The sequence below is a fragment of the Lelliottia amnigena genome (assembly GCF_019047465.1).
Lineage (GTDB): Bacteria > Pseudomonadota > Gammaproteobacteria > Enterobacterales > Enterobacteriaceae > Enterobacter > Enterobacter amnigenus.
Genome location: NZ_CP077236.1, coordinates 2,588,246 through 2,645,916, shown reverse-complemented (window position 1 = coordinate 2,645,916; position 57,671 = coordinate 2,588,246). Strand labels below are relative to the sequence as shown.

The following is a 57,671-nucleotide window of genomic DNA, read 5'->3' as shown; positions in this document are numbered from 1 at the left end:
CAACCCCGCCGGGCCGCTTCCCCGTTTAAGAGCCAGTAAAAACGTTTCACACTGATCGTCGAGATGTTGCGCCGTGACGAGCGCCTCCCCCGCTTGAAGCACTTTTTCGAACGCTAAATAGCGCGCTTTTCGCGCCTGCGCTTCTGTACCCAAACCCTCATCATGAAGCGTCACACGTTCAACGATCAGCGGAATATGCCACGCTTCACAGAGCGATTCGCAGTGCGCAACCCAGCGGTCGGCATTTGAACTTAAACCATGATGTACATGAATGGCACGAATCTGAACATCAGGTTCCTGCTCGCGCCAGAGTCTTAATCGATGAAGTAAAACGGTCGAATCCAGCCCACCGCTAAATCCCACCAACAACTGGCGGTACGGAGAAACAGACTGAGCGATTACGGATGAGGTCATAAAAGGTCTTATAGAGAGCCAATGCCCGGAAAATTACCGAGCATTGACTCTGATGGCAAGCATTACTGCTGGTAGAGCTCCAGCGGCAAGCCATCCGGATCGTTAAAAAACGTAAAACGTTTGTCGGTAAACGGGTCGATGCGAATCGATTCACACTTCACGCCGTGTGCTTCAAGGTGTTCTGTGGCCCGATCGATATCGTCCACGCTGAACGCGAGATGGCGAAGCCCACAAGCTTCGGGGCGCGACGGACGGGCAGGCGGAAAAGGAAATGAGAACAGTTCGATCACATAGTCTCCGTTAAGCGCCAGGTCACCTTTCCACGAGTCACGCTCAGAGCGATAGGCTTCGCTCAACAGCGTAAACCCAAGAACGTCGCAATAAAATGCCTTACTTTTGGCGTAGTCCGAAGCGATAATCGCAATATGGTGAACCTGTTTTAAACCCAGCATAGCGTCTCCTTTTTATCATGCCTGCACGTTACAACTGAAAACCCTACACACGCAAGGGATCAACTCTCTTTTAAGACTCGTACCCGGTATACGCCGTTCTCATCGCGTTTTGCACCGTGAATGTCCGTCTCAAAGCCAGGATAATGGCGACCGATGGAACAGAGCATCAGCAGAAAATCGAGCACCGAACGGCTTTGCTCGGTGATCATTTCTCCCGGCATCAGAAGCGGAACGCCCGGTGGATAGGGGAGAACCATATTGGCGGATACGCGCCCAATGAGATTTTCCAGCTCTATGGTTTCCACTTCACCTTTGACCTGCTGCTGCCAGGCCTTGTGCGGTGTGAGCTTCATTTCAGGTAACACATCAAATGCCTGGAGCATCAGTCGAGGAAGATCGTGCTGGCGGATCAACTTATGGATCCCTTGTGCCAGATCCTGAATACGCATATTCCGGTAATAATCGGGATCTTCGGCATACAGATCCGGGAGCATATTTTTGACCCGCAGATTGAGATCGTATGCGCGCTTAAATTCCATCAGTCCGCGCAACAGGCCCATCGCTCGGGTTTTATCAATACCGATGCTAAACAGGAAAAGTAGATTATAAGGCCCGGTTTTCTCCACCACGACGCCGCGTTCGTCCAGAAATTTTGCCACCAGCGCTGCCGGAATCCCTTCATCACTCATGATTCCCTGTTCATCCATCCCCGGCGTCAGAATGGTGACTTTGACCGGATCAAGAAACATATGATCCGCGTCAGCGTCTCTGAAACCATGCCAGCTCTCGCCAGGCGCGACAGACCAGCATTCTGCCTCATCGATCTCTTCCGGTTGCCAGATATCGAAGAACCATCCGTCGGCTTCATCTTTCAGGCGCTGAACTTCTTTACGAAAATGAAGCGCCCGCTCCACCGAGCGATTAATCAGGCGTTTACCCGGATTACCGCGCAGCATAGCCGCTGCCGTTTCAATTGATGCGACTAATGGATAACTCGGCGAGGTGGTGGTGTGCATCATATAAGCTTCGTTGAACGTCTCTTCGTCGTATTCACCCTTAATATGGATTAACGATGCCTGAGATAAAGCGGCCAGCATTTTGTGCGTCGATTGCGTCTCGAAGAAGACTTTGCCCGGCACCCGTTCGCCGCTCATACCGCTTTTACCGGCATAAATCGGATGGAAATTGGTATAGGGTACCCATGCAGAATCGAAATGAATCGACGGTACATCGAGGGTCTGCTTGATCCAGTTGGTGTTATACAACAGGCCATCATACGTCGAGTTAGTAATCACCGCGTGAACCGGCCAGCTTGCATCAGGAACAGCGGCAACTTTATGTTCTATGGCGCTCCGGGAGAATTCACGGCGAGGGATCCCGCCCAGAATCCCCAGCGCATTTCGCGTTGGCGAGAGCCAGATCGGCACAACATCACTCATCATCAATAAATGCGCCAGTGATTTGTGGCAGTTACGGTCAATCAGCAGCGTACTGCCAACGGGGGCGGCATACATCCCGACAATCTTGTTTGAAGTCGACGTGCCGTTTGTCACCATATAACTCTGCTCCGCACCAAAAGTACGTGCGATGTACTCTTCGGCCTCGAGGTGCGGGCCCGTATGATCAAGCAGCGAGCCAAGTTCCGTCACCGAAATCGACACGTCGGCTTTGAGCGTATTCCCACCAAAAAAATCGTAAAAAAGGCAACCCACCGGGCTTTTCTGGTAAGCGGTTCCCGCCATATGCCCCGGCGTGCAAAACGTGTATTTGCCTTCCTGAACGTAGGTGAAAAGCGCGCGGGTGAACGGCGGGGTAATATTGTCGAGATATTCGCGAGTGTATTGCTGAATGCGGGTCGCAATATCTTCTGCAGCGCCCAATGCGTATTCAAAAAACCACAGCGCCATACGCATATCGTGGGCACTGACGTCCATCGTCGAATGCGTGTTGATGAAAGCGTACAGCGGCAGGTATTCATTCAGCTGATTGATATCGCTGCACAGTTCGAGATCGTACTCATCCCAGTCAAAAATCACGCCACAGATACGTGGATTGTGCTCGATAAACTTCAGCAGATCGGCATTGTTGTGCGGCCAGATAAGTTGATATCCACGCGCCTGCAACGCCTGCTCCAGCTCCTTGATGGGCTCATCTTTATAAAAGACGCCGTGCGGCCCCATAATGGCAATGATGTTCACGGTCTACCTCCTTGAAAAACATTCAATAAGGATAGTTAAGTTAAACGGCAGACATAAAAAAAGCCGCAACAATGTGCGGCTTTTAAGACAAATGTGACGCTTATGCGTAACCGTAGTTCATCAGACGTTGATAGCGACGGTTGAGCAAATCTTCTTTGCTCAGCACATCGAGATCGGCCAGATCGGCCAGCAACTGCGCTTTAAGGGAACCGGCGATCACTTCCGGCTTACGGTGCGCACCGCCCAGTGGTTCAGGGATCACGGTGTCGATCAGTTTCAATTCTTTCAGACGCGGCGCTGTGATACCCATCGCTTCTGCGGCCAACGGCGCTTTATCGGCGCTTTTCCACAGAATAGACGCACAGCCTTCAGGAGAGATAACGGAATAGGTGCTGTACTGCAGCATATTCACTTTATCACCCACGCCGATCGCCAGTGCACCACCGGAACCGCCTTCACCAATCACAGTACAGATTACCGGTACCGTCAGGCGAGACATTTCACGCAGGTTGCGAGCGATAGCTTCAGACTGGCCGCGTTCTTCTGCACCGACACCCGGGTATGCACCCGGCGTGTCGATAAAGGTCACGATCGGCATGTTGAAGCGCTCAGCCATTTCCATCAGGCGCAGTGCCTTACGGTAACCTTCTGGCGCTGGCATACCAAAGTTGCGACGGATTTTCTCTTTGGTCTCACGGCCCTTCTGATGACCAATAATCATCACCGGGCGACCATCAAGACGCGCTATGCCGCCGACAATGGCTTTGTCGTCAGCATAAGCGCGATCGCCTGCCAGTTCGTCAAATTCATCAAACGCCAGGCGGACATAATCCAGGGTGTACGGACGCTGTGGATGACGTGCCAACTGGGCAATCTGCCATGCGCCGAGATCGGCAAAGATTTTGCGCGTCAGTTCTACGCTTTTTTCACGCAGACGATGCACTTCTTCGTCGATGTTAATATCCAGTTTTTCATCCTGACGGCTCACCGCGGTCAGAGAATCGATTTTCGCTTCCAGCTCCGCAATCGGCTGTTCGAAATCAAGGAAATTCAGACTCATAGTATTCCTGTATTAGTCAAACTCCAGTTCCACCTGCTCCGAACCAATAAGGCCACGGAGATCGTTGAGTAAACGATCGCTCGGAGAGACACGCCACGTTGCACCAAAGCGCAACCGCGCGCGTGCATCCGCCCTCTGATAATAGAGATGTACTGGAATGGTCCCCGAACGATGGGGTTCCAGAGACTGACGGAGTCGGTTTAAAAGCTGGTCATCAATTTGCCTGTCCGTCAGCGAGATAGCAAGCCCGCGAGCATATTTTTCCCGGGCTTCGTCAATATCCATCACTTCACGGGCCATCATTTTAAGCCCGCCGCTGAAGTCATCAAAGCTGACCTGTCCGCTGACGATAAGTATGCGGTCGTTTTCCAGCAAATGCTGGTATTTTTCCAGCGCTTCGGTGAATAACATCACCTCCAGCCGCCCGGAACGGTCATCCAACGTACAGATACCGATGCGATTACCGCGCTTGGTGACCATAACCCGCGCTGCAATGACGAGCCCCGCTGCCGTGGTCATTTTACCACGTTCAGTTGGATGCATGTCTTTTAGCCTGTTGCCTCCGACATAGCGCTCAATTTCTTTCAGATACTGGTTGATTGGGTGTCCCGTCAGGTACAAACCTAACGTTTCACGCTCCCCTTCCAGCACCGTGTGTTCTGGCCATGGCTGGCAGTTGGCATACGATTGTTCAATTTGTTCTGGCTCATCGGCCAGCACACCAAACATATCGGCCTGACCAATTGCTTCCGCTTTAGCGTGCTGATCGGCCGCTTTCAACGCCTCACCGAGAGAATTCATCAGCGCTGCGCGATGCGGGCCGAGGCGATCAAATGCCCCTGACATGATCAGTTTTTCCAGCACACGACGGTTCAGCTTTTTGGTGTCAGTCCGCGCACATAAGTCGAAAAGCTCACGGAAGTAGCCGCCATTATTACGCGCTTCCAGAATCGCTTCGATAGGGCCTTCGCCCACACCTTTGATAGCCCCAATGCCGTAAACAATTTCACCGTCATCGTTAACGTGGAAATGGTACATCCCGGCATTGATATCCGGCGGCAGGATTTTCAGCCCCATTCGCCAGCATTCATCCACCAGGCCGACCACCTTCTCGGTGTTATCCATGTCGGCAGTCATCACAGCCGCCATAAATTCTGCCGGGTAGTGCGCTTTCAACCACAGCGTTTGATAGGACACCAGGGCGTAAGCCGCTGAGTGCGATTTGTTAAATCCGTAACCTGCGAATTTCTCTACCAGGTCAAAGATTTTTATCGCCAGTTCACCATCAATGCCGTTTTTCTTCGCGCCATCCTCAAAGGTGCCGCGCTGCTTGGCCATCTCTTCCGGTTTTTTCTTACCCATCGCACGACGCAACATATCAGCGCCGCCAAGGGTATATCCCGAAAGCTCCTGAGCAATCTGCATAACCTGTTCCTGATACAGGATAATGCCGTAGGTAGGCTCAAGCACCGGTTTCAGGCAATCATGCTGCCACTGCACATCAGGGTAGGAAATCTCTTCACGCCCGTGCTTACGGTCAATAAAGTTATCAACCATGCCCGACTGCAATGGGCCAGGACGGAACAACGCCACAAGTGCGATCATGTCTTCAAAGCAGTCAGGCTGAAGACGTTTAATCAAGTCTTTCATGCCGCGCGATTCAAGCTGGAATACCGCTGTGGTTTCCGAGCGCTGCAGCATGTCGAAACTTTTTTTGTCATCAAGCGGAATCGCAGCGATGTCAATCGGCTCCAGGCCCTGTTTGGCCCGACGCGGGTTGATCATCTTCAACGCCCAGTCAATGATAGTGAGTGTTCGCAAACCAAGGAAGTCAAACTTCACCAGGCCAGCGTACTCCACGTCATTCTTGTCGAACTGTGTAACAGGATGCTGACCTGATTCATCACAATATAACGGCGCAAAATCGGTAATTTTAGTCGGCGCGATAACCACGCCACCGGCGTGTTTACCGGCGTTACGCGTGACGCCTTCAAGCTTGCGCGCCATGTCGATAAGCGCTTTAACTTCTTCGTCTGCTTCGTAGATTTCCGGCAGTTGTGGCTCGGCTTCGAACGCTTTTGCCAGCGTCATGCCCGGATCGGGCGGCACCAGTTTTGAGATGCGATCCACAAAGCCATACGGGTGACCCAGCACGCGGCCCACGTCACGGATAACCGCTTTTGCCGCCATCGTCCCGAAAGTAATGATCTGTGATACCGCATCACGACCGTACATTTCTGCAACGTGATCAATAACCTGGTCGCGTTTCTCCATGCAGAAGTCAACGTCGAAGTCAGGCATTGAGACACGTTCTGGGTTGAGGAAACGTTCGAACAGCAGGTCAAATTCCAGCGGGTCAAGGTCGGTAATTTTCAACGCGTAAGCCACAAGCGAACCCGCACCCGAACCACGGCCAGGCCCCACAGGTACGCCGTTGTCCTTCGACCACTGGATAAATTCCATCACGATCAGGAAGTAGCCCGGGAACCCCATCTGGTTGATAACCTGTAGTTCAATGTCCAGGCGCTCATCATAAGGCGGGCGCTTCTCGTTGCGCTCGGCTTCATCCGGGAACAAAAATTCCAGACGATCTTCCAGACCTTCTTTCGATTTGAGGACCAGAAAATCTTCCGTACTCATCTCGCCGGTTGGGAACTGCGGCAAAAAATATTCACCTAAACGGACAGTAACGTTGCAACGCCTTGCAATTTCCACACTGTTTTCCAGCGCTTCCGGAATATCAGCAAACAGCTCGCACATCTCATCTTCAGAGCGCATATATTGCTGCGTGGAATAGTGGCGCGGGCGTTTTGGATCGTCGAGCGTAAAGCCGTCATGAATGGCAACACGGATTTCGTGCGCATCAAAGTCTTCAGCGTTAATAAACCGTACATCATTGGTCGCGACGACCGGCAGACCGCGCTGTTCAGCAAGCGCGACTGCCGCATGCAGATAGTTTTCTTCATCGGGACGACCTGTGCGAATCAGCTCCAGATAAAAACGATCCGGGAAGTATTCTTCATAAAACGCCACGCATTGCTCAACCAGAATATTGTTGCCGCGTATCAGACTTTTACCGACATCACCCATTCGACCGCCAGAAATCAGCAGCAAACCTTCATTGAGTTCTGCAAGCCAGTCCCTGTCGATCCATGGCCCCGCCGCGCCATAGCCCCGCTGATAGGCACGGGAAATCAGCAACGTCAGATTTTGATAGCCTGTATTGTTCATCGCCAGAACGGAAATTTGCGTCATTTCATCGCCGAGCAACTCGCTCTGAACGTGAAAATCCGCACCGATAATCGGCTTAAGGCCCGCGCCATGCGCCGCGCCATAGAACTTAACCAGACCACACAGGTTGGTGAAATCCGTGATCGCCAGCGCAGGCATGCCAAGAGCCGCTGCCTTTTTTACCAGCGGCCCGGTCTTCGCCAGCCCATCAATCATGGAGTAGTCGCTATGCACCCGCAGGTGTACGAAACGTGGTTCAGCCATCTTCAGATTCCGCGTGACTTAGTTGCTTACGTATTGATTCAGCACACCAGTCCCAGTGCGCGTTTCACCGGACCAAAACTGCGTCGATGATGTTCAGTTGGACCATGCTCAGACAGTCTCTCCAGATGGAAAGCGGTTGGATATCCCTTGTGCTGGGCGAAACCATACTGAGGATATGAAAGATCCAGCGCCGCCATTTCGGCATCGCGTGTCACTTTGGCAATGATGGACGCTGCGCTGATCTCGGCCACACGACTATCCCCTTTCACCACCGCCAATGAGCGCATCGGCAGAGCAGGGCAGCGATTACCGTCGATCAGCACATATTCTGGTACGATTTTCAGCCCGGCGACAGCCCGCTGCATCGCCAACATGGTGGCGTGAAGAATGTTCAGCTCGTCAATCTCTTCGGGCTCTGCGCGGCCTAAACTCCACGCCAGTGCTTTTTCTTTGATTTCATCATAGAGCGCCAGACGGCGTTTTTCAGACAGTTTCTTCGAATCATTCAGCCCTACGATCGGGCGAGCAGGGTCCAGAATGACCGCTGCAGTGACAACGGCACCCACCAATGGCCCGCGTCCGACCTCATCCACACCCGCAACAAGGTGCGTATGTGGGTAAACAAACTCTAGCATTGCGCTAACTCCATCACGGCATCTGCTGCTTGCTCATCGGCGTTACAGCGGATCTGCTGATGCAGTTCACGGAAGGTGTCGTGCATTTGATGACGGGTTTTACCGTCTGCCAGTAAGGGCAACAGCGCATCGGCTAATGCCTGAGGCTGACACTCATCCTGCAACAGCTCTTTGACTAACTCTCGGCCTGCCAGCAGATTAGGCAATGAAACATAATCCGTTTTGACCAGACGCTTCGCCAGCCAGAAGGTAAATGGCTTCATGCGATAACCCACAACCATTGGGCATTTTGCCAACATGCATTCCAGCGCAGCCGTTCCGGACGCCAGCAATGCGGCATCACTCGCCACCATGGCTTCACGTCCTTTGCCATCCAGAAGGTGAATGTGCAGGTCAGGCGCGACTTCCGCTTTGATGCGCTCAAACTGCTCACGGCGTTTGGCATTCACGAGCGGCACAACCACTTCCAGATCGGGATATGTCTGGCGAAGAATTTGCGCGGTCTTCAGGAAATCAGCGCTAAGCATTTCGACTTCTGCGCCACGGCTACCCGGCAAAAGAGCCAGACAGTGAGCGTCATGCGGGATGCCAAGAGTATCTCGTGCAGCATTTTTATCCGGATCAAGCGGCATGGCATCGGCCATGGTGTGCCCGATAAAACGGCATGGCACATTGAATCTGTCATAAAACGCTTTTTCGAAAGGCAGAAAAGCCAGCACCATATCGGTGGATCTGCCTATTTTGAAAACACGTTTCTGTCGCCATGCCCAGACGGACGGGCTGACGTAGTGAACAGTTTTAATACCCTGTTTTTTCAGGTTGCCTTCGAGGGTGATATTGAAATCAGGCGCATCAATGCCAACAAAAACATCGGGCTTAAGATCGGTAAAACGACGCGTGAGATCGGCGCGAATATGCAGCAAACGGCGTAAACGCCCCAGCACTTCAACAATGCCCATTACCGCGAGCTCTTCCATTTCGTACCAGGCTTCACAGCCTTCGGCCTGCATCAGCGGGCCAGCAACGCCCACAAAGCGAGCATTCGGTACACGAGCCTTGAGTGCCCGGATGAGACCTGCACCAAGAATATCGCCGGAGGTTTCTCCGGCGACCAGGGCAATCGTTAGTGGACGGTTGTCGACCATTAACGAATCAGACCTCGAGTCGAGCGTTCAAAGAACTCAGTGAACGCTTTGACCTCTGGGTACTGTTCTGCCAGCGCAGCCACTTCTGGCTTAGCCTCTTCGAGCGTTTTGCCGCTACGGTACATCAATTTGTACGCGTTGCGGATCGCTGTAATTGCTTCGCGGCTAAATCCACGACGCTTGAGGCCTTCAATGTTAACGCCAAAAGGTGTGGCGTGGTTACCCTGCGCAATCACATACGGTGGAACGTCTTGCGCGACACCGGAGCAACCGCCGACCATGACGTGCGCACCAATAATACAGAACTGATGGACTGCCGTCATGCCGCCAATGATCGCGAAATCATCAACCGATACGTGCCCCGCCAGCGTTGCGTTGTTGGCGAGGATACAACGGCTACCCACTGTACAGTCGTGCGCAATATGCGCATTGACCATAAAGAGGTTGTCGCTGCCCACCTTCGTCAATCCACCACCCTGTACTGTGCCACGATGAATGGTGACGCTTTCGCGAATGCGGTTACGATCGCCGATTTCCAGACGGGTCGGCTCACCAGCATACTTCAGATCCTGGTTGACTTCGCCGATGGAGGCGAACTGATAGATCTCATTATCGCGACCCATGGTCGTATGACCATTCACGACGACGTGAGATTTCAGTACGGTACCCTCACCAATTACGACATGGGGTCCAACAATACAGAATGGGCCAATGTGAGCGTTAGCACCAATAATGGCACCCTCTTCCACAATGGCAGTTGGATGAATAAAGGCGGTTTTATCAATCACGTATCAGGCCTCCCGGCTACGCGCACACATCATGGTAGCTTCACAAACCACTTTGCCGTCAACTAAAGCAACGCCTTTGAAGCGCGTCAGTCCACGGCGCGTTTTTTCAAAAGTCACTTCCATGATCATCTGATCACCAGGTACGACTGGGCGCTTAAAGCGCGCTTCATCAATACCCGCGAAGTAATACAACTCACCAGGCTCAAGTTTACCCACGCTTTTAAACGCGAGAATACCCGTTGCCTGTGCCATGGCTTCCAGGATCAAAACACCCGGGAAGATAGGCTTACCAGGGAAATGTCCCTGGAAGAATGGCTCATTTACTGAAACATTTTTCACTGCGCGCAGAAAACGACCTTCTTCAAAATCCAGCACACGATCTACCAGCAAAAACGGGTAGCGGTGCGGCAGAAGTTCTAAAATCTCTTCAATATGCAGAGTATGAGTGTCGGTAGTCAAAATACTCTTCCTGTCAAAATGTACTGAATAGCAATAATAACACGGCCTGCCGGATTATAAGAAAGCCGACAGGCCGGGAAATTTAGCGTTAAAGGATGAACGCTTAGTCTTGTTGATTGATTTTGCGCTCAATAGACTTGAGGCGCTTACTCATATCATCAATATTCATCACCAGAGCTGCGGTTTTACGCCACATCTTATTCGGTTGCAGCGGAATACCGGAGGAGTAAACACCAGGTTCAGTGATAGGACGCATCACCATACCCATGCCTGTCACCGTGACTTTGTCGCATATTTCCATATGGCCATTGATCACGCTGGCTCCACCGATCATGCAGTAGCGGCCAATTTTCAGGCTGCCTGCCATGATTACGCCGCCCGCAACTGCGGTATTGTCGCCAATCACGACGTTATGCGCAATCTGACATTGGTTATCGATGATAACACCATTACCAATAAGGGTGTCGTCGAGCGCACCGCGGTCGATCGTCGTACATGCACCGATCTCAACACGATCGCCGATAATCACGCGACCTAGCTGAGGGATCTTGATCCAATTACCACGATCGTTAGCATAGCCAAAACCATCCGAACCGATTACGGTACCGGACTGGATCAGGCAGTTTTCGCCAATCTCAATTTCATGATAAACGGTGACATTGGCCCACAAGCGGGTGCCTGCACCAATTTTAGTGTGTTTGCCAACGAAGCAACCCGCACCGATCACCACGTTATCACCCAAAACAGCATCGGACTCGATGACGGCGTTCGCACCAATTGATACGTTGCTACCCAGCTTTGCCGTTGAATCGATCGCTGCACTTGGTGCAATGTTCTGTGCCGGCTGCGGCGTGGTATCCAAAATCTGAGCCATGCGCGCGTAAGTCAGGTAGGGATTTTTCACTACCAGCGCTGCGCCTGTGGCAAAAGGAAGGTCGTCCTGTGTTAATACCACAGCAGACGCCTGGCATTGGGCCAGGTGTTCACGGTACTTAGGGCTTACGATGAACGTAATATTGCCTGTTTTAGCAGATTGCATGGACGCAACAGCGGTGATGACGATATCGCCATCACCGTGTAATTCTGCATCCAACTGCTGAGCTAGATCAGCCAGTCGAATAGAAGGCATTACTTATTTAACCTGTTTCAGTACATCTGCAGTGATGTCTTTAACATCTTTGCTATTGAAAGCAACGGCATTCGCGTCAACAACCAGATCGATACTCTGATCGGCCGCTACGGATTTCACCGCAGACTGGATACGAGTGACCAGTTTGCCACGTTCTTCGTTAGAGCGACGCTGACGATCCTGCTCGAAAGCCTGCGCTTTCTGAGAGAAGGTCTGGCGCTGTGCCATCACGTCTTTTTCCAGCTTGCTGCGATCGCTTGCTTTCATGGTAGAACCATCACGCTGCAGACGCTGCATTTTGGACTGAAGGTCGCTTTCCATACCTTGCAGCTCGCTAGCACGGCCTTTGAATTCATTTTCCAGTGTTGCAGAAACACCGGTTTTCTGTGCAACTTGCTGGAACAGATTGCCCATGTTGACGATTGCAATTTTGTCCGCTGCCTGAGCAGAAGTCACCATCGCCAAACCAAGACCTGCCGCTAATAACCACTTTTTCACAATAAACTCCTTACCATCCCATTGGCACCCAAAGGTACCGTTCTTTGCGTGGCAAGGCGATCGTCTATTCGATCGCCGGTTGTCAGCGCTACACTGCAAACGCATTCCATTGCTGCGGATTATTACCAGGTTTTACCAATGTTAAACTGGAACTGCTCCGCTTTGTCTCCATCGTATTTCTTAAACGGTTGGGCGTAAGAGAAGACCAACGGCCCCAACGGTGACATCCATTGTAATGCGATACCTGCAGACATGCGAATGTTGCTCGGATCGCTATAGTCTGGCACACCAGCTGCTTTCATCTGCGCAGTGTTTTCCCAGTTGGTATCCCATACCGTACCCGCATCCCAGAAGAACGAAGTACGTACAGAGTTCGCATACTTGTCACTGATAAACGGCGTAGGTGTGATTATTTCCAGGCTGGCGACACCCATGGCGTTACCGCCTACTGCGTCATCAGAACTACATACTTCACTGGAAGATGTCTTATTACAGTTATCTTTGTCATTACCGCCGTAATACACCGCTTTCGGACCAATGTTATTGGACTGGAAGCCGCGCACTGTGCTGGAACCGCCGGCATAGAAGTTTTCGTAGAATGGCAGCTCTTTGCTACCTAAACCGTCACCATAACCCCAACGCGTACGACCCAGAACCACCCATTTATGATCGTCATCGATCGGGAAATAGGATGCGGTATCAAGCGTCAATTTATAGAACTCGTTGTCGGAACCCGGCACGGTGACTTTACCGTTCAGGTTGACGCGAGAACCTTCCGTTGGGAAGAAACCACGGTCAAGACGGTTATACGTCCAGCCATAGTTAAAGGTGAAATCATCTGCAGCAAAGCCATTATTGTCGCTGGATTTACTTGCTGTTTGACCGATTGAGTCCAGATAACGCCACATCGCCACCTGCGGTTGCATATTGGACAGGTCGTTATGCACGTATCCTAAGCCAGCACGCAGGGTGTTATATTCGTTAATCGGGAAGCCAAGCGTTCCGTCTACACCATAGCTTTTGTTGGTGTACGAAGACAGATCCGCATCGTCAGCTTTAAAGTCGTTATAGAAAATACGACCGCCAAGACTCACACCATCAACAGTAAAGTAAGGGTTAGTCACCGAGAATTCAGAGTACGTCTGGTAATCGTTTTTGGTTCCGTTGATACCAACGGAATAGCCAGTACCTAACCAGTTATCCTGCTGAACGCCAACCTGGAAGCTCACGCCACTTTCTGTGCCGTAACCGACACCAAAGTTGAAGCTACCGGTGTTACGCTCTTTGACCTTGTAAACAACGTCTACCTGATCAGGACTGCCCGCAACACGCTGGGTATCCGTATCAACCGTTTCGAAATAGCCCAGACGGTTCAGACGCTCTTTACCCTGATCGACCAGGTCGCTACCTAACCACGCGCCTTCCATCTGACGCATTTCGCGGCGAAGTACGGAGTCTTTAGAGGTATCGTTACCTTCAAAGCGAATTTTACGCACGTAGAAACGGTTGCCCGCATCAACGTTTACGCGAAGTTTAACGGTTTTGTCCGTATCATTGATCTCAGGCTGCGTTTGTACGCGCGGATAAGCATAACCGTAACGGCCGAGCAGCTTTTTAATGCCGTCTTCCATTTTGGTCACTTTTGCGCCGCTATACAGCTCACCCGGCTGAAGTTTGGTCAGGCTCTCAATTTCTGCAGAATGACCCGCCAGGTTTCCACTGACTTCAACACCTGAAAGCTTATATTGATCGCCTTCAGTGATGTTTACCGTAATGTAGATACCTTTTTTGTCCGGAGTCAGACTGACCTGAGTCGAGTCGATATTGAAACGGGCGTAACCACGATCCAGATAGTAGCTACGGAGGGTTTCAAGGTCGCCGGCCAGCTTTTGCTTCTGATATTTACGATCGCCAACCACGTTCCACCACGGCACTTCGTCGCGGAGCTGGAACGTAGAGATCAATTCGTCCGTACTGAACGCGTGGTTACCCACGATATTGATCTGCTGGATTTTCGCGGAAACGCCTTCCTGGAAGACGAGCTTCAGATCGACACGGTTACGCGGCAGCGGTGTGACAACGGCTTTTACGCTCGCGCTGTATTTGCCGACGCTATAGTAGAAATCTTCCAGTCCTTTTTCGATATCAGACAGGGTGGTGCGGTCAAGAGATTCCCCGACACGAACACCCGATGCTTCAAGGTTTTGCTTGAGCATATCGTCTTTAACCGACTTATTACCGGAGAAAGTGATACTGGCAATCGTTGGGCGTTCCTTCACCTGTACCAGCAGCGTATCACCATCGCGAAGGACGCGGACATCCTCAAAGTTGCCAGTGGCAAACAATGCGCGAATGGTATTACTGATATCTTCATCATTAACCGTGTCGCCCTGGCGAACTGGCATGCTGAGGAGGGCCGCACCAACGGCGACACGCTGAAGACCTTCGAAATGAATATCCTTCACTACGAAACCTTCAGCACCGTATACGGTCGCGCTGCTAAACAGCAGCGACGCTATGAGCAACTTTTTCATCGCCATCGTTATTATGCGTTCTTCCTAACACTCTCTCTTACAACCGAGAGAAATCATTGAAAAGTGCAAGCCCCATTAACAGCACCAGCAATATCGAGCCAATGCGATAACTAAAGTCTTGAACTCGCTCGGATACTGGTCCGCCTTTTAGCTTTTCAATCGCTAAAAACAGCAGGTGCCCCCCATCTAAAACGGGAAGCGGGAACAGGTTGATTATCCCGAGGTTCACGCTTATGAGCGCGAGAAACATGAGATAGTAAATCACCCCGAATTCCGCTGACATCCCAGCCCCTTGGGCGATAGAAATCGGCCCACTGAGGTTGTTCAGTTTTACGTCACCAGTTATCAATTTCCCCAACATAGTGACCGTAAGCTTCATCAATTGCCATGTTTTATCCGTGGCTTCAACGATTGCGCTAAACGGCCCATACTGGCGTATTGTCTTGTACTCATCAGGCAATGGGATCACTTTTGGCACTACGCCAGCAAACCCCTCAGCCTTGCCACCGCCCGGTTTGGTATCCGGAATCAGCGTCAAAGAGAGCGGACTCCCCTGCCTTTCAACTTCCAGCGCTAACGGTGTGCCGGGATTATCGCGCACCAGATTAACAAAGGTCATCCATTGCGTTAAAGGCTGACCATCGACTTTAACGATCCTGTCGCCCGCTTGCAAACCTGCTTTACGTGCTGCTGAATCATCCTGCACTTCGGCTAACACTGGCTCAATCTGCGCACCACGCGGACGAATACCCAGCGCAGCAACGGGATCTTCTTTGTCTGGCTCAAAAGCCCACTGACGCAAATCAAGAATTTTTTCCTGACGCTGACTCTCACCCACTGGCGAGACGCTAACTAAGGCTTTTTCATCGCCAATCTTAGAGACCAACTGCAGCCTAACGGCATCCCAATCAGGGGTTTCGATGCCATCGATCGCTTTAAGTTCCATGCCTGGCGTAATTTGCGCTGTTGCTGCGATGGAGTTGGCGGTAATTTCACCAACAACCGGGCGAACACCAGGGACTCCGATGATAAACACCAGCCAATAAGCGAAGACAGCAAAGATGAAATTGGCTACCGGGCCGGCAGCGATGATAGCGGCGCGTTGGCTCACTGTTTTGTTGTTGAACGCGTAGTGTCGCATTTCAGGCGCAACAGATTCTACGCGTTCATCAAGCATTTTGACGTAACCGCCAAGAGGGATCAGCGCGATGACAAACTCAGTGCCATGGCGATCGGTACGGCGCCACAACGATTTACCAAAGCCAATAGAGAAACGCTCGACCCGAACTCCGCAGCGCCGGGCAACCCAGAAATGGCCAAATTCATGCACGGTAATCAGTACACCCAGTGCAACTATGAACGCCGCCAGATTCCAGAGAATGCTCAGCATAAAACCTTCCGTTAAATCGTCCCGAATACCAGAAACAACAGGCATGCAAACACAGGAACCGCAGCCGTCAGGCTATCAATACGGTCCAGTATTCCACCATGTCCTGGAATGAGGTGACCGCTGTCTTTAATCCCTGCTTCACGCTTGAACATACTTTCGGTCAAATCACCTAATACGGATGCCAACGCAGCAAAAATAGAGCACACCAGCAACGTTGTCGGTGCAACGTCCAGATTTGCCCAGACACCATATCCCCAGGAGATAATCGCTGCTGTAAACAGACCGCCGATGAACCCCTGCCAGGTCTTACCAGGCGAAACTTTTGGTGCCAGTTTATGTTTGCCAAACAGTTTACCAAACATATAGGCACCAGAGTCAGCACCCCAGACGAGAATCATGACATAAAGCAGCCACAACGCACCGCTGTAGTGGTTTTCGTCATAATGCCAGGCGCGCAACACGAGCATACCCCAGAAAAATGGAATAATAGTGAGCAGGCCGAAAATCAGACGTAGCGTTTTAGAGTTGCGCCAGATAGCTGCAGACTCGGGATAGAAAAGAACCAGCAGCAACGCGCCAATCCACCAACCCAGTGAGGCCCATAGGGAACCTGCCACCAGCGGCTGATGAATATCGTGATGATACTCGGGCAACATAAACAGCATCAGGGCCAATAACAGGCCACAGAGCACCGCCAGCCATACTCGCTGAGTGCGCGAGGTAAAGCCGCTAAGCTGTCCCCATTCCCACGCGGCGAGCATACACACCACCAGCGTGACAATAGCAAATCCCACCGGGGGCAGTAAAAACAGCGCCGCAATGACGATGGGTATTAATACAAAAGCGGAAATCAGGCGATACTTCAGCAAAAGCTACCCCCATCAGACTTTTTCAGCGCCTGGCTCAGTACCGCCGAAGCGACGCTCACGATTGGCAAAGGCATAAAGCGCACCTTCAAAGTCTTGTTCATCAAAATCGGGCCAGAGCACATCCGTAAAGTAAAGTTCGGCATAGGCAATTTGCCAAAGCAAAAAGTTACTAATGCGGTGTTCTCCCCCTGTCCTAATTACCAAATCCACGGGTGCGAGTTCATTCATGCAGATTTGCTGACCCAGCGCCTCTTCATCAATTTGGTCGGGTCTTAACAGCCCTTCCTGAACTTGCTCGGCGAGATGCCGAACGCCCTGGATAATATCCCAGCGTCCGCCGTAGTTCGCAGCGATATTGAGCGTCAGACCTGTATTATTTTCGGTCACCGCTTCCGCTTTGCGAATACGTTCCTGCAAACGTGAGTTAAAACGACTGGTATCGCCAATAATGCGCAAGCGAACGTTGTGGCGGTGGAGGCTTTTGACTTCGCTGTCGAGCGCCCACACAAACAACTCCATCAACGCAGTCACTTCCTGCGGAGGTCGATTCCAGTTTTCACTGCTAAAAGCATAGAGCGTTAACGCATCAATGCCGTTATTGGCGGCAAATGAAACGGCGCGACGAACAGATTTCGCCCCAGCTTTATGCCCAAAGGCTCGTATCTTCCCTTGTCTTTTCGCCCAGCGGCCGTTGCCATCCATAATGATTGCTACATGACGACAGCCATGAGCGGGCAAGTTTTCGCTTATTGGTTGATTCGCAGACAACATAACGCGTTTTTAGTCCCTGAAAGGATTTTACGGTACTCAGGAATACTGAAGCCATTACATAAAAAAGCCGTGTCTAACCACGGCTTACCTGACCACTTAAAGCCAAATACCTGCGATCAGGTGGCGCAGACTATATCACTGAAGCCTAACGCTAACAAACAACACAAGCACGAGTCGGTGGATTATCACCAGCTTGCGAGATGCGTCACCGCTTTACGCGCAGCCATGCGAGCCTGTAAATCGACGGCCAGCACCTCCTCAACGCTCTGCGGTTCCCGTAAATCCATCTTTTCAAGAACCGATAGATTGAGCGCCGCAATATCCGTAAAGCGGATCTGCTGTTTCAGAAATGCTTCAACCGTAATTTCGTTGGCTGCGTTCAGTGCTGTCGTTGCCGCTTGTCCCTGATCAAAAGCATTCATCGCCAGCTTCAGACAAGGGTAACGGTCGTAGTCAGGTTCGCTGAAGGTGAGTGCACTCAGCTTGCAGAAATCGAGTGGCTTTGCCCCCGACATCACACGGTTTGGCCACGCCATCGAATGCGCGATTGGCGTGCGCATATCCGGTTCACCCAACTGCGCAATTACGCTGCCATCCTGATAGCGCACCATAGAGTGGATCACCGACTGCGGGTGAATCAACACTTCCATCTGTTTTGCGGACGCGTTAAACAGCCAGCGAGCTTCAATGTATTCCAGACCTTTATTCATCATGGTGGCCGAGTCGACAGAGATTTTTCGCCCCATTGACCAGTTCGGATGACGGCATGCCTGATCGGGCGTCATTGAGACCAGTTCAGACAAAGGCGTTTCACGGAACGGGCCACCAGACCCGGTGAGCAAAACTGACAAAACGCCATTTTGCTCAAGGGAAGCGTACCCCAGGTTTTCCTGGAAAGGTTGCGGTAAACTCTGAAAAATCGCGTTATGTTCGCTATCTACCGGTAAAAGTCGCGCCCCTCGCTGTTTTACGGCGTCCATAAAGAGGCGTCCGCATGTTACTAACGCTTCTTTATTTGCCAGTAAAACGGTTTTCCCCGCGTCAATTGCTGCGAGCGTAGGCAAAAGGCCTGCCGCACCAACAATCGCCGCCATCACCTGATCGACGTCATCCAGCGCAGCCATATCACAAGCGGCTTGTCGCCCGCTCATGACTTCCGTAGCACTTCCCTGCCCCGCCAGCAACACTTTAACCTGGCGAGCACTTTCCTCGTCATCCATCACCGCATAACGGGGAGAAAACTCAAGACATTGTTCAACCATGCGCTGCACGTTCTTCCCGGCCACAAGGGCGGTCACCGTGTATTTTTCAGGATTATGGCGAACAACGTCGAGAGTGCTGCAACCAATCGAGCCGGTCGAGCCGAGGAGAGTTAAATGCTTCATGAGATGCCCGGGAGATAGTTAAACCATATAAAAGCAAAACGCCGCCAGCAAAGTCACATGGACTTTCTGAACGGCGTTTATCAGATTACGACAGAAATCAGAACTGCATCAGTTCCGCTTCTTTATCTGCCAGCGCCGCATCAAGTTTTTTGATGGCTGCGTCAGTCAGTTTCTGCACGTCGTCCTGAGAACGGCGATCGTCATCTTCGCTGATTTCTTTATCTTTCAGCAGTGCTTTCACTTTGTCGTTCGCATCACGACGGACGTTACGTACGGCAACGCGCGCGCCTTCTGCTTCACCACGAACCACTTTGATCAGCTCTTTACGACGTTCTTCAGTCAGCGCTGGAAGCGGAACGCGAATGTCTGTACCTGCTGAGCTTGGGTTCAAACCCAAATCAGAAGCCATAATCGCTTTTTCAACAGCCGGACCCAAAGAACGGTCAAAGACGTTGATTTTCAGCGTACGGGTATCTTCTACCGTGACGCTCGCCAGCTGACGCAGAGGGGTTGGCGTACCGTAATATTCTACGATAATGCCATCCAGCAGGCTTGGAGAAGCGCGGCCAGTGCGCACTTTGCTAATTTGGTTTTTGAAGGCTTCTACGCATTTTTCCATGCGCACTTCAGCATCTTTTCTGATATCGCTAATCACGTTACGAATCCTTGAAAACTTGTTTCAGGCAGACTATCCGCCAACACAGCCGCTATAGGTGTGCTAAGTATAGTCGCGTTTAAATCATGACAACGCCTGAGGCGTGTCGAGGTAAGAAATCACTACAAAGTAAAGCGGAATCTTACCTGTATTTATCGTCAACGGAAATTATTCCGTGATCAAAGTGCCTTCTTTTTCACCCATCACTACGCGACGCAGTGCTCCGGGCTTATTCATGTTGAAAACACGAATCGGTAATTTGTGGTCACGAGCCAGCGTAAAGGCAGCAAGATCCATGACTTTAAGCTCTTGATCCAGCACTTCGTTGTAGCTCAGCTGTTCGTACATCGTTGCGGAAGGATCTTTTGCGGGATCGGCGGTAAACACGCCATCCACTTTGGTTGCTTTCAATACTACGTCGGCTTCGATTTCAATACCGCGCAGACAGGCTGCTGAGTCGGTCGTAAAGAACGGATTACCGGTACCCGCGGAAAGAATTACCACGCGGTTATTGCGTAGCAGGCTGATCGCTTCTGCCCAGCTGTAGTTATCGCACACGCCGTTCAGCGGAATAGCTGACATCAGGCGCGCGTTCACATAGGCGCGATGAAGTGCATCACGCATTGCCAGGCCATTCATCACGGTAGCCAGCATACCCATGTGGTCACCCACAACACGGTTCATACCCGCTTTCGCCAGACCAGCGCCACGGAAAAGATTACCACCGCCAATTACCACGCCAACCTGGATACCCAGTTCAACCAGTTCTTTGATTTCCTGTGCCATGCGGTCAAGAATGCTTGCATCGATACCGAAGCCTTCTGTTCCCTGCAGCGCTTCGCCACTAAGCTTAAGCAGAATGCGTTTGTACACGGGTTTTGCATTGGTAGCCATGTTTCTTTCCTGAGACTGTCAACGATTGAGATGGGGGTTAATTCTGGCGACATAGTACGTCGCTTATCAGTGCAGAAACTACGGGTTTCTGTCTGATTTTTACATGACGGGCAAAAAGAAGCCGCCCTCAGGCGGCTCCTTCGCAATCCTTAAGACTGCTTGGACATTGCAGCAACTTCTGCTGCGAAGTCAGTTTCGACTTTCTCGATGCCTTCGCCCACTTCGAAGCGGATGAAACCAGTCACGTCAGCATTGTGCTCTTTCAGCAGCTGAGCAACAGACTTGGTTGGATCCATAACGAATGGCTGACCCGTCAGAGAAACTTCGCCGGTGAATTTCTTCATGCGGCCTTCAACCATTTTCTCTGCGATTTCTTTTGGCTTGCCAGACTGCATAGCGATGTCGAGCTGAACCTGGTACTCTTTTTCTACCACTTCAGCAGACACGTCTTCTGGCTTAACGAATTCTGGTTTGCTTGCAGCGATGTGCATAGCCAGCTGTTTAACCAGCTCTTCGTCAGCGCCTTTAGCAGCAACCAGAACACCGATACGTGCACCGTGCTGGTAAGAACCCAGTACGTCGCCTTCGATGGAAGCAACACGACGGATGTTGATGTTCTCACCGATTTTAGCAACCAGCGCAACACGCTCTTCTTCGAACTGTGCTTTCAGAACGTCAACGTCAGTGATTTTGCCAGCGATAGCAGCGTCCAGAACTTTGTTAGCAAATGCCTGGAAACCACCGTCTTTTGCTACGAAGTCAGTCTGGCAGTTAACTTCCAGAATGATGCCGTAGGTGCCGTCGATTTTGGTCAGGATTACGCCGTCAGCAGCAACGTTGCCTGCTTTTTTCGCCGCTTTGATCGCGCCGGATTTACGCATGTTTTCGATTGCCAGCTCGATGTCGCCGTTAGCTTCAACCAGTGCTTTTTTGCAATCCATCATGCCTGCGCCAGTACGTTCGCGCAGCTCTTTTACCAGGGATGCGGTAATTTCAGCCATTCTTAAATCCTCGGGAGATGACCGGCTCGGTTCATGGAACCAAACAGGTTTAAAAGTGAAAAAGGGGCCATTAAGAGGCCCCTATCCATACACGGTACTAATAAGGGGTAGAACCTTATTATTCAGCTTCTACGAAGCTTTCTTCCGCTTGAGAAGCCAGATCCTGAGAACGGCCTTCACGTACGGTTGCCGCTACAGCACCCAGGTACAGAGTAACAGCACGGATTGCATCGTCGTTACCCGGGATAACGAAGTCAACACCGTCCGGATCGGAGTTGGTATCAACGATAGCAAATACCGGGATACCCAGGTTGTTGGCTTCTTTAATTGCGATGTGCTCGTGGTCAGCATCGATAACGAACAGAGCGTCTGGCAGACCACCCATGTCTTTGATACCGCCCAGGCTGTTTTCCAGCTTGGCCAGCTCACGAGTGCGCATCAGGGCTTCTTTTTTGGTCAGCTTATCGAAAGTACCGTCCTGAGACTGGATTTCCAGATCTTTCAGGCGCTTGATGGACTGACGAACAGTTTTCCAGTTAGTCAGCATACCGCCCAACCAGCGATGGTTCACGAAGAACTGGTCGCAGTTGTTAGCAGCATCTTTCACAGCTTCGCTTGCAGCGCGTTTAGTACCAACAAACAGAATCTTACCTTTACGGGAAGAGATCTTGCTCAGCTCAGCCAGGGCTTCGTTGAACATTGGTACAGTTTTCTCAAGGTTGATGATGTGAACTTTGTTACGCGCGCCGAAGATGAAAGGCTTCATTTTCGGGTTCCAGTAACGGGTCTGGTGACCAAAGTGAACACCAGCCTTGAGCATGTCGCGCATGGAAACAGTTGCCATGGTAAAAACCTCTATAGTAAATGTTGGGGTTATGCCTCCACGTATCCCATATTACCGACCCCTAGGGGCACCCCGGAATATGTGCCGATACGTGTGTGTAATTACACAAAGTGAGATTTGTCGCTTCAGGTCCATCTTGTGTATACGAAATGGATCGGAAGTCCGGCGCGCTTTATACCACAAAACACCGGCAGAAACCAATAATTGTTGGCCTGATGTGCTGTTACTGATTCTCAATTTGGCAGCAAGTGCGAGGGACTGATACCATTGACAACACAAAGACTAGTATCGTCGAAAAAATCGACACTGATGGACAGATTACATGGCTATCTCTATTAAGACCCCTGAAGAAATTGAAAAAATGCGCGTCGCCGGTCGTCTGGCCGCTGAAGTGCTGGAAATGATCGAGCCGTTCATTAAACCGGGCGTCAGCACCGGCGAGCTGGATCGCATCTGTAATGACTATATCGTTAATGAGCAGCACGCGGTTTCCGCTTGCCTGGGCTACCACGGCTTCCCGAAATCCGTCTGTATCTCTATTAATGAAGTCGTCTGCCACGGCATCCCGGATGATGAGAAGCTGCTGAAGGACGGTGATATCGTTAACATCGACGTGACCGTCATTAAAGACGAATATCACGGCGACACCTCAAAAATGTTTATCGTCGGCAAGCCCACCATTCTGGGCGAGCGCCTGTGTCGTGTGACGCAAGAAAGCCTCTATCTGGCGTTGAAGATGGTGAAACCAGGCATTCGTCTGCGTACCCTCGGTGCCGCCATTCAGAAATTTGTCGAAGCGGAAGGTTTTTCCGTGGTTCGCGAATACTGCGGTCACGGCATTGGTCGCGTCTTCCACGAAGAACCGCAGGTTCTGCACTACGATGCAGACGATGGCGGCGTGGTGCTGCAAAAAGGCATGACCTTTACTATCGAACCGATGGTGAACTCCGGCGACTACCGCATCCGCACCATGAAAGATGGCTGGACGGTAAAAACCAAAGACAGAAGCTTGTCTGCGCAGTACGAGCATACTATTGTGGTCACAGACAACGGCTGCGAAATTATGACGTTGCGAAAGGATGACACCATCCCGGCGATACTCTCGCACAACGAATAATAAGAAGCCGGCGAATGCCGGCTTTTTTAATGGCGATAGCTTTTACTTATGGGTGACGTAGATGAATAACCTTTTACCCGAACAGTATGCCAACACGGCACTCCCCACCCTGCCCGATCAGCCGGACAACCCGGGAGTGTGGCCTCAGCGTGAGCTGACGTGTGCGGATATCAAAGCGCACATTGAGGTATTTCAGCGTTGGCTGGGTAAAGCCTTTGACGAAGGCATTTCTGCGGAAGCGCTCATTGAAGCGCGCACCGAATTTATCGACCAAATGCTGCAACGGCTGTGGATTGATTATGGCTTTGGGCAAATCAGCGACGTCGCGCTGGTCGCTGTCGGCGGGTACGGACGCGGTGAGTTACACCCATTGTCCGACATCGACCTGCTCGTCCTGAGCCGTAAAAAGCTGTCGGACGAACAGGCGCAAAAAATTGGTGAACTGCTGACGCTGCTGTGGGACGTCAAGCTGGAAGTGGGCCACAGCGTTCGCACGCTTGAAGAGTGTCTGCTCGAAGGGCTATCCGATCTGACCGTCGCCACCAATCTGATCGAAACACGTTTGCTGATTGGCGACGTCGCGCTGTTTCTTGAACTACAGAAGCACATTTTCAGCGAAGGCTTCTGGCCTTCCGAAAAATTCTTTGCCGCCAAGGTTGAAGAACAAAATGTGCGCCACCAGCGGTATCACGGCACCAGCTATAATCTTGAGCCAGATATCAAAAGCAGCCCGGGTGGGTTGCGCGACATCCACACGCTTCAGTGGGTTGCCCGTCGCCATTTTGGCGCGACATCCCTTGATGAGATGGTCGGCTTTGGCTTTTTAACCGAAGCCGAACGCAACGAGCTAAACGAATGCCTGCATCTGCTATGGCGGATCCGTTTTGCGCTGCATCTTGAGGTCACCCGCTATGACAACCGTCTGCTGTTCGACAGGCAGTTGAGCGTCGCCCAGCGCCTGAACTACAGCGGTGAAGGCAACGAGCCGGTTGAACATATGATGAAGGATTTCTTCCGCGTCACCCGTCGCGTGAGTGAACTTAATCAGATGCTATTGCAGCTTTTCGATGAAGCGATCCTGGCGCTGACCCCGGATGAAAAGCCGCGCCCGATCGATGACGAATTCCAGCTGCGCGGTACCTTGATCGACCTGCGCGACGAAACGCTGTTTATGCGCGAGCCGGAAGCGATCCTGCGCATGTTTTACACCATGGTTCGCAACAGCACGATCACCGGGATCTACTCCACGACGCTGCGCCATTTGCGTCACGCACGCCGCCATCTGAAACAGCCACTTTGCTACATACCGGAGGCCCGCTCGCTCTTTCTGAGCATGCTGCGCCATCCTGGCGCGGTCAAACGTGGTCTTTTACCGATGCACCGCCACAGCGTGTTATGGGCCTATATGCCCCAGTGGTCGCACATTGTCGGTCAGATGCAGTTTGACCTTTTTCATGCCTACACGGTGGATGAACATACCATTCGCGTGATGCTGAAACTCGAAAGTTTCGCGAATGAAGAAACCCGTTCCATGCATCCGCTTTGTGTGGATCTGTGGCCGCGACTCAGCCACCCGGAGCTGATCCTGATCGCAGCCCTATTCCACGATATCGCCAAAGGGCGCGGCGGCGATCACTCCGTGCTCGGCGCGCAGGACGTGCTGAAATTTGCCGAATTGCACGGCCTCAACTCGCGAGAAACCCAGCTGGTGGCGTGGCTTGTGCGTCATCACTTGTTAATGTCCGTGACCGCACAGCGTCGCGATATTCAGGATCCGGAAGTCATCAAGCAGTTCGCCGAAATCGTCCAGACGGAAAACCGGCTGCGTTTTCTGGTGTGTCTCACCGTGGCAGATATCTGCGCCACCAACGAAACGCTGTGGAACAGCTGGAAGCAAAGCCTGTTGCGCGAACTCTATTTTGCCACTGAAAAGCAGCTGCGCCGTGGGATGCAAAACACGCCCGATATGCGGGAACGCGTGCGTCACCACCAGCTTCAGGCATTGGCACTGCTACGCATGGACAACATTGATGAAGAGGCCCTTCATCAGATCTGGTCGCGCTGTCGGGCGAACTATTTTGTGCGTCACAGCCCACATCAGCTCGCCTGGCATGCCCGCCATCTTCTCGACCACGATCTGTCGAAGCCGATGATCCTGTTGAGTCCACAGGCCACACGCGGCGGGACGGAAATTTTCATCTGGAGCCCTGACAGAGCCTATCTGTTTGCTGCGGTGTGCGCTGAACTGGACAGGCGAAATCTTAGCGTGCACGACGCGCAGATTTTCACCACGCGCGACGGCATGGCGATGGACACCTTTATCGTGCTAGAGCCAGACGGAAGCCCTCTTTCTGCCGATCGCCATGAAGCCATTCGCTTTGGTCTGGAGCAGGCCATTACTCAGCACAGCTGGCAGCCGCCGCAACCGCGTCGCCAACCGGCAAAACTGCGCCATTTTACCGTCGATACCGAGGTCAATTTCCTGCCGACCCATACCGATCGTAAATCGTTCCTCGAACTGATCGCCCTCGACCAGCCGGGACTGCTCGCACGCGTTGGTCAGGTCTTTGCGGACCTGGGAATTTCCCTGCATGGCGCCAGAATTACAACCATTGGCGAGCGAGTAGAAGATTTATTCATAATCGCTACTGCCGACAGGCGTGCGCTTAATAATGAGCTGCAACTTGAGGTGCAACAACGGTTGACAGCGGCCCTCAATCCAAACGATAAAGGGTGACGTGTTTTTTAGTGAAATGGAAAGTGTAAACAATGCAGCAGTTACAGAACGTTATTGAGTCCGCCTTTGAGCGTCGCGCCGATATTACTCCGGCAAATGTGGATACCGTAACCCGCGAAGCGGTTAATCAGGTGATTTCCCTGCTTGATTCCGGCGCGCTGCGTGTAGCAGAAAAAATTGACGGCCAGTGGGTCACGCATCAGTGGCTGAAAAAAGCCGTGCTGCTCTCTTTCCGTATTAACGATAACCAGGTTATCGACGGTGCGGAAAGCCGCTACTTCGATAAAGTCCCGATGAAATTCGCTGATTATGACGAAGCGCGTTTCGTGAAAGAAGGTTTCCGCGTTGTGCCGCCTGCGGCCGTTCGCCAGGGTGCATTTATTGCACGCAATACCGTGCTGATGCCGTCTTATGTGAACATCGGTGCTTACGTTGACGAAGGCTCAATGGTGGATACCTGGGCGACCGTTGGTTCTTGCGCCCAGATTGGTAAAAACGTTCACCTGTCCGGCGGCGTCGGTATCGGTGGCGTTCTGGAGCCATTGCAGGCCAATCCAACCATCATTGAAGACAACTGCTTTATCGGCGCACGTTCTGAAGTGGTTGAGGGCGTGATCGTTGAAGAAGGCTCCGTGATTTCCATGGGCGTTTATATCGGTCAGAGCACCCGTATTTACGATCGTGAAACGGGCGAAGTACATTATGGTCGCGTACCAGCAGGTTCCGTTGTCGTTTCCGGTAACCTGCCGTCGAAAGACGGTAAGTACAGCCTGTATTGCGCGGTTATCGTGAAAAAAGTCGATGCCAAAACCCGCAGTAAAGTCGGCATTAACGAATTGCTGCGTACCATCGATTAATCAGGTACAACAAAAAGCGGGGCTACCCCGCTTTTTTTACATCTGAAGGTGGCGAAAATAGATTTTTTCGTTAATTATTCATGGGTTATGTTGAGATCAAGGGTACCGCTATGTACGATAATCTGAAAAGTCTGGGCATTACCAATCCTGATGAAATTGATCGTTATAGCCTCCGCCAGGAAGCGAACAACGATATTTTGAAAATCTATTTTCACAAGGACAAAGGAGAGTTTTTCGCGAAAAGCGTGAAGTTCAAATACCCACGTCAACGTAAAACCGTCGTCGCTGATGGTGTCGGCCAGGGGTATAAAGAAGTTCAGGAAATCAGCCCCAACCTGCGCTACGTGATCGATGAACTCGATCAGATCTGCCAGCGCGACCGCACCGAAGTCGATCTGAAACGTAAGATCCTCGATGACCTTCGTCACCTTGAAAGCGTTGTGACGCACAAGATCAGCGAAATCGAAGCCGATCTTGAGAAATTGACCCGCAATAAGTAAAAAACAAAGCGGCAACCTTGCGTTGCCGTTTTTCGTTTTTTCTCCTTCTGCCCGTGGGTGAGAGCATCAGCGTGCACTCTACATCATCTCTGTTCATCCAGTTGCAACGCGACGTAAAGCAGCAGCCTGTCGTCGAAATTGCCCAAATCGAGTCCGGTTAATTCCGAAATACGGTTCAGACGGTATTCCAGCGTATTTCGGTGAATAAACAGTGCCTTCGACGTCGCCAGTGGCTGGACGTTATGGCGAAACCATGCCTGCAACGTCCGGCGAAGTAATCCATTGTTATCCATCGCCTTCAGGCGCACTAATGGCCGCGCCAGCTCGTTGGCTTGCCAGCCACCGCGCAAGCTGTCGAGCAGCACCGGGAGCATCAGATCCTGATAAAAATATCCCCTGCTTTCCGGCATGCGCTGTTTACCCACCATCATGGTGGTGCGCGCCGTTCGCCATGAACGCGCGATGCTGCCGGGACCGGTAAAATAGTTGCCCAGCGCGACGCGAAAACGCAGTTGCCCGTTCTCTTTCATTCGCGCAATTAGCTGCTCAACCCGACGGCGGTGATCTTCTGCATCCCATCGGCCAAACTGATTCAGCGCAGGCTTGAGCACCACCATTTCTGTCAATGAAACGATTGCGACCAGGTTGTTACGCTCCGGGGTCGCTAGCGCGTTTTGCAGCTGTTGTAATTCCGCCATCGCGCTGTCCACGCCTAGCTGGCCGCTATCAACTTCGATAACCGCCACAACGCGCGGTTGATTGAGATCGATACCCAGACGCTGCGCCCATTCGGTCAGCGCAGGGGTGTGCTCTTCGGCCTGAATCAGGTTCATCACCAGCTCTTCGCGCAGGCGACTGTCCTGCGCCAGAAGATGCATCAGACGCGATTGTTCCAGCATCATCTCGGCGGTCATGCACACCAGCTCACCGTATTTGCGCAAAGATTCAGGCTCACCCGTCAGGCCAATTACGCCAACGATTTCCCCTTCCAGACGCAGCGGCAGATTGATGCCCTGGCGCACACCATGCAGATGCCGCGCGACGGCATCGTCAATATCAACGACGCGTCCCTGGGAAAGCACCAGCAGCGCGCCTTCGTGCAATTCACCAATACGCTCCCGATCGCCGCTGCCGATGATTCGCCCACGGGCATCCATTACGTTGATATTGGTATCGATGATGCGCATAGTGCGCGCCACGATTTCCTGCGCCATTTTGGTATCGAGATGCCAGCCAGCCATGTAATCCTCCCGTGAGCAGAGCTCAAGCATAGGGAAGTTCAATAACGGCTGCATTGTGCGAATGCACAAAGTCAGGGAAAGAAATATGGACTTGTGGGAAGGGTCACAGAAAAGGAGACGCTCCAGCCTGAAGTCAGGCTGGAGCGGAGGAGATTACTGCATCAACAGGTATAGAGTGGTGTCACCACGCTGGATATTCAGCGCCAGCACGTTAGGTTTGCTGTCGAGAATTTTGCGCAGCTCAGCAATGTTTTTCACCGGCTGCTGGTTAGCGCCAATAATCACATCGCCTTTTTTCAGCCCAATGCGCGCCGCTGGAGAGCCAGCTTTAACGTTGCTCACGACTACACCTTTATCAGCTCCTTTGTTGCTCATATCCGCACCTTCAATACCGCTGAAGATAGAGCTGGAATCGACCTGAGTCTGGCTGCTCTGCTGCAGTTCAAGATTCACGCTGACGGGTTTACCGTCGCGCAGCAGACCCAGCGTCACTTTGCTGCCCACCGGCATTGAGCCGACTTCAGCGCGCAGCGCCGCAAAGCTGCTGATTGGCTTACCGTTCAGGGTGGTGATCACATCACCCGCCTTGATACCGGCTTTCGCTGCAGAGGAGTTTGGCATCACCTGGCTAACAAAGGCCCCGCGCTGCGCGTCAACTTTCATTGCCTTCGCCAGTTCGGAGTTCAGTTCCGTGCCCAGAATACCCAGTTCACCGCGTTTGACCTGGCCGAATTCAACCATCTGGCTGGTCAGGTTTTTCACCATGTTACTTGGGATCGCAAAGCCGATACCGATGTTACCGCCGTCCGGTGCCAGAATCGCGGTGTTGATACCGATCAGCTCACCGTTCAGGTTAACCAGCGCACCGCCGGAGTTACCGCGGTTAATGGCCGCATCCGTCTGGATAAAGTTTTCGTAGTTTTCCGCATTCAGGCCGCTACGGCCCAGTGCAGAAACGATACCGGATGTCACCGTTTCACCCAGACCAAACGGGTTACCGATGGCGACGGTGTAATCGCCGACGCGCAGGGCATCGGAATCAGCCAGTTTGATGGCCGTCAGGTTTTTTGGATCCTGAATCTGAATCAGAGCGATATCAGAGCGCGGGTCTTTACCCACCACTTTGGCATCAAATTTACGGCCATCGCTCAGCTGTACTTTGATGGTGCTGGCATTGTCCACAACGTGGTTATTGGTAACGACATAGCCTTTCGCCGCGTCAATGATCACACCCGATCCCAGCGCCATGAATTTTTGCTGCTGACCGCCGCCATTGCCGCCGGAGCTGTCATCGCCCGCGCCACCGCCCTGACAGAACGGTGAACTCTGGAATGGCGAACCGTCCTGACAGAACGGAGAATTATCGCCAAAGAACTGCTGGAAGTTACGCGGCATGCGCGGCGTATTAACGGTTGTGCTCCCCTCAACGTTAATACTCACCACCGATGGCATCACTTTTTCAAGCATCGGGGCCAGGCTTGGCATCTGCTGCGCGGTTGTGGCCGAAGACGCGGTCTCGGCTGCGCTTGCAGAAAGGGGAGACAACGCTAAACCTAAACTCAAAGCGAGTGCACTCATTGCTAATGTTGTTTTTTTCATGTTCTCAATCTCGATTAACAGATTACGCAAAATTGCTGTGTACATCAGATTCGTTTTCAGCGCCTAAGTTCCGGGATTAAGTTTCTGGAAAAAGTAAAAATTTATTGGCCGTCTTTACAAAACTCATCAGTTATTCCACAGCCATCAGACGACGGTATTCATCCCATGCATACAAATCTGTCATCCCGCTGATATAGTCCTGAATAAGCCGACAGCGGTAATAATATTCCATCACTGGCCACTGTGCAGAGGTGCGATCAATTTTACTCACGGCTTCGACATAGGCAAGACGATGACGGGTCGAGAGTTTATGTAATAGTCGTGTTTCAATCGGCAGACGTTTCACGCGATCTGTTTCTACAAGTTCAGTAAATTCCTCTACGGATAATTTCAGCAGCGGCTGATAAATATCCAGCAGACCGCTGATCACGCGGTAGCCTTGTAATTCCAGCTGTTCGACATCTGGGTGGCTAAAGACATGACGAATAGCGACATTTTTATATAACTCAAGAAGTTGACTGAAACTGCTGTCGTCCTCAAGCAACGCATGATTAAACTCACCGGAGAAAATCGCGGGCAAGTTATCGATAAAACGCGCAGCGGAATACGGCACCAGTTTATTTAACGTGTTGACGCGCAAATACATAAAGAACTGATCTTCAGTGCTGCGACTGAGGGTATTCGAGCGCGATTTATCCCAGGCATTTTCCACAACCTGAGAAAATAATGAGCCTTTTTCGTGGGTGCCCCATGCATCATAAAGATGCTGATAAAGTTCCTCGACGCTGAATATTCTTTTCTCAACGGCGTCTTCCAGATCGGCCACGCAATAGGAAATGTCATCGGCAGCTTCCATAATCCAGGTCAATGGAAAACGGCCGTGAGGCGTCAGTGACAGTTCCTTACGCAGTCGTTCAATATAGGCCTCTTCAGACAAATAATAGCCGGGCTTTTTCATTAAATAACTGTGGGACGCAGGCGGCTCGCCCATCCACCATGCCGGACGGGTGTATTTCAGGATGCAACCCACCTGCGCCCAGGTCAAATTCATCCGCATCAGGGAGTGCACCAGCCTGATTCCTTGCGCATTGCCTTCAAACTGACACAGATCCTGACGCACTTTGCGCCGCAGATCGTTTAATGGTTCTTCGCCTTCGCGCAACCGTAAATCCCGGACGATGCAGCGATCGTCGCTTTGCGGTTGGCTGGCAGCGTCCAACGGGAACAAGCGCTGTTTAAACCAGTCGTTGATCGCCGCCTCACCAAAATGACCAAACGGCGGATTGCCGATGTCATGCATCAGACACGCCATCTCAACGATGCTCTCGAACGGGCCGGTCAACTCATCCAGACCGTACGTTTCCAGCAGGCGCTGTTCTTTAAGGCGACTTAGAATTTCTTTGGCGATGTAGCGCCCCACCTGCTGAACTTCCATCGAATGGGTCAGACGCGTGCGGACGGCAGCATTACGCTCGAGCGGGAACACCTGGGTTTTTTGCTGTAAGCGGCGAATGGCAGGAGAGTTAATGATGCGCCCACGATCGCTTTCGAAGATCCGCAGGATCTCATGCTCGCTCTTGCTCCCCTGTGGGGATCGGAATCGACGATGCCAGTTAATTTTGTTGCGAAAATCGATTGGTGCCATGTGCTCCCCCGCGTGAGAATGCGTTTCCCCTTAAGCGCATGATAGACTATGCATCTTAACAAGGCACATCGCGAGTAAATCTATGAAAATCGGCATTATTGGTGCAATGGAAGAAGAAGTTACGCTGCTGCGTGACAAAATTGAGAACTGTCAGACTCTGTCTCTGGGCGGCTGTGAAATCTATACCGGCCAGTTGAACGGGACTGACGTGGCTCTGCTGAAATCAGGCATCGGTAAAGTCGCTGCCGCGCTGGGCGCGACGCTACTGCTGGAGCGCTGCAAACCTGACGTGATCATCAACACCGGTTCTGCGGGCGGTCTGGCGCCAACCCTGAAAGTGGGCGACATCGTCGTTTCTGATGAAGCACGCTATCACGACGCCGATGTGACCGCATTTGGCTACGAATACGGCCAGCTTCCGGGCTGCCCGGCCGGTTTTAAAGCCGACGACAAATTGATTGCTGCCGCTGAAAGCTGCATCGCGGAACTGAACCTCAACGCCGTACGCGGCCTGATTGTCAGCGGCGACGCTTTCATCAACGGTTCCGTAGGCCTGGCAAAAATCCGTCACAACTTCCCGAATGCCATTGCTGTTGAAATGGAAGCGACGGCTATTGCGCACGTGTGCCATAACTTCAGCGTGCCGTTCGTCGTCGTTCGCGCCATCTCAGACGTGGCCGATCAGCAGTCCCATCTGAGCTTTGACGAGTTCCTGACCGTTGCCGCTAAGCAGTCCACGATTATGGTGGAAACCCTGGTGCAGAAACTGGCGCGTGGCTAAGTTTTTAGGGGCGCTGGTCGCCCTGTGTCTGCTCTCACCGGCGTGGCTTCTGGCTGCGCCGCGTGTGATTACCCTCTCCCCTGCCAATACTGAGCTGGCCTTTGCCGCGGGGATCACCCCCGTCGCGGTCAGCAGTTTTTCTGACTATCCCCCCGAAGCAAAAAAACTCGAGCAGATCTCGACCTGGCAAGGCATGAACCTTGAACGCATCGTGGCGCTGAAGCCGGATTTGGTCCTCGCGTGGCGCGGCGGAAACGCAGAGCGGCAGGTCAATCAACTCACGTCACTCGGCATAAACGTGCTGTGGATTGATGCCATCAGTATTGAGCAGGTCGCTCAGGCGCTACAGGATCTTGCGCCTTACAGCCCGACGCCTCAAAAAGCCAGACAGGCCGCGCAACAGTTGCTGAAGGACTACGCGGATCTGAAAGCCCGCTATGACACACCCGTCAAAAAACGCGTGTTCCTTCAGTTTGGCAATCAGCCACTGTTTACCACCGGAAAGGGCTCGATTCAAAACCAGGTGCTGGAAGTCTGCGGCGGCGAAAATATCTTTGCGGCGAGCCGCGTTCCCTGGCCGCAGGTGAGCCGTGAACAGGTGCTGGCGCGTCAGCCGCAGGCCATCGTCGTGGCAGGCAATGCGAGCGAGATCCCTAAAATTGAACAATTCTGGCAAAGCCAGCTAAAAATTCCGGTTATCGCCCTGCACAGTGACTGGTTTGAACGCGCAAGCCCGCGTATTATCCTCGCCGCAAAACAACTCTGCTCTGCGTTGTCGCAGAGCCATTAATATAGCCCCTGGTCATTTTAGGACTCGACGATGCTCGTTTATTGGCTGGATATCCTGGGAACCGCCGTCTTTGCCATCTCTGGCGTGCTGCTCGCAGGCAAACTGCGCATGGACCCGTTTGGCGTGCTGGTGCTCGGTGTGGTGACTGCGGTGGGCGGCGGGACGATCCGCGATATGGCGCTCGATCACGGTCCGGTGTTTTGGGTGAGAGATCCCACCGATCTGGTGGTGGCGATGGTCACCTGCCTGCTAACCATCGTGCTGGTACGTCAGCCTCGCCGTTTACCCAAGTGGATCCTCCCGGTGCTGGATGCCGTCGGATTGGCGGTTTTTGTCGGGATCGGCGTTAACAAGGCGTTTATGGCGGGCACGGGTCCGATGGTCGCAATCTGCATGGGCGTATTGACGGGCGTCGGCGGCGGTATTATCCGCGATATTCTTGCGCGTGAAGTGCCAATGATATTGCGTACCGAAATCTACGCCACCGCCTGCATTATCGGCGGGATCGTTCACGCCACAGCGTTTTATACTTTTGGCGTTGAGCTGGAAACCGCAGCGATGATCGGCATGGTGGTGACGCTGGCGATTCGTCTGGCGGCGATACGCTGGCACTTAAAATTGCCGACGTTTGCGCTGGATGAGAATGGAAGGTAAAAGCAAACGGCAACCCCGTTGCCGTTTTTAATGTTTTCTCCCGCTCCCCGTGGGAGAGGGTCGGGGTGAGGCCATCGGACCGCACCTCGCAAAAGCAAACGGCAACCTAAGGGTTGCCGTTTTAGTCTTTGCCCCCCGCCGTGCGGGAGAGCGCTGGGATCAGGACATCAGAAAGCCCTGCCCCTTAAACCATTAGATGCTGAAGGAAGAACCGCAGCCGCAGGTGCTTTTCGCGTTCGGGTTCGTCACGACAAAGCGTGAACCTTCCAGACCTTCGGTGTAATCCACCGCGCCGCCCACCAGATATTGCAGGCTCATCGGGTCAACGACCAGCGCAACGCCCTGCTTCTCGATGGTCATATCCCCATCGTTGATTTTATCGTCGAAGGTAAAACCGTACTGGAAGCCGCTGCAACCGCCGCCTGTAATATAAACTCGCAGTTTCAGCTCCGGATTATTTTCATCGGCAATCAGGACTTTCACTTTTTTGGCTGCTGCTTCAGTAAATTGCAACGGCAGCGCTACGTCATCACTCATTTTTTGCTCCCATGAATACTGCTATTGAGTAAAAATCACCCAATTCATATTTTCATTATCTAATACCCTGGTAATTCATTCAAGTATTCTGCTTCACGGCAAGCTCAGCCTCCTGCTTCGCCAGGGTGCGGGCAAGAATCGTGGAGTATAGCGGCTTTCCGCCCAGGAATTGGGCTAATAGTGTCGCGCCGAGGCAGGTAATGATCATTGGCAAAATGAGCTGATAATTGTCCGTCATTTCCAGAACCAGCAAAATGCCGGTCAACGGTGCCCGCAAAGACGCGGCCAGCAGCGCCCCCATTCCGGCGATGGCAAACGTACCGGCTTCAAGGTGATAAGCCGGGAACCCCACCGCCGCCGCCATGCCAAACGCCGTACCGAGCAGCGTCCCTAGCGCCAGCATAGGCGCAAAAATCCCGCCCGGGGCACCGGAAGAAAAGCACAGCAGCGTGGTGATCACGCGAGTGAAAAAGAGAAACAGCAGCATCCCGATGCTGAAATTCCCCGCCGCCGCGATGGGAATCAGGCTGAATCCGCCGCCGGACGTCTCAGGTTCGATGACCCCCAACACGCCGCACATCCCGCCGAGCAACCCGCCCACCAGCACCCACTTTGTCATATTGCCGCCGTGAATACGCTGGAACAGATCCTGAGTGCGCAGTATCAGCGTGTTAAATAGCGGTCCGATAACGCCAAAAATCATGCCCAGAATCAGATACAGCCAGAGCGTATTAACCGGCGCATTGGTGAATTTCCCCACCTCAATCACTGCGCCTTCGCCGTTGAAAATGCGAAACACGATGCTCGACATGATCACGCCCGTGAAGACCGCTTTGATCGAAATAAGGTTGTAGCGAAACTGCGGGCGCATCTCTTCGATAATAAACAAGATCCCCGCCAGCGGCGCGTTAAACGCGGCGGACAAACCCGCGGCAGCGCCCGTCGCGAGCAGCGTGTGCTGCGCTTCGCCGCTGCGCATACGGAAAATATCCGCCACCATACGCCCGATATTCCCGCCCAACTGCACCGTTGGGCCTTCGCGTCCTAACACCATTCCCGCGCCGAGCGTGCCCATCCCGCCAAGGAATTTGACCGGGATAACACGCCACCAGCGGACCGGGCGCAACTCTTCCAGCGCGCCTTCGATTTCCGGTATTCCGGAACCGCCCGCTTCCGGCGCGTATTTACGCACCAGAAAATAGCCCACCATCGCCAGCAACGCCGACAGCCCAAACGCCAGCGGCCACACAAGCCACGGATTTTCTGCCGTCGCTGCCAACGTGCCGATACGCCAGTTGAGTATGGCATTAACGGCTTTTTCGAACGCAATCCCCACCAGTCCTGCGAGCGTACCGACGACCGCCGCCATAATCAGGATCATCAGCGGCGTTTTATCACGATTGAGCAGGCGTCGAACGCTTATCCGGCGGCGCGCGCGCGCCAATTGTTGTTCTTCAAATGAGGAATTGTTTGCAGTCATCACCAATTCTTATATTGATCATACAAATATTTAAGGGGATTTTAATGCGCCTGACACCGCGCGTCGCCTGAAAAATCCTTAACCTTTGTTCTGTATCATTTGGGCAAAAATTTTATAACCATCCGCGAATCACTTAGAATAGCTGGCTTACCCTTTTTCTACGAACCAGGAACACGCTATGAGCAAGTCTGAAAACCTGTACAGCGCTGCACGTGAGCTTATCCCGGGCGGCGTAAACTCTCCCGTTCGCGCCTTTACCGGCGTCGGTGGAACGCCGCTGTTTATTGAACGTGCAGACGGTGCGTTTCTGTACGATGTCGATGGCAAAGCCTATATCGATTATGTCGGTTCCTGGGGTCCGATGGTGCTCGGGCACAACCACCCCACCATCCGCAACGCAGTCATTGAAGCCGCACAGCGCGGGTTAAGTTTCGGCGCGCCTACCGAAATGGAAGTCAAGATGGCGGAACTGGTGACGGAACTGGTCCCGACGATGGATATGGTGCGCATGGTGAACTCCGGCACGGAGGCGACCATGAGCGCCATCCGTCTGGCGCGTGGTTTTACCGGACGCGACAAAATCATCAAATTTGAAGGCTGCTATCACGGCCACGCTGACTGTCTGCTGGTCAAAGCCGGTTCTGGCGCACTGACGCTCGGCCAGCCGAACTCGCCGGGCGTACCGGCAGATTTCGCTAAGCACACGCTCACCTGCACCTATAACGATCTCGACACCGTTCGCGCGGCGTTTGAGCAGTATCCGCAAGAGGTTGCCTGCATCATCGTTGAGCCTGTCGCGGGCAACATGAACTGTATTCCACCGCAACCAGAGTTCCTGCCGGGCCTGCGCGCGCTGTGTGACGAATTCGGCGCGCTGCTGATTATCGACGAAGTGATGACCGGTTTCCGCGTCGCGCTGGCGGGCGCGCAATCTTATTACGATGTAGTGCCTGACCTGACCTGCCTTGGCAAAATCATCGGCGGCGGTATGCCGGTGGGCGCATTTGGTGGACGCAAAGATGTGATGGAAGCGCTGGCACCGACCGGTCCGGTTTATCAGGCCGGTACGCTGTCCGGTAACCCTATCGCCATGGCCGCTGGTTTTGCCTGTCTGACCGAAGTCGCGCAGCCTGGCATTCACGAAACCCTGACCGATCTGACCACCCAACTGGCTAACGGCCTGCTGGAAGCGGCGGAAGAAACGGGCGTTCCGCTGGTGGTGAACCACGTTGGCGGCATGTTCGGTATCTTCTTCACCGATGCGAAAACCGTGACCTGCTATCAGGACGTGGTGAAATGCGACGTTGAGCGCTTCAAGCGTTTCTTCCATCTGATGCTGGAAGAAGGTGTGTATCTGGCGCCATCAGCGTTCGAAGCGGGCTTTATGTCCGTCGCGCACAGCGTGGAAGATATCAATAAAACCATCGACGCAGCGCGTAAGGTGTTTGCGAAGCTTTGATGGGTGCGGCCTGATGCCCTCTCCCACAGGAGAGGGCGAAAACACTAAAAAAGGCAACCGAGGTTGCCTTTTTGCATTTATTACCGACTCTGCTTTCTCAACAGATAAATAAAGTACGGCGCACCGATAAAGGTCGATAGCAGTCCTGCCGGGATCTGATATGGGAACAGCACCATTCTGCCCAGCCAGTCCGCGATGACCAGTATCATCCCACCCGTTAGCGCCGACATCACGATAAACGGCATCGTGCGACGGAAGCCCATCATGCGCGCAATATGCGGTGCCATCAGGCCAATAAAACTCAACGGACCAATTGTCATGGTCGCGACCGCCGTCAGACAAGCCGCCAGCAACAGCAGCCCCACGCGCGACGGCGTCAGCGCGACGCCCACGGCACGCGCGGTTTCACCGCCCAGCGGCAAAATGGTCATCCAGCGACGACACAGCGGCGTCACCGCCAGCAGCAACAGCATCGCGATGCCGGAATGCATCACCTGAGCGCCCGTGGCGTTATATGTTGAACCTGAAATCCACGTCAGGATCTGCGCCATGCGCGGATCGCCGCTGGCCTGCAGCATCATCAGCAGCATGGTAAACGCGGTACTCAGCGCCATCCCCGCCAGCAGCATGCGATGCGGCGAGAAACCGCCGCGCCCTGCCGCGATCATGATAATGAAAAGCGTGGCCGCCGCGCCGAGACTGCCCGCCGGCATCAGCCAGCCAAAGGCGTCGCCCGGTACAAAGAACAGCATCAACACCACGCCAAACGCCGCGCCGGAGCTGATCCCCAGCACTTCCGGGCTCGCCATCGGGTTGCCGGTTAAGCGCTGAATAATACAGCCCGCCACGGCCAGCATGACGCCCGCAATCAGCGCGGAGGAGATTCGCGGCCAGCGCCACTGCGCGAGGTCGTTGAGGAGTGTTCCGCTTGCCCAATGCCAGCCGCTGGCATCGCGTCCCAGAGACAGCGCCAGCCAGCAGATGAGAACCAGCACGCCGACACCCGCCAGGGAAAACCACAGGATGTGCTGGCGCTCGGCATACACTTTGTCCCCGGCATCCATCGCCGGCGCACTCATGCTGCGAAGACGCGGCAGCAGCCAGAGCAGAAGCGGCGCGCCAATCAGCGCCGTGACGGACCCGGTCGAAACTTCCATCCAGACGCGCGCCAGCCAGAGAATAATTTGGTCGGAAAGCCAGAGGATCAGTGCCCCAATCAGCGGAGCCAATATCAGGCGCGCCAGCAATCGGCGCGCACCGAGCATTTTCGCCAGCAGCGGCGCAAACAGCCCGATAAAGCCGATAATCCCCACAGCATTGACCAGCAGCGCACTGAGCACAATCGCCAGCGTCAAAGCCCCCAGACGTGCCAGCGACAGCGCCAGGCCGAGATTACGCGCCACGCCGTCATCCAGCCCCATCAGCGTCAACGGACGCAGCAGCAGCAAGGTCAGCAGCACGCCGCCGAGCAACTGCGGCCACAGGCGCTGCACGATGCTCCAGTCGGTTTGCGTCAGCGTTCCAGTGCTCCAGAGGAACATGCTTTGCAGCTGATCGTGATGAAACAGCACCAGAAGCTGATTGATCGCCCCGCAGTACAGACTCACCACCAGGCCCGCCAAAATCAGCGTGACCGGAGAAAGGCGTTTACCCCAGGCGACGCCAAACACCAGCGCCCCCACGATGCACGCGCCCGCCAGCGCGGCAAACTGGCTGGTTAACGCGCCAGGCAGCGCCCAGAGCGTGGTTATCGTGATCCCAAGCTGCGCGCCGGTGGCGACGCCAAGCGTGGTTGGCTCCGCCAGCGGATTGCGCAGGACCTGCTGGAAAAGCACGCCGACAAGACCCAGACCTGCGCCGACCAGCAGCGAAATCGCCAGCCGCGGCAGCAGGCTGTAGTGGAAAATCATTTGCTGGATATTGTCGATATCAGGAACGGAAATCGCCTGACCCCACTGCCCGCGCGGCAGCGCAATTGACAGATTTGACCCCGTCAGAAGCAGCGCGGCAATGAAGACAACACCCAGCAGGAGCGCCGGGAAAAGCGCGAAACGTGATTTCATGCTTTGCCTCCGATCGCACCGTCAAGCACGCGGGCGAAGTGCATCGCAGAGAGCGTCGCGCCGTAGAACCACACCGCTGGCACGCGCTGGAAACGCTGCTCGCGTACAAACGGCATGGCCTGCCACAGCGGCGTCGCCATCAGGGTTTGCATTTCACGCTCATTACCATGATCAAAACAGAGCACGTCCACATCGCGGAACTGCGCCAGACGATCGATACCGATCGCAGTACTGCCCCAGAACGTCATCTCGCCTTCCCAGGCATTCGGAATCCCGTAACGATCGAGCACTTCCTGGAACAGGCAGTTTTTGCCAAACACCAGCATATGCCGCGCGTCCAGTAGCGTGACCATCAGCAACGGCCGATCGCCGCGATGCGCAAAGCGCGGTTTTAAGGCGTCGATAACCTTGTCGAAATGATCGAGATGCTCTTTTGCCACCGCCTCTACATCCAGAAGCTGCGCCATTTCAGAGAGGGAGTGACGCGCCATGGTCAGCGGTTTTTTACCGTCGCTGAACGAGAAACCGCGGCCCGGCGCGATGCGCGCCAGCGTCTCCGCAGACGGGCCGTAGCCCGCAGACCAGACTAAATAGGACGGCTTCATCTGGGTCAGTAACTCAAGATTGGGTTCGGTGCGCAAACCAATATCAATCACCGAGTCCGGGATTTTTGGCTCGTTGACCCACAGGTTATAGTTGGGAATATCCGCCACACCGTAGGGCGTGATACCCAGCGCCAACATCAGCTCAACCGGCAGCCACTCCAGCGCCACAATTCGGTGCGGGTTGATGGCGGCGGCGCGGGCGGTGCCCATTTTTAGCAGCAGTGGCGAAAGCGCCATGGCCGTCAGTAAGCGACGGCGACTAATCATAGAATCCCGCATCAGTAGACAAAGCTCACCGGTGCAGCGCCGGCCGGATGCGGCAGAATGCCCATCGGAATGCCGTAAATCAGCTCCAGCGTTTCGCTGCGCATCAGCTCAGATGGTGTGCCCTGGGCGATCATTTCCCCGCCGCGCAGCGCCACCAGATAGTCGCAGTAGCGCGCGGCCATGTTGATGTCATGCAGAACGGCAATCACCGTCAGCCCTTTTTGCTGGCTGAGACGATGGATTAACGCCAGGACATCCACCTGGTGCGCGATATCCAGCGCGGAGGTCGGTTCATCGAGCAGCAGACAGTCGCTATCCTGCGCCACTAGCATTGCGATCCACGCCCGCTGACGCTCACCGCCGGACAAACTATCGACCAGGCGATGCGCGAGCGGTTTTAAGCCGACCAGCGCGATTGCCTCGTCCACTTTTTCTCTGTCGGCCACGCCAAAACGCCCGAGCGCACCGTGCCACGGATAACGCCCTATCGCCACCAGCTCGCGCACGGTCATCCCTTCAGCCTGCGGCAGTTGCTGCGGTAAATAGGCAACTTTGCGGGCAAACGCCTTGCTGTTCCAGCTGTCGAGCGGCTGTCCATCAAGCAGGATATCCCCTTCTGACGGCGGCTGATGGCGACCCAGCATTTTGAGCAATGTGGATTTACCCGAACCGTTGTGGCCGATAAGGCCGGTCACTTTGCCAACAGGGAACGTCAGGGAGAGCGGGTGCAGCAACGTGCGTCCGGGCACGCGGAAGGAGGTGTTATCGAGCGTAAAGGTGGTATCGGATTGCGAGTTTTTATCCTGCATGGTGGCCAACGTCAACGTGTTAAAGGGCACGGCGAACCGTGCCCGAAGAGAAAAATTAGAAGCGGAAGGTCGCAGTGGCGACAACCTGACGTTCAGCACCCCAGAAACAGCCGTAGGTGTTAAAGCAGCTGGCGACATATTCGCGATCGAACAGGTTGTTCACATGAAGCGCCACGTTGGAGCCCGCCATGCCGACACGCGCCAGGTCGTAGCGGACTAACGCATCCACCAGGGTATAGCTGCCCACGGTGAAGGTGTTCGCCGGATCGCCTTTGCTTGTGCCGGTATAACGAACGCCCGTGCCCAATGTCAGGCCAGACAACGCGCCGTCAAAGAGGGTGTAATCGCCCCACAGGGATGCCATGTGTTTTGGCACCTGCGCTGGCGTGTTGCCTTTGTAATTGGTGTCGGTGGTGTATTCCGCATCGGTGTAGGTGTAAGAACCCACAACGTTAACGCTGGCAGACAACGCCGCTTTCGCTTCCAGTTCAAAACCGCGAGAACGGATTTCGCCGCCTTCAACCGAGAAGAATGAACCGGCAGGATCACCCATCAGGTTGTTGGTTTTGGTCAGCTGGTACACCGCACCGGTCAGCACAATAGGACGATCGCTGGGTACGTATTTCACGCCGGCTTCGTACTGTTTGCCTTTAGACGGGGTGAAAATGTTACCAGACGCGCCCACGGTGGACGACGGTTCAAACGATTCGCTGTAGCTGAAGTACGGCGTTACACCGTTATCAAACAGGTAGTTAACGCCGCCACGCCAGGTGAATTGCTTATCATCGCGTGAATCGGTCGTATTGAAAACACGGTTAAAGGAATCCTGTTTCGCCCAGTCGTAACGGCCACCAAGGGTGACTAATACTTTATCCCACTGCGCCTGATCCTGGACGTAAACACCGGTCTGCTTCTGTTTGTTCAGCACCTGGTATGCGCCTGACGGGCCAGGGTGTGCGCCAAAATCGAAATCGTTGCGATCGAGGTTATAGATGTCGGACGGCGCAACGGAGCCGGCATAGCCAAACCAGGAGTCGATATCGTTACGCATGCGCATAAAGTCAACGCCGGTCAGCAAGGTGTGATCCACAGAACCGGTCGCGAATTTGCTTTGCAACTGGGTATCAACAGAGAAATTCTCGAGTTTTTCGTTATCAATCACGTACTGACGGGTCAGCGTATGGCCCCATTGTGACTGCGGTACGCCAGCGCAAGGGCTGCTCGCCGGATTGCTGGAATAGAGCGGATCGGAGCACATGCCATAACCGTACACGCTGTTCTGTGAGGTTTTATTCTGCGCGTAACGCAGGTTCTGGCGCACGGTGAAGGTATCGTTGAATTCGTGGTCGAAGCTGTAGCCAACCATTTTCTCGTTGCGGGAATAGGTGTTGTTTTCCGCGCCTTCGTTGAAATCAGTCGGGAGACGTTTGCCGTTCGGCAGCGTATTGACGGTGCCCTCTTTCGGCAACCAGCCGTAGTAGCCGGTTTCCGGCTCGTTCTGGAAATAAGACAGGAACGTAAAGTTGGTTTTGTCACTCGGACGCCAGCTGAATGACGGCGCGATAGTGTAACGCTGCTCTTCTGCACCTTGCTGCTGGGCATTGGCCGAGCGCGCCAGGCCCGTTAAGCGATAAGAGTAAACCCCGTCGTCGTCAATTGCATCGCTGAAGTCAAAACCGGTCTGTAACAGGTTATTGGTACCCATTTTGAACTGGACTTCATACAGCGGGGTCGTGGTCGGGCGCTTGCTGACCATATTCAGCAGGCCGCCTGGGTTGCTCTTTCCGTACAGGACGGAAACCGGACCGCGCAGAACTTCAGCGCGTTCCAGGAAGTAAGGGTCGATCACCGCATCGTTATAGAAGTTGCCCTGCATCTTCAGGCCATCCAGATAGTTGTTCTGGCTTTGGCCATCAGCAGCGAAACCGCGGATGATCAGATAGTCATAGGTATTCGACGCGCCACGCGTCCCCACGGCAACTCCCGGGGTGTAGCTCAGCGCCTCTTTCACCGATTTAGGCTGGTGCAGCGCCATCTCTTCTGCGGTCACAACAGAAATTGATTGGGGTACTTTTTGGATAGGCGTGTCTGTTTTCGTCCCTGTCGCAGACTGACGCGCCGCAATCGTCGCCGCAGGCCCCCAGGCGCTTTCCTGCGCAGCCGGTGCCGCCGTGACGGTGATGGTTTCTTCTTTAGGGGTATCTGCCGCATGTGCAAAAACAGACATGCCACTTACCGCTGTGGCTACAACGACTGCGATTTTACGCAGCGAAGCATTCATTGGCTGAGCAGTTTTAAGCGCCATTGGTATATCTCTGATGAAAGAGTGAATGATAACGTAAACGAGAATTATTATTATGACCGCAGAATAATAGGCGAAACGCTGGCGGCATAGCAAGCAATATGCGCCCCTACAAGAATTGAGGGTTTAAGAATTAAACAAGTAGAAACGCGGGGTTAAACTGAGATGAAAATCAGGTTAGAAGAATGTATGACGGAAGTGAAAAATCCCCCTCACTGCGGAGGGGGATGAGCGAGACTAGTTGCTGCCGAACATATCTTTGATCCAGCCTGCGACGCCGTCGCTGTCTTTCTTCTCATTCTGCTGCTGCGGCTGTTGCTGCGGCTGCTGCTGCTGAGATTGAGAAGACTGTTCAAACGGATTACCCGTCGGTTGCTGCGTTGGGTTTTGCTGGCACAGCGAATCCGGATCGGTCGTCCAGACAGGCAAGGTACGCACCCCGCCGCCGCAAACGAAGTTACCGGAATCATCCACGCCCATATCGACGATATCTTCTGGCGTCGTCAGGTTCAGCGGAACCGGAGATTGATTAGCCAGATAGCGCTGATAAATCGACATCGCCCCGCTTGCACCGTACAGCTTGGTCGGCTGGTTGTTATCGCGGCCAACCCAGGTGATCACCACTTCACGCCCGTCAATCCCTGCAAACCAGGTATCGACGTTGTTGTTGGTGGTCCCGGTTTTACCCGCCAGATGCAGACCCGGATATTTCGCGCCAAGCTGGCGACCCGTACCGCGCTGCACAACCTGCTGCATCGTCCACAGCGTCATATACGCGGCCTGCGCAGGCACCGCGCGCTCCGCCTGCGGGAAGCTCTGATACAGCACCGAGCCGTCTTCAGCGATAACCGAACGCAGAGAAGAGAGCTGAGCGCGGTTACCGCCGCTGGCGATCGTCTGGAATGCCTGCGCCACTTCGATTGGCGTTAGGTTCAACGCGCCCAGGATCATCGCCGGCACCGGATGCAGCTGATCTTTCGCTACCCCCAGCTTCTGCCAGGTGTCCGTAATCGCAGGCAGACCCAGCGCCATACCGAGGTTAACCGTCGGCACGTTCATGGAACGGGTTAGCGCATCCACCAGCATCACCTGACCGCTGAACTGTTTATCATCGTTCTGCGGCGACCATACCTGGCCGTTAGGCTGGCGCAGGGCAATCGGTGCATCGGCAATCCAGGTGTTCAGTCGATACTGATTCGGCTGGCTCAGCGCGGTCAGATAGGTCGCCGGTTTTGCCAGAGAACCAATCGAACGACGCGCCTGCATCGCGCGGTTGTAGCCCGCGTATTGCGGTTCAGCACCGCCGACCATCGCACGAACTTCACCGGAATTACGATCGACCACCACCATCGCGGTTTCCAGATCGCTCAGCTTACGCTGCTTTTTCAGCACCGGAATGCCGTCAACTGCGGCTTTCTCAGCGGCGTCCTGCGCGACCGAGTCGAACGTGGTAAAGATCTTCACGCCGGAGAGATCTTTCACCTTATCGCCAAGCTTGGTTTGCAGCTCCTGACGCACCATCTGCATAAACGCAGGCTGTGGAGAGATTACCCCACCGCGCGGCTGAACGCCCAGCGGACGCGCACTCAGCATCTCGTAAAGTTCCTGATCGATAACCTGCTGCTGTTGCAGCAAACGCAGGACCAGATTACGACGCTCAAGCGCCAGCTTCGGGTTGCGCCACGGGTTATAGATAGACGCGCCTTTCACCATGCCCACCAGCAACGCTTGCTGATCGAGGCTCAGTTCCTCTACCGGACGACCAAAGTAGTACAGGCTCGCCAGCGGGAAGCCGCGGATCTCATTATCGCCGCTCTGACCGAGATACACCTCGTTCATGTACAGCTCAAGGATACGATCCTTGCTGTAGCGGGCATCCATCAGCACGGCCATGTACGCTTCGTTGGCCTTACGCCAGTAAGAGCGCTCGCTGGAGAGGAACAGGTTTTTAACCAGCTGCTGCGTCAGGGTACTCGCCCCCTGCACCGTGCGTCCGGCCGTCAGGTTCGCCAGCACCGCACGACCGATGGAGTACAAACTCACGCCGTCGTGTTCGTAGAAATGACGGTCTTCCGTCGCCAGCAGCGTATCGACCAGCAGATCCGGGAAGCCGTTACGCGCCACAAACAGGCGCTGCTCGCCGTTTGGTGAAGAGAGCATGGTGATCAGGCGCGGATCGAGACGGAAGAAACCGAACTGGCGGTTGCTTTCCAGGTTCTCGATTGTTTCGAGACGATCGCCGTCAAAGGTCAGACGCGCACGCACCTGCCCTTCTTTACTGTCCGGGAAATCAAACGGACGACGGATCATCTCGATGCTTTTCGCCTGCACGGTAAACTCGCCGGGACGCGTCATCTTCGTCACCTGACGATACTGTGTCGCTTCCAGCAGTTTGACCATTTCGTTCTTGCTGATGGACATATCTGGCTCAAGGTTCACCATGCGGCCATATACCGCCGCCGGTAACTGCCAGACTTTACCGTCGATACGGCTGCGGATCTTTTGATCCAGGTACACACCGTAAATCGCCATCAGGGCAACAAATACAATAAACAGCTTCAGCAGCAGCCAGAACCAGCCGCGTCGTCCACGAGGCTTCCGCCCTTTGCCTTTACCTTTACGCGGCATGGGTTCTTGATCCTCATCATCGTCTTCATAGTCATCGTCATAATCCTCATCACTGAGGCGACGACGGCTCACTTTTTCCTTCGCCGGACGCGCAGGTTTACCCTTACGTCCAATTGGCTCGCGGTCATTCCCCGCCATGCTTTTTCTCCGCAACTGTCAGGCGCAAAGGCCCGATTCTCTTTTCTTCCACCAGGCGGTGAAAGAAGAAATCTCTCAAAAATAAACACCTAAACTTTTCAATGGCAAAAGTCTTGCGTGTTTTCCCCCTCTCCCTGAGGAAGAGGGCCGGGGTGAGGGTTTCACACTGCACTCCCCACTTCGGTTACGAATATTTTTTCGTCCGTCTCGTCGGTGCTGTGTTTGCCGGATCGTCCGGCCAGACGTGCTTTGGATAACGCCCTTTCATCTCTTTTTGCACTTCGCGATAGCTTCCGGCCCAGAACGCGCTTAAATCACGCGTAATTTGCAGCGGACGATGCGCAGGTGATAATAGCTCAAGTACCAGCGGAACACGCCCTTCTGCAATGGATGGCGTGGCGGACTCACCAAACATCTCCTGCATCCGCACGGCCAGCGCCGGTGGATTATCTTGATGATAACGAATGGCTATCCGGCTTCCGGTCGGCACAGTGTAATGCCCAGGAAGCTCTCTATCCAGACGTTGGCGCAATGACCAGTCGAGTAAATTCTGTAACGCTGTCTTAACATCCAGAGATTTAAGCGCTTTGAGCGAATGCACACCGCGCATTTCGGGCAATAACCACGTCTCCAGTGAGGCCAGCAGCGTTTCATCATCAACCGCAGGCCAGTCATATTCCGGCAACCACTGCGCCGCGCAGTGTAAACGCAATCGATACTGTTCAGCCTCCGGCGTCCAGCTCAGGACGTTCAGGCCTTTATCACGAATACCGTTCAGCATCGCCTGGTGTAATTCGTCTTCTGACGGCTTTGCCAGCGGCTTAACGCTTACCGTGAGTCGACCAATCTGGCTGCGGCGAAACGCCTTTAAGGTGCCCTGCGCGTCATCCCACTCAACGGTATCAGACTGCTGCAAAAGTTGCGGGCAACGGCGCGTTAGCGCATCAATATCCACTGCCACCGCCTGCAAAATGCGCGCATCGGGCGACTGACTGCCCTGCAACAGCAGCGGCGCGATGAGCCACTCATGACGCGTCAGCGCATCGTCGCTGTCCAGCATCGCACCCATTCCATTTGCAAGCTGATAGCGCCCGTCCAGGCCGCGCCGACGGGCAATCCTGTCGGGAAAAGCCTGCGCCAGCAGTTCGGTGATTTTATCGCTGTCCAGCATCCCGCCCCGGCTGTTAAGCCGCTGACAAAGCCGCTGCGCGCGCTGCTGCCAGTTCGGCTGATGACGGGAGAACGCCGAAGCCAAATCGCTGCTCGCCCCGCGCGGCGGCTCCTCCAGAATGGCGGCAAGTTTTGCTGCCGTGGCAATCTCATCATCCCCGATCGCGGCAATCAGCATCGCCGCCAGGCGCGGATCGTTCCCCAGCGCAGCCATTTTCTGGCCTGCTGGCGTTAACCGATCGCCGTCCAGAGCACCCAGTTGCGTTAACAATTGCCGCGCCGCCGTCAGATTCACCACCGGCGGCCGATCGAGCCAGCAGAGCTGCGCCGGATCGGGGCATCCCCACTGCAACAGTTCCATGAGCAATCCTGAAAGATCGCTTTGCAAAATTTCTGGCGTACTTTGCGCGACGGCGCGCTCGGCCTGTTCCGCGCTGGTGAGATGCAGACAGATCCCCGCCTCCAGACGCCCGGCGCGACCCGCACGCTGCGTCATGGAAGCCTGGCTGATACGCTGCGTCACCAGTTTGGTCAGTCCGGTGCGCGGATCAAAACTCGCCACCCGCTCCTGCGCCGTATCGACCACCAGACGGATGCCTTCAATGGTTAAGCTGGTCTCGGCGATATTGGTCGCCAGCACCACTTTTCGCTGGCCGACGGGCGGCGGAAGTATCGCCTTGCGCTGTTCATTCAGAGAAAGTGCGCCGTACAGCGGACACAGCACAACATCGCTGCCCACGCGCGCAGCCAGCTTCTCCTGAACGCGCTGGATTTCGCCCACGCCGGGTAAAAACAGCAGCAATGATCCGGATTCGTGGCGCAATAGCTCAGCCGTCGCGATAGCAACCGCTTCATCGAAGCGCTGATGGGCGGGCAACGTTTGATAGCGACGTTCAACCGGAAACGCACGACCTTCAGAGGAAATGACCGGCGCATCGGGCAGGATCTGTCGCAGCCGTTCGTTGTCGAGCGTGGCGGACATGATCAGCAGCTTGAGATCCTCACGCAGCCCTTGCTGCACGTCGAGCAGCAGCGCCAGCGCCAGATCGGCTTGCAGGCTGCGCTCATGAAATTCATCAAGGATCACCAGCCCCACGCCGTTCAGCTCGGGATCGTTTTGCAGCATCCGGGTCAGGATCCCTTCCGTCACCACTTCCAGCCGCGTCGTCGCGCCGACGCAGGTTTCCGCGCGCATACGATAACCCACGGTTTCGCCGGGCTTTTCACCGAGCAGTTCGGCCAGGCGTTGCGCCACGTTGCGCGCCGCCAGCCTGCGCGGTTCCAGCAGAATGATTTTACCAAAAATATCGCCCTCTTTGAGGATCTGTAGCGGCAGCCACGTCGATTTACCCGCCCCGGTAGGCGCGTTCAGCAGGACGTGAGGGGCATGGCGTAAGGCGGCAAGAAGCTCGGGAAGTACGGCGGCGACCGGCAATGAGGACACTAACTGCTCCAGAGGGTTAACATTCGTCGGCGTACATTGTAGCATCGGCGCATATCATTACCGAGTCCCCCGTATGTCTGAGTCGAAACGCCTGTTTTTCGCTATTGAACCGCCCGCCAAAATACAGCGGCAAATCGTTCGCTGGCGCGCTGAACATTTCCAACCGGACGCCGGACGTCCGGTTGCCTCGGCGAATTTACATCTCACGCTGGCTTTTTTGGGTGACGTCAGCGCGGATAAACAACAGGCGCTGGCTAAACTGGCCGGACGTATCCTTCAGCCGGGTTTTACCCTGAATCTCGATGACGCCGGTCAGTGGCTGCGTTCCCGCGTCGTGTGGCTGGGAACGCGTCAGCCGCCGCGTGGATTACTGCAGTTGGCCAATCTTTTGCGAGCGCAAGCCGCGCGCAGCGGGTGCTATCAAAGCCCGCAGCCGTTTCATCCTCATATCACCCTGTTGCGAAACACCCGCCATGCCGTCGCCATCCCGCCACCAGGCTTTCACTGGACGTTTTCGGTCACAGAATTCGTCCTTTACGAATCGTTTTTCTCAAACGGACGCACCCGATATACGCCGCTTCAGCGCTTTGCGTTGAGCGAACAACCAAGGATTTCCGATGAAGTTTAGCCCCGCCCTGCAATCCGCCACGCTTATCCAGCGCTATAAACGTTTTCTGGCGGATGTCGTGACGCCTGCGGGTGAACATTTGACGCTGCACTGCCCGAATACTGGGGCAATGACTGGGTGCGCAACCCCCGGCGATACGGTGTGGTACTCCACGTCAGAAAATCTGAAACGCAAATATGCGCACACCTGGGAAATCACCGAGACCCAACAAGGGGCGTTTATTTGTGTGAATACCCAACGCGCGAATCAACTGGTCAAAGAAGCCATCACCACCAATACGATCCCGGAGTTAACTGGCTACGCTTCCCTTAAAGGCGAAGTGAAATATGGCGAGGAAGGCAGCAGAATTGATTTTATGTTGCAGGCGGACGATCGCCCTGAGTGCTATATTGAAGTCAAATCAGTGACGTTAGCAGACAGGGATAATGGCTACTTTCCGGATGCGGTGACGCTACGCGGCCAAAAGCATCTGCGAGAGTTAATGACTGTTGCGGCGACGGGGAAGCGCGCCGTATTGTTGTTTGCGGTTTTGCATTCAGCCATTGAACGATTTTCCCCGGCTCGTCATATTGACCCGAAGTACGCACAATTGTTGAATGAGGCACAAAAGCAGGGGGTAGAAATTTTAGCTTATAAAGCTGAACTTTCTGCCGATAATATGACTCTGAAGTCCACTCTCCCCGTTGTGTTATAAGGGGTTAGAAGATGGCGATTTGGTGTTCTGGCCGCGTGCGCAAATACGCTTTTCCTCACAGGCTTGTCAAGTGTTACGTTTAGATAATTGCCTTACGGAAAAGCATCTGCTATTTATAGCGACCTGATTTTTCCCCCACACGGGGATCGATAGTGCGTGTTAAGGAGAAGCAACATGCAAGAAGGGCAAAACCGTAAAACATCGTCCCTGAGTATTCTCGCCATCGCTGGGGTGGAGCCATATCAAGAGAAGCCGGGCGAAGAGTATATGAACGAAGCCCAGCTGTCTCACTTCAAGCGTATTCTTGAAGCATGGCGTAATCAACTTAGGGATGAAGTCGATCGCACCGTTACCCACATGCAGGACGAAGCAGCAAACTTCCCGGACCCGGTTGACCGTGCCGCTCAGGAAGAAGAGTTCAGCCTCGAACTGCGTAACCGTGACCGCGAGCGCAAGCTGATCAAGAAGATTGAGAAGACGCTGAAGAAGGTTGAAGACGAAGATTTCGGCTTCTGCGAATCCTGCGGTGTAGAAATTGGTATTCGTCGCCTTGAAGCGCGTCCGACTGCCGATCTGTGCATCGACTGCAAAACGCTGGCTGAAATCCGCGAAAAGCAGATGGCCGGTTAATTCCAGCCCTGTTATCACGATCATAAAGGCGGGAGTCTCTCCCGCCTTGTTACTTTTTGTCTGCCGTGAATATGCCTCAATCAGACTATATCGGGCGCTTTGCGCCATCCCCCTCCGGTGAATTGCACTTCGGATCGCTTATTGCCGCACTGGGCAGTTACCTGCAAGCGCGGGCGAATAACGGCATCTGGCGCGTTCGTATCGAAGATATTGATCCTCCGCGTGAAGTTCCCGGTGCTGCAAAAACCATTCTGCATCAGCTGGAACATTACGGCCTGAACTGGGACGGTGACGTTCTCTGGCAATCCCAGCGACATGACGCTTATCGCGAACACCTGGCGTGGCTGCACTCAAAAGGTTTGTCATATTACTGCACCTGTACCCGCGCACGTATTCAGAGCGCTGGCGGCGTGTACGATGGTCATTGCCGGCACCTGAATCACGGTCCCGAAAACGCCGCCGTCCGTTTACTGCAACATTCACCCGTGACCCATTTTAATGATTTGCTGCTCGGCGAGATTCACGCCGATAAACGCCTGGCGAATGAAGATTTTATTATTCACCGACGCGATGGTTTATTTGCGTATAACCTGGCCGTGGTAGTGGATGACCATTTTCAGGGCGTGACGGAAATTGTGCGCGGCGCCGATCTGATTGAGCCGACGGTGCGTCAAATTTCACTGTATAAACTCTTCGGCTGGGACGTTCCGGATTATATCCATTTGCCGCTGGCATTGAATGCGCAAGGGAATAAACTCTCGAAACAGAACCACGCGCCCGCGTTGCCAAATGGCGATCCACGACCTGTTTTGATCGACGCGCTGCGATTTCTGAATCAGAATGTCACAAGCGAATGGCAGGATTTACGTCTTGATGAATTACTGAAAATATCCATTGATAATTGGGTGCTATCGGCGGTGCCTAAAATCCAGCATTCTCAAACGCATCTTGCTGAGCTATGATTAGCCGCTTTTTTCATAACAAAACACACTACGAGGTGTACTATTTTTACTCGAGTTGCTAATTTTTGCCGTAAGGTGCTAAGCCGCGATGAAAGCGTAGCGAATGACGCTATTGCTCAATCCCATATGTCGGTTATTCCGCGTGAGCAGCACACTATTTCCCGCAAAGATATCAGTGAAAATGCCCTCAAGGTGCTCTATCGTCTGAATAAAGCAGGCTATGAGGCCTATCTCGTGGGCGGTGGGGTTCGCGATTTACTGCTCGGCCAAAAACCGAAAGATTTTGACGTGACGACCAGCGCCACGCCTGAACAGGTGCGCAAGTTATTCCGTAACTGTCGCCTGGTGGGCCGTCGATTCCGTCTCGCTCACGTCATGTTTGGCCCAGAAATCATCGAGGTGGCGACGTTCCGTGGCCATCACGAAGCGGGCGCGCCAGCGGATCGTACCACCTCGCAGCGCGGCCAGAACGGCATGCTGCTGCGCGACAACATTTTTGGTTCTATCGAAGAAGACGCCCAGCGTCGCGATTTCACCATCAACAGCCTTTACTACAGCGTGGCCGATTTTTCGGTGCGTGATTTCGTGGGTGGCGTAAAGGATCTGAAAGAGGGCGTGATTCGTCTGATTGGTAATCCTGAAACGCGCTACCGCGAAGATCCGGTGCGCATGCTGCGCGCCGTGCGTTTCGCCGCCAAGCTGAACATGCAGATCAGCGCCGAAACGGCAGAACCGATCCCGCGCCTGGCGACGCTCATCAACGATGTGCCTCCTGCGCGTCTGTTTGAAGAAGTGCTGAAACTACTGCAGGCGGGTTATGGTTACGAAACCTATAAACTGCTGCGTGAAAATAGCCTGTTCCAGCCGCTGTTCCCGTCCATCGTTCGCTACTTTACCGAAAGCGGTGATAGCCCGATGGAGCGCATCATTGCGCAGGTGCTGAAAAACACAGACACCCGCATTCACAATGATATGCGCGTCAATCCGGCATTCCTGTTTGCGGCGATGTTCTGGTATCCACTACTGGAAACCGCGCAGAAAATTGCCCAGGAAAGCGGGCTGGCCTATTACGATGCCTTTGCGCTTGCCGCGAATGATGTGCTCGACGAGGCCTGCCGTACTCTGGCGATCCCGAAACGCATCACTACGCTGGTTCGTGATATCTGGCAGTTGCAGTTGCGTATGTCTCGCCGTCAGGGCAAGCGCGCCTGGAAGCTGATGGAGCATCCAAAATTCCGCGCGGCGTACGATCTGCTGGCGCTGCGTGCTGAGATTGAAAACAATAAAGAGCTGCAAAGTCTGGTGCAGTGGTGGGGCGAGTTCCAGGTCTCAGCACCGCCGGAACAAAAAGGGATGCTCACGAATCTCGACGAAGAGCCAGAACCGCGCCGTCGTCATCGCCGCCCACGCAAGCGCGCACCGCGCCAGGGCAGTGCATGACCCTCGCTTACATCGCCATCGGCAGCAATCTGGCCTCTCCATTGGATCAGGTGAATGCTGCCGTTCAGGCGCTGGCTGATATCAAACAGAGCCGCGTGATGGCGGTTTCTGCGTATTACCGCACGCCGCCGCTGGGCCCACAGGATCAACCCGATTATCTGAACGCTGCCGTGGTGCTGGACACCGCGCTTGACGCCGAAACGCTGCTGGATAATACCCAGCGCATTGAGCTACAACAGGGGCGTGTCCGTAAAGATGAACGCTGGGGACCGCGCACGCTGGATCTCGACATCATGCTTTTTGGCGATGAGATCATCCAGACCGAACGCCTGACCGTTCCGCATTACGACATGAAAAATCGTGGTTTTATGCTCTGGCCGCTGCTTGAAGTCGCCCCCGCCCTCACCTTCCCCGATGGCACCTCGTTACAGGCCGTATTGCAGCAGCTTAACGCCAAAAAACCCGCGCTCTGGTAATCCTCTTTTCTGCCGATTTTCTCTCCCTGATTTGTGATTAATCGGTTGCCTAAAATCATTGTTCCCCCGAATGTTACTGTTAGAATGCGCAAAGAATCGCTTTGGGCCATCAGGAAACATTATGAAACCAACCACCATCTCCTTACTGCAGAAATGCAAACAGGAAAAAAAACGCTTCGCCACGATCACGGCCTACGACTTCAGTTTTGCAAAACTGTTTGCTGAAGAAGGGATAAACGTCATGCTGGTCGGCGATTCGTTAGGGATGACGGTACAAGGACATGATTCCACTCTGCCAGTGACGGTAGACGACATTGCTTATCACACACACGCTGTTCGTCGCGGGGCACCTCACTGCCTGCTGCTGTCTGATTTGCCGTTTATGGGTTACGCCACGCCAGAGCAGGCATTTGAGAATGCTGCTGCAGTGATGCGCGCGGGTGCTAACATGGTCAAAATTGAAGGCGGTGCGTGGCTGGTTGATACCGTCAAAATGCTGACCGAACGCGCCGTGCCCGTGTGCGGGCATCTGGGGCTCACGCCGCAGTCTGTGAATGTCTTTGGTGGCTACAAAGTTCAGGGCCGGGGCGATGCGGGACAGATCCTGCTTGATGATGCCCTGGCGCTGGAAGCCGCGGGTATTCAGCTGTTAGTGCTGGAATGCGTGCCCGTTGAGCTGGCAAAACGCGTGACCGACGCGCTCACGATCCCGGTCATCGGGATTGGCGCAGGTAACGTTACCGACGGGCAGATTCTGGTGATGCATGATGCCTTTGGCATTACCGGCGGCCACATTCCCAAATTCGCGAAGAATTTCCTCAGTGAAGCGGGCGACATGCGCGCCGCAGTCAGGCAGTATATTGCCGACGTCGAATCCGGTGTTTACCCGGGTGAAGAACACAGTTTCCATTAAGGAGTCTCGTTGTGCTAATCATTGAAACCCTGCCGCTGTTGCGCCAGCACATTCGTCGCCTGCGTCAGGAAGGTAAACGCATCGCCCTGGTGCCAACCATGGGCAATCTCCACGACGGCCATATGAAACTGGTCGACGAAGCAAGAGCCCGTGCTGATGTGGTCGTGGTCAGTATTTTCGTCAACCCAATGCAGTTCGACCGTGCCGACGATCTGGCGCGCTATCCGCGCACGCTGCAGGAAGATTGCGAAAAGCTCAAAAAACGCCACGTTGATTTCGTCTTCTCCCCTGCGCCTTCGGATATCTATCCGCAGGGGACAGAGGGCGCAACCTATGTCGACGTTCCGGGGATTTCGACCATGCTTGAGGGTGCCAGCCGCCCTGGGCATTTCCGTGGCGTTTCAACGATTGTCAGCAAGCTGTTCAACCTGGTCCAGCCGGATATCGCCTGCTTCGGCGAGAAAGATTTTCAGCAGCTGGCGCTGATCCGCAAAATGGTGGCCGATATGGGCTACGACATTGAGATCGTGGGCGTGCCGATTGTTCGCGCCAAAGACGGGCTGGCGCTCAGCTCGCGTAATGGTTATCTGACTGCCGACCAGCGTAAAATCGCACCGGGTCTGTGCAAAGTGATGAATGCGATGGCGGAACAGCTAAAGGCTAAAGAGCTAACAACAGAAGAGATTGTCGCGCTGGCCGAGCAAGAGTTGAACGACAAAGGTTTGCGCGCCGACGATATCCAAATTCGTGACGCCGATACGCTGGTGGAGCTTTCAGACACCAGCAAACGCGCGGTGATTCTGGTCGCAGCGTGGCTCGGTCAGGCGCGCCTGATCGACAATAAAGTGGTTGAGCTGACGCAGTAGACACCGACTAAAAATCGGGCAATACTGCGCCGATATTTGCCTGGGAAATATCCCTTCACCCTGCCCTCTCGGCCTTGAGAGGGTAAAGCATGATGATTAAAGGTAGACGTAATGATTCGCAAAATGCTGCAAGGTAAGCTTCACCGCGTAAAAGTCACTCAGGCCGATCTGCACTATGAAGGCTCCTGTGCGATTGATCAGGATTTTCTCGACGCAGCCGGAATTCTTGAAAACGAAGCGATTGATATCTGGAACGTCACTAACGGCAACCGCTTCTCAACCTATGCGATTGCAGGCGAGCGCGGCTCCAAAATTATCTCTGTCAACGGTGCGGCCGCACACTGCGCGTCCGTGGGTGACATTGTGATCATCGCCAGCTTTGTCATGATGTCTGACGAAGAAGCGCGTCGCTGGCAACCGAAAGTGGCCTATTTCGAAGGCGACAATGAAATGAAACGTACGGCAAAAGCCATTCCCGTTCAGGTTGCCTGATTTACCCTTGCGGCTGATTACTGATCAGCCGCGACATGGTCTCTAACGAATCCGTCCTCAGAATATATAAACGTTTCAGTAAGAACGGATTATCTCCCGGCTTCACCTTCCCTTTCACCGTCGTCACCGCCAAATGAAAACCCGCATCGTTAGCCGCTTTCACCGCTTTATCATCATAGCCGCCGAACGGATACGAGAGATACAGGACGCGGGGGTTGAACTGTGCCAGCGCGCGTCGTGAGCGTTCAAAATCGAACAAAATGACGTGGTAGCTGCGGCTCAATAAAATTGGGTGTTTATTGGCATCTACACGGTGTAAGAAATGGGTGTGAGACTGAATATCAAACACATCCTGAATCTCTTTCAGTTCCGATACGCTCATAAACTGCAGCGATTTCGGGTCCCATTTCTGGGGATGGCCTTTAATGCGCGATGAAATAATAAATGCCGTCGCCTTGAAGCCGTACTCCTTCAGGATCGGCCAGGCGTAGCGGCTGACCGACTTCAGACCATCGTCGAACGTAATCACCACCGCACGTGCCGGGAGGTTCATTTTGTTACGCACATACCCTTCGAGCTGGTACATCGTCAACGTGGTATAGCCCTGATCGCGCAGCCAGGTCATCTGGTTATTGAATGCACGCACGCTTGTGGTGGTTGAGGTGTGGCGAAAGCGGGTATTCTCTTCATCATGCAAAATATGGTGATACGTGATAACCGGAATACCGCTGTCTTCCTGCGCATCCAGACTGCTCACCCACGCCAGCCGATTGCCGATGCGGATTTGAAACCAGGTTTGGTTCAGACGGTCTTTAAGTTTATTCAGAATGGGGTAGCGCAGATTGTCACTGAGCGTCCCGAAAGGCGCGCTGCCGTTGTTTGGGGCGTTATAGACCGGAGTGTCTTTCCAGGTGATTAAATTCTGATTGCTCAGGGGCTTATTCAGATCGCCGAGGCTATCTTCAACGCGCTGTTTGCCCTGCACGTTTTCGAGATGGCCCTTATCGATAAATCCCGTCCCAAAGCCAAAACGAAATTCGTAGTAATCAGCATTGGTCGGGACCACGGCAATAATCTGTCCTGCACGAACGTTGCCGACGTTAACGACATTATTCCCCACCTGCGCCCAGA

Annotated in this window: 49 protein-coding genes (2 of these 49 running past the window's edge); 17 read left to right on the top strand and 32 right to left on the bottom strand. The window is 53.8% G+C overall.

What is annotated here, in order from left to right; all coding sequences use genetic code 11:
* From tilS to rpsB, 20 genes are all read right to left on the bottom strand, one after another.
* Positions 1-414, bottom strand: partial view of a tRNA lysidine(34) synthetase TilS gene (gene tilS / locus I6L74_RS12355; protein ID WP_059180057.1) — the start only. 867 nt of this gene lie to the left of the window's left edge; 414 of the gene's 1,281 nt are visible here — the first part of the coding sequence; it begins with the start codon at positions 412-414; its stop codon lies off the left edge, out of view.
* 62 nt (positions 415-476) lie between these two features.
* On the bottom strand, positions 477-866 hold the full coding sequence (locus tag I6L74_RS12350) for a VOC family protein (RefSeq protein ID WP_059180058.1): 390 nt from the start codon (positions 864-866) through the stop codon (positions 477-479).
* Positions 867-925: 59 nt separating this feature from the next.
* Positions 926-3,064, bottom strand: coding sequence for a lysine decarboxylase LdcC (locus tag I6L74_RS12345; protein WP_059180059.1), 2,139 nt, complete (start codon positions 3,062-3,064; stop codon positions 926-928).
* Between the two features lie 100 nt (positions 3,065-3,164).
* Positions 3,165-4,124: an acetyl-CoA carboxylase carboxyl transferase subunit alpha gene (accA, locus tag I6L74_RS12340; RefSeq protein ID WP_059180060.1), complete on the bottom strand. Its 960-nt coding sequence runs from the start codon at positions 4,122-4,124 to the stop codon at positions 3,165-3,167.
* A 12-nt stretch (positions 4,125-4,136) separates the two neighbouring features.
* Positions 4,137-7,619 (bottom strand): DNA polymerase III subunit alpha, encoded by a 3,483-nt coding sequence (dnaE, locus tag I6L74_RS12335; protein WP_059180061.1) that lies wholly within the window; start codon positions 7,617-7,619, stop codon positions 4,137-4,139.
* A 38-nt stretch (positions 7,620-7,657) separates the two neighbouring features.
* Positions 7,658-8,254: a ribonuclease HII gene (gene rnhB / locus I6L74_RS12330; RefSeq protein WP_059180062.1), complete on the bottom strand. Its 597-nt coding sequence runs from the start codon at positions 8,252-8,254 to the stop codon at positions 7,658-7,660.
* Entirely contained in the window at positions 8,248-9,399 is a 1,152-nt protein-coding gene (lpxB, locus tag I6L74_RS12325) for a lipid-A-disaccharide synthase (RefSeq protein WP_059180063.1), read from the bottom strand. The genes rnhB and lpxB overlap by 7 nt, the downstream gene beginning before the upstream one ends.
* Positions 9,399-10,187 carry an acyl-ACP--UDP-N-acetylglucosamine O-acyltransferase gene (gene lpxA, locus I6L74_RS12320; RefSeq protein WP_059180064.1) on the bottom strand — a complete coding sequence of 263 codons (789 nt, stop codon included), beginning with the start codon at positions 10,185-10,187 and terminating at the stop codon, positions 9,399-9,401. The genes lpxB and lpxA overlap by 1 nt, the downstream gene beginning before the upstream one ends.
* A 3-nt stretch (positions 10,188-10,190) precedes the next feature.
* On the bottom strand, positions 10,191-10,646 hold the full coding sequence (gene fabZ, locus I6L74_RS12315; protein ID WP_007373234.1) for a 3-hydroxyacyl-ACP dehydratase FabZ: 456 nt from the start codon (positions 10,644-10,646) through the stop codon (positions 10,191-10,193).
* Between the two features lie 103 nt (positions 10,647-10,749).
* Positions 10,750-11,775 carry a UDP-3-O-(3-hydroxymyristoyl)glucosamine N-acyltransferase gene (gene lpxD / locus I6L74_RS12310; protein ID WP_059180065.1) on the bottom strand — a complete coding sequence of 342 codons (1,026 nt, stop codon included), beginning with the start codon at positions 11,773-11,775 and terminating at the stop codon, positions 10,750-10,752.
* A gap of 3 nt (positions 11,776-11,778) precedes the next feature.
* Complete coding sequence (gene skp, locus I6L74_RS12305; protein ID WP_012016124.1) at positions 11,779-12,273, bottom strand: molecular chaperone Skp; 495 nt, start codon at positions 12,271-12,273, stop codon at positions 11,779-11,781.
* A gap of 122 nt (positions 12,274-12,395) precedes the next feature.
* Entirely contained in the window at positions 12,396-14,813 is a 2,418-nt protein-coding gene (gene bamA, locus I6L74_RS12300) for an outer membrane protein assembly factor BamA (RefSeq protein WP_059180066.1), read from the bottom strand.
* A gap of 31 nt (positions 14,814-14,844) precedes the next feature.
* Complete coding sequence (gene rseP / locus I6L74_RS12295) at positions 14,845-16,197, bottom strand: sigma E protease regulator RseP (protein WP_059180067.1); 1,353 nt, start codon at positions 16,195-16,197, stop codon at positions 14,845-14,847.
* Between the two features lie 11 nt (positions 16,198-16,208).
* Complete coding sequence (gene cdsA, locus I6L74_RS12290; RefSeq protein ID WP_059180068.1) at positions 16,209-17,066, bottom strand: phosphatidate cytidylyltransferase; 858 nt, start codon at positions 17,064-17,066, stop codon at positions 16,209-16,211.
* A 12-nt stretch (positions 17,067-17,078) separates the two neighbouring features.
* A complete protein-coding gene (ispU, locus tag I6L74_RS12285) occupies positions 17,079-17,837 on the bottom strand; it encodes a (2E,6E)-farnesyl-diphosphate-specific ditrans,polycis-undecaprenyl-diphosphate synthase (protein WP_012016120.1) in 759 nt (252 codons plus the stop codon).
* A gap of 185 nt (positions 17,838-18,022) precedes the next feature.
* Positions 18,023-19,222: a 1-deoxy-D-xylulose-5-phosphate reductoisomerase gene (ispC, locus tag I6L74_RS12280; RefSeq protein WP_059180069.1), complete on the bottom strand. Its 1,200-nt coding sequence runs from the start codon at positions 19,220-19,222 to the stop codon at positions 18,023-18,025.
* A 97-nt stretch (positions 19,223-19,319) separates the two neighbouring features.
* Entirely contained in the window at positions 19,320-19,877 is a 558-nt protein-coding gene (gene frr / locus I6L74_RS12275) for a ribosome recycling factor (protein WP_012016118.1), read from the bottom strand.
* A 168-nt stretch (positions 19,878-20,045) separates the two neighbouring features.
* The gene (pyrH, locus tag I6L74_RS12270; protein ID WP_012016117.1) at positions 20,046-20,771 is read right to left on the bottom strand and encodes a UMP kinase; all 726 of its coding nucleotides are present in this window, start codon (positions 20,769-20,771) and stop codon (positions 20,046-20,048) included.
* Between the two features lie 149 nt (positions 20,772-20,920).
* Entirely contained in the window at positions 20,921-21,772 is an 852-nt protein-coding gene (tsf, locus tag I6L74_RS12265; RefSeq protein WP_012016116.1) for a translation elongation factor Ts, read from the bottom strand.
* A gap of 118 nt (positions 21,773-21,890) precedes the next feature.
* Complete coding sequence (gene rpsB / locus I6L74_RS12260; protein ID WP_012016115.1) at positions 21,891-22,616, bottom strand: 30S ribosomal protein S2; 726 nt, start codon at positions 22,614-22,616, stop codon at positions 21,891-21,893.
* Positions 22,617-22,938: 322 nt separating this feature from the next.
* Here rpsB and map point away from each other — a divergent pair, with 322 nt between their 5' ends.
* The 4 genes from map (at position 22,939) to I6L74_RS12240 (ending at position 27,827) form a co-directional block, all read left to right on the top strand.
* Complete coding sequence (gene map / locus I6L74_RS12255; protein ID WP_059180070.1) at positions 22,939-23,733, top strand: type I methionyl aminopeptidase; 795 nt, start codon at positions 22,939-22,941, stop codon at positions 23,731-23,733.
* 61 nt (positions 23,734-23,794) lie between these two features.
* Complete coding sequence (glnD, locus tag I6L74_RS12250; protein WP_059180071.1) at positions 23,795-26,470, top strand: bifunctional uridylyltransferase/uridylyl-removing protein GlnD; 2,676 nt, start codon at positions 23,795-23,797, stop codon at positions 26,468-26,470.
* Positions 26,471-26,502: 32 nt separating this feature from the next.
* Complete coding sequence (dapD, locus tag I6L74_RS12245; RefSeq protein ID WP_012016112.1) at positions 26,503-27,327, top strand: 2,3,4,5-tetrahydropyridine-2,6-dicarboxylate N-succinyltransferase; 825 nt, start codon at positions 26,503-26,505, stop codon at positions 27,325-27,327.
* Between the two features lie 110 nt (positions 27,328-27,437).
* Entirely contained in the window at positions 27,438-27,827 is a 390-nt protein-coding gene (locus I6L74_RS12240) for a DUF3461 family protein (RefSeq protein WP_012016111.1), read from the top strand.
* 83 nt (positions 27,828-27,910) lie between these two features.
* On the opposite strand, the gene cdaR is transcribed toward I6L74_RS12240, so the two are convergent.
* The 3 genes from cdaR to dgt form a co-directional block, all read right to left on the bottom strand.
* Positions 27,911-29,068, bottom strand: coding sequence for a DNA-binding transcriptional regulator CdaR (cdaR, locus tag I6L74_RS12235; protein ID WP_012016110.1), 1,158 nt, complete (start codon positions 29,066-29,068; stop codon positions 27,911-27,913).
* Between the two features lie 153 nt (positions 29,069-29,221).
* Entirely contained in the window at positions 29,222-30,667 is a 1,446-nt protein-coding gene (gene degP, locus I6L74_RS12230) for a serine endoprotease DegP (protein ID WP_059180235.1), read from the bottom strand.
* A gap of 130 nt (positions 30,668-30,797) precedes the next feature.
* The gene (dgt, locus tag I6L74_RS12225; protein ID WP_059180072.1) at positions 30,798-32,312 is read right to left on the bottom strand and encodes a dGTPase; all 1,515 of its coding nucleotides are present in this window, start codon (positions 32,310-32,312) and stop codon (positions 30,798-30,800) included.
* 82 nt (positions 32,313-32,394) lie between these two features.
* Here dgt and mtnN point away from each other — a divergent pair, with 82 nt between their 5' ends.
* Genes mtnN through I6L74_RS12210 form a run of 3 tightly spaced genes read left to right on the top strand, consistent with a single transcriptional unit; the run spans position 32,395 to position 34,537 of the window.
* On the top strand, positions 32,395-33,093 hold the full coding sequence (gene mtnN, locus I6L74_RS12220; RefSeq protein WP_059180073.1) for a 5'-methylthioadenosine/S-adenosylhomocysteine nucleosidase: 699 nt from the start codon (positions 32,395-32,397) through the stop codon (positions 33,091-33,093).
* A complete protein-coding gene (gene btuF, locus I6L74_RS12215; protein WP_059180074.1) occupies positions 33,086-33,883 on the top strand; it encodes a vitamin B12 ABC transporter substrate-binding protein BtuF in 798 nt (265 codons plus the stop codon). Before mtnN ends, btuF begins: the two co-directional genes overlap by 8 nt.
* 30 nt (positions 33,884-33,913) lie before the next feature.
* Positions 33,914-34,537: a TRIC cation channel family protein gene (locus I6L74_RS12210; protein ID WP_012016105.1), complete on the top strand. Its 624-nt coding sequence runs from the start codon at positions 33,914-33,916 to the stop codon at positions 34,535-34,537.
* A gap of 192 nt (positions 34,538-34,729) precedes the next feature.
* Here the strand turns inward: I6L74_RS12210 and erpA are convergent, their stop codons facing one another.
* Both erpA and clcA read right to left on the bottom strand, forming a co-directional pair.
* Positions 34,730-35,074, bottom strand: coding sequence for an iron-sulfur cluster insertion protein ErpA (gene erpA / locus I6L74_RS12205; protein WP_059180075.1), 345 nt, complete (start codon positions 35,072-35,074; stop codon positions 34,730-34,732).
* Positions 35,075-35,153: 79 nt separating this feature from the next.
* Positions 35,154-36,554, bottom strand: a complete 1,401-nt coding sequence (gene clcA / locus I6L74_RS12200) for a H(+)/Cl(-) exchange transporter ClcA (protein WP_059180076.1) — start codon at positions 36,552-36,554, stop codon at positions 35,154-35,156.
* 178 nt (positions 36,555-36,732) lie between these two features.
* Here clcA and hemL point away from each other — a divergent pair, with 178 nt between their 5' ends.
* Positions 36,733-38,013: a glutamate-1-semialdehyde 2,1-aminomutase gene (hemL, locus tag I6L74_RS12195; RefSeq protein WP_059180077.1), complete on the top strand. Its 1,281-nt coding sequence runs from the start codon at positions 36,733-36,735 to the stop codon at positions 38,011-38,013.
* An 80-nt stretch (positions 38,014-38,093) separates the two neighbouring features.
* Here the strand turns inward: hemL and fhuB are convergent, their stop codons facing one another.
* The 6 genes from fhuB to hrpB all read right to left on the bottom strand — a co-directional run bounded on the left by fhuB (position 38,094) and on the right by hrpB (position 49,439).
* A complete protein-coding gene (gene fhuB / locus I6L74_RS12190; protein WP_059180078.1) occupies positions 38,094-40,076 on the bottom strand; it encodes a Fe(3+)-hydroxamate ABC transporter permease FhuB in 1,983 nt (660 codons plus the stop codon).
* Positions 40,073-40,960 (bottom strand): Fe(3+)-hydroxamate ABC transporter substrate-binding protein FhuD, encoded by an 888-nt coding sequence (gene fhuD, locus I6L74_RS12185; protein WP_059180079.1) that lies wholly within the window; start codon positions 40,958-40,960, stop codon positions 40,073-40,075. The genes fhuB and fhuD overlap by 4 nt, the downstream gene beginning before the upstream one ends.
* Complete coding sequence (gene fhuC, locus I6L74_RS12180; protein WP_059180080.1) at positions 40,960-41,757, bottom strand: Fe3+-hydroxamate ABC transporter ATP-binding protein FhuC; 798 nt, start codon at positions 41,755-41,757, stop codon at positions 40,960-40,962. The genes fhuD and fhuC overlap by 1 nt, the downstream gene beginning before the upstream one ends.
* 55 nt (positions 41,758-41,812) lie before the next feature.
* Positions 41,813-44,062: a ferrichrome porin FhuA gene (fhuA, locus tag I6L74_RS12175; protein WP_059180081.1), complete on the bottom strand. Its 2,250-nt coding sequence runs from the start codon at positions 44,060-44,062 to the stop codon at positions 41,813-41,815.
* 234 nt (positions 44,063-44,296) lie between these two features.
* Positions 44,297-46,825, bottom strand: coding sequence for a bifunctional glycosyl transferase/transpeptidase (gene mrcB, locus I6L74_RS12170; protein WP_059180082.1), 2,529 nt, complete (start codon positions 46,823-46,825; stop codon positions 44,297-44,299).
* Positions 46,826-47,009: 184 nt separating this feature from the next.
* Complete coding sequence (hrpB, locus tag I6L74_RS12165) at positions 47,010-49,439, bottom strand: ATP-dependent helicase HrpB (RefSeq protein ID WP_059180084.1); 2,430 nt, start codon at positions 49,437-49,439, stop codon at positions 47,010-47,012.
* Between the two features lie 73 nt (positions 49,440-49,512).
* Here hrpB and thpR point away from each other — a divergent pair, with 73 nt between their 5' ends.
* The 9 genes from thpR (at position 49,513) to panD (ending at position 56,540) form a co-directional block, all read left to right on the top strand.
* Positions 49,513-50,067, top strand: a complete 555-nt coding sequence (thpR, locus tag I6L74_RS12160) for an RNA 2',3'-cyclic phosphodiesterase (protein WP_059180085.1) — start codon at positions 49,513-49,515, stop codon at positions 50,065-50,067.
* Positions 50,057-50,761 carry a DNA/RNA nuclease SfsA gene (sfsA, locus tag I6L74_RS12155; RefSeq protein ID WP_059180086.1) on the top strand — a complete coding sequence of 235 codons (705 nt, stop codon included), beginning with the start codon at positions 50,057-50,059 and terminating at the stop codon, positions 50,759-50,761. The genes thpR and sfsA overlap by 11 nt, the downstream gene beginning before the upstream one ends.
* A 174-nt stretch (positions 50,762-50,935) precedes the next feature.
* Complete coding sequence (gene dksA / locus I6L74_RS12150) at positions 50,936-51,391, top strand: RNA polymerase-binding protein DksA (RefSeq protein WP_012016093.1); 456 nt, start codon at positions 50,936-50,938, stop codon at positions 51,389-51,391.
* Positions 51,392-51,462: 71 nt separating this feature from the next.
* Positions 51,463-52,353: a tRNA glutamyl-Q(34) synthetase GluQRS gene (gluQRS, locus tag I6L74_RS12145; protein WP_059180236.1), complete on the top strand. Its 891-nt coding sequence runs from the start codon at positions 51,463-51,465 to the stop codon at positions 52,351-52,353.
* A 42-nt stretch (positions 52,354-52,395) separates the two neighbouring features.
* Complete coding sequence (gene pcnB, locus I6L74_RS12140) at positions 52,396-53,793, top strand: polynucleotide adenylyltransferase PcnB (protein WP_072241936.1); 1,398 nt, start codon at positions 52,396-52,398, stop codon at positions 53,791-53,793.
* On the top strand, positions 53,790-54,269 hold the full coding sequence (gene folK, locus I6L74_RS12135) for a 2-amino-4-hydroxy-6-hydroxymethyldihydropteridine diphosphokinase (protein ID WP_059180088.1): 480 nt from the start codon (positions 53,790-53,792) through the stop codon (positions 54,267-54,269). Before pcnB ends, folK begins: the two co-directional genes overlap by 4 nt.
* Positions 54,270-54,390: 121 nt before the next feature.
* Positions 54,391-55,182 (top strand): 3-methyl-2-oxobutanoate hydroxymethyltransferase, encoded by a 792-nt coding sequence (panB, locus tag I6L74_RS12130; RefSeq protein WP_059180089.1) that lies wholly within the window; start codon positions 54,391-54,393, stop codon positions 55,180-55,182.
* Positions 55,183-55,193: 11 nt separating this feature from the next.
* The gene (panC, locus tag I6L74_RS12125; RefSeq protein WP_059180090.1) at positions 55,194-56,048 is read left to right on the top strand and encodes a pantoate--beta-alanine ligase; all 855 of its coding nucleotides are present in this window, start codon (positions 55,194-55,196) and stop codon (positions 56,046-56,048) included.
* Between the two features lie 111 nt (positions 56,049-56,159).
* A complete protein-coding gene (panD, locus tag I6L74_RS12120; RefSeq protein ID WP_012016087.1) occupies positions 56,160-56,540 on the top strand; it encodes an aspartate 1-decarboxylase in 381 nt (126 codons plus the stop codon).
* Between the two features lies 1 nt (position 56,541).
* Here panD and I6L74_RS12115 read toward each other — a convergent pair whose 3' ends face one another.
* Positions 56,542-57,671, bottom strand: partial view of a polysaccharide deacetylase family protein gene (locus I6L74_RS12115; RefSeq protein ID WP_059180091.1) — the 3' portion only. It continues 118 nt past the right edge of the window; 1,130 of the gene's 1,248 nt are visible here — the last part of the coding sequence; its start codon lies beyond the right edge, outside the window — the gene reads right to left on this strand; it ends in the stop codon at positions 56,542-56,544.

Bases quoted from the DNA above. Each gene is read 5' to 3' on its own strand.
- I6L74_RS12350 (WP_059180058.1), bottom strand. From the start codon at position 866: ATGCTGGGTTTAAAACAGGTTCACCATATTGCGATTATCGCTTCGGAC.
- accA (WP_059180060.1), bottom strand. From the start codon at position 4,124: ATGAGTCTGAATTTCCTTGATTTCGAACAGCCGATTGCGGAGCTGGAA.
- dnaE (WP_059180061.1), bottom strand. From the start codon at position 7,619: ATGGCTGAACCACGTTTCGTACACCTGCGGGTGCATAGCGACTACTCC.
- rnhB (WP_059180062.1), bottom strand. From the start codon at position 8,254: ATGCTAGAGTTTGTTTACCCACATACGCACCTTGTTGCGGGTGTGGAT.
- lpxB (WP_059180063.1), bottom strand. From the start codon at position 9,399: ATGGTCGACAACCGTCCACTAACGATTGCCCTGGTCGCCGGAGAAACC.
- lpxD (WP_059180065.1), bottom strand. From the start codon at position 11,775: ATGCCTTCTATTCGACTGGCTGATCTAGCTCAGCAGTTGGATGCAGAA.
- bamA (WP_059180066.1), bottom strand. From the start codon at position 14,813: ATGGCGATGAAAAAGTTGCTCATAGCGTCGCTGCTGTTTAGCAGCGCG.
- rseP (WP_059180067.1), bottom strand. From the start codon at position 16,197: ATGCTGAGCATTCTCTGGAATCTGGCGGCGTTCATAGTTGCACTGGGT.
- ispU (WP_012016120.1), bottom strand. From the start codon at position 17,837: ATGTTGTCTGCGAATCAACCAATAAGCGAAAACTTGCCCGCTCATGGC.
- ispC (WP_059180069.1), bottom strand. From the start codon at position 19,222: ATGAAGCATTTAACTCTCCTCGGCTCGACCGGCTCGATTGGTTGCAGC.
- pyrH (WP_012016117.1), bottom strand. From the start codon at position 20,771: ATGGCTACCAATGCAAAACCCGTGTACAAACGCATTCTGCTTAAGCTT.
- tsf (WP_012016116.1), bottom strand. From the start codon at position 21,772: ATGGCTGAAATTACCGCATCCCTGGTAAAAGAGCTGCGCGAACGTACT.
- rpsB (WP_012016115.1), bottom strand. From the start codon at position 22,616: ATGGCAACTGTTTCCATGCGCGACATGCTCAAGGCTGGTGTTCACTTT.
- map (WP_059180070.1), top strand. From the start codon at position 22,939: ATGGCTATCTCTATTAAGACCCCTGAAGAAATTGAAAAAATGCGCGTC.
- glnD (WP_059180071.1), top strand. From the start codon at position 23,795: ATGAATAACCTTTTACCCGAACAGTATGCCAACACGGCACTCCCCACC.
- dapD (WP_012016112.1), top strand. From the start codon at position 26,503: ATGCAGCAGTTACAGAACGTTATTGAGTCCGCCTTTGAGCGTCGCGCC.
- I6L74_RS12240 (WP_012016111.1), top strand. From the start codon at position 27,438: ATGTACGATAATCTGAAAAGTCTGGGCATTACCAATCCTGATGAAATT.
- cdaR (WP_012016110.1), bottom strand. From the start codon at position 29,068: ATGGCTGGCTGGCATCTCGATACCAAAATGGCGCAGGAAATCGTGGCG.
- degP (WP_059180235.1), bottom strand. From the start codon at position 30,667: ATGAAAAAAACAACATTAGCAATGAGTGCACTCGCTTTGAGTTTAGGT.
- dgt (WP_059180072.1), bottom strand. From the start codon at position 32,312: ATGGCACCAATCGATTTTCGCAACAAAATTAACTGGCATCGTCGATTC.
- mtnN (WP_059180073.1), top strand. From the start codon at position 32,395: ATGAAAATCGGCATTATTGGTGCAATGGAAGAAGAAGTTACGCTGCTG.
- I6L74_RS12210 (WP_012016105.1), top strand. From the start codon at position 33,914: ATGCTCGTTTATTGGCTGGATATCCTGGGAACCGCCGTCTTTGCCATC.
- erpA (WP_059180075.1), bottom strand. From the start codon at position 35,074: ATGAGTGATGACGTAGCGCTGCCGTTGCAATTTACTGAAGCAGCAGCC.
- clcA (WP_059180076.1), bottom strand. From the start codon at position 36,554: ATGACTGCAAACAATTCCTCATTTGAAGAACAACAATTGGCGCGCGCG.
- hemL (WP_059180077.1), top strand. From the start codon at position 36,733: ATGAGCAAGTCTGAAAACCTGTACAGCGCTGCACGTGAGCTTATCCCG.
- fhuB (WP_059180078.1), bottom strand. From the start codon at position 40,076: ATGAAATCACGTTTCGCGCTTTTCCCGGCGCTCCTGCTGGGTGTTGTC.
- fhuD (WP_059180079.1), bottom strand. From the start codon at position 40,960: ATGCGGGATTCTATGATTAGTCGCCGTCGCTTACTGACGGCCATGGCG.
- fhuC (WP_059180080.1), bottom strand. From the start codon at position 41,757: ATGCAGGATAAAAACTCGCAATCCGATACCACCTTTACGCTCGATAAC.
- fhuA (WP_059180081.1), bottom strand. From the start codon at position 44,062: ATGGCGCTTAAAACTGCTCAGCCAATGAATGCTTCGCTGCGTAAAATC.
- mrcB (WP_059180082.1), bottom strand. From the start codon at position 46,825: ATGGCGGGGAATGACCGCGAGCCAATTGGACGTAAGGGTAAACCTGCG.
- thpR (WP_059180085.1), top strand. From the start codon at position 49,513: ATGTCTGAGTCGAAACGCCTGTTTTTCGCTATTGAACCGCCCGCCAAA.
- sfsA (WP_059180086.1), top strand. From the start codon at position 50,057: ATGAAGTTTAGCCCCGCCCTGCAATCCGCCACGCTTATCCAGCGCTAT.
- dksA (WP_012016093.1), top strand. From the start codon at position 50,936: ATGCAAGAAGGGCAAAACCGTAAAACATCGTCCCTGAGTATTCTCGCC.
- gluQRS (WP_059180236.1), top strand. From the start codon at position 51,463: ATGCCTCAATCAGACTATATCGGGCGCTTTGCGCCATCCCCCTCCGGT.
- folK (WP_059180088.1), top strand. From the start codon at position 53,790: ATGACCCTCGCTTACATCGCCATCGGCAGCAATCTGGCCTCTCCATTG.
- panB (WP_059180089.1), top strand. From the start codon at position 54,391: ATGAAACCAACCACCATCTCCTTACTGCAGAAATGCAAACAGGAAAAA.
- panD (WP_012016087.1), top strand. From the start codon at position 56,160: ATGATTCGCAAAATGCTGCAAGGTAAGCTTCACCGCGTAAAAGTCACT.